Source organism: Micromonospora sp. DT43, assembly GCF_049841645.1.
In the GTDB taxonomy this organism is placed as follows: domain Bacteria; phylum Actinomycetota; class Actinomycetes; order Mycobacteriales; family Micromonosporaceae; genus Micromonospora.
In genome coordinates, this window is record NZ_JBNCKR010000001.1 from 649,822 (window position 1) to 707,492 (window position 57,671).

At 71.8% G+C, this 57,671-nt stretch carries 46 protein-coding genes, 1 tRNA gene and 1 pseudogene (1 of these 48 running past the window's edge); 28 read left to right on the forward strand and 20 right to left on the reverse strand.

Features of this window, described 5'->3' with window-relative positions:
- Positions 1-73 precede the first annotated feature (73 nt).
- Positions 74-946: an aldo/keto reductase gene (locus ACLQ26_RS03035; RefSeq protein ID WP_363688757.1), complete on the reverse strand. Its 873-nt coding sequence runs from the start codon at positions 944-946 to the stop codon at positions 74-76.
- A 188-nt stretch (positions 947-1,134) separates the two neighbouring features.
- On the opposite strand from ACLQ26_RS03035, the gene ACLQ26_RS03040 reads away from it, so the two are divergent.
- The 5 genes from ACLQ26_RS03040 to ACLQ26_RS03060 all read left to right on the forward strand — a co-directional run bounded on the left by ACLQ26_RS03040 (position 1,135) and on the right by ACLQ26_RS03060 (position 9,673).
- Positions 1,135-5,088, forward strand: a complete 3,954-nt coding sequence (locus ACLQ26_RS03040) for a CHAT domain-containing protein (protein ID WP_425742988.1) — start codon at positions 1,135-1,137, stop codon at positions 5,086-5,088.
- Between the two features lie 173 nt (positions 5,089-5,261).
- Complete coding sequence (locus ACLQ26_RS03045) at positions 5,262-5,627, forward strand: YciI family protein (protein WP_393297472.1); 366 nt, start codon at positions 5,262-5,264, stop codon at positions 5,625-5,627.
- A gap of 131 nt (positions 5,628-5,758) precedes the next feature.
- A complete protein-coding gene (locus tag ACLQ26_RS03050; protein ID WP_425742989.1) occupies positions 5,759-7,144 on the forward strand; it encodes an FAD-binding oxidoreductase in 1,386 nt (461 codons plus the stop codon).
- A 199-nt stretch (positions 7,145-7,343) separates the two neighbouring features.
- Entirely contained in the window at positions 7,344-8,792 is a 1,449-nt protein-coding gene (gene pyk, locus ACLQ26_RS03055; RefSeq protein WP_425742990.1) for a pyruvate kinase, read from the forward strand.
- The gene (locus ACLQ26_RS03060) at positions 8,789-9,673 is read left to right on the forward strand and encodes an acyl-CoA thioesterase (RefSeq protein WP_358111271.1); all 885 of its coding nucleotides are present in this window, start codon (positions 8,789-8,791) and stop codon (positions 9,671-9,673) included. The genes pyk and ACLQ26_RS03060 overlap by 4 nt, the downstream gene beginning before the upstream one ends.
- A gap of 13 nt (positions 9,674-9,686) precedes the next feature.
- Here the strand turns inward: ACLQ26_RS03060 and ACLQ26_RS03065 are convergent, their stop codons facing one another.
- Complete coding sequence (locus ACLQ26_RS03065) at positions 9,687-10,349, reverse strand: YceI family protein (RefSeq protein WP_425742991.1); 663 nt, start codon at positions 10,347-10,349, stop codon at positions 9,687-9,689.
- Positions 10,350-10,584: 235 nt separating this feature from the next.
- On the opposite strand from ACLQ26_RS03065, the gene ACLQ26_RS03070 reads away from it, so the two are divergent.
- Positions 10,585-11,049, forward strand: a complete 465-nt coding sequence (locus tag ACLQ26_RS03070) for an RrF2 family transcriptional regulator (protein ID WP_425742992.1) — start codon at positions 10,585-10,587, stop codon at positions 11,047-11,049.
- Positions 11,050-11,223: 174 nt separating this feature from the next.
- Complete coding sequence (locus tag ACLQ26_RS03075) at positions 11,224-12,255, forward strand: sulfite exporter TauE/SafE family protein (RefSeq protein ID WP_425742993.1); 1,032 nt, start codon at positions 11,224-11,226, stop codon at positions 12,253-12,255.
- Between the two features lie 331 nt (positions 12,256-12,586).
- Here ACLQ26_RS03075 and ACLQ26_RS03080 read toward each other — a convergent pair whose 3' ends face one another.
- Positions 12,587-14,026 carry a pyridoxal-dependent decarboxylase gene (locus ACLQ26_RS03080; protein WP_425742994.1) on the reverse strand — a complete coding sequence of 480 codons (1,440 nt, stop codon included), beginning with the start codon at positions 14,024-14,026 and terminating at the stop codon, positions 12,587-12,589.
- Between the two features lie 238 nt (positions 14,027-14,264).
- Between ACLQ26_RS03080 and ACLQ26_RS03085 the strand changes: the two genes are divergently transcribed.
- Positions 14,265-16,538 (forward strand): cellulose binding domain-containing protein, encoded by a 2,274-nt coding sequence (locus tag ACLQ26_RS03085; RefSeq protein WP_425742995.1) that lies wholly within the window; start codon positions 14,265-14,267, stop codon positions 16,536-16,538.
- A 199-nt stretch (positions 16,539-16,737) separates the two neighbouring features.
- Here the strand turns inward: ACLQ26_RS03085 and ACLQ26_RS03090 are convergent, their stop codons facing one another.
- Entirely contained in the window at positions 16,738-17,733 is a 996-nt protein-coding gene (locus ACLQ26_RS03090; protein WP_425742996.1) for an LLM class flavin-dependent oxidoreductase, read from the reverse strand.
- 108 nt (positions 17,734-17,841) lie between these two features.
- On the reverse strand, positions 17,842-18,321 hold the full coding sequence (locus tag ACLQ26_RS03095; RefSeq protein ID WP_425742997.1) for an Lrp/AsnC family transcriptional regulator: 480 nt from the start codon (positions 18,319-18,321) through the stop codon (positions 17,842-17,844).
- Between the two features lie 83 nt (positions 18,322-18,404).
- On the opposite strand from ACLQ26_RS03095, the gene ACLQ26_RS03100 reads away from it, so the two are divergent.
- Positions 18,405-19,583, forward strand: coding sequence for a trans-sulfuration enzyme family protein (locus tag ACLQ26_RS03100; protein ID WP_425742998.1), 1,179 nt, complete (start codon positions 18,405-18,407; stop codon positions 19,581-19,583).
- On the opposite strand, the gene ACLQ26_RS03105 is transcribed toward ACLQ26_RS03100, so the two are convergent.
- From ACLQ26_RS03105 to ACLQ26_RS03115, 3 genes are all read right to left on the reverse strand, one after another.
- Entirely contained in the window at positions 19,584-20,234 is a 651-nt protein-coding gene (locus ACLQ26_RS03105; protein ID WP_425742999.1) for an NAD-dependent epimerase/dehydratase family protein, read from the reverse strand. It lies immediately after the preceding gene.
- A gap of 126 nt (positions 20,235-20,360) precedes the next feature.
- A complete protein-coding gene (locus ACLQ26_RS03110) occupies positions 20,361-21,110 on the reverse strand; it encodes a transcriptional regulator (protein WP_425743000.1) in 750 nt (249 codons plus the stop codon).
- 32 nt (positions 21,111-21,142) lie between these two features.
- Positions 21,143-21,218, reverse strand: a tRNA-Leu gene (locus ACLQ26_RS03115).
- A 96-nt stretch (positions 21,219-21,314) separates the two neighbouring features.
- On the opposite strand from ACLQ26_RS03115, the gene ACLQ26_RS03120 reads away from it, so the two are divergent.
- The 8 genes from ACLQ26_RS03120 (at position 21,315) to polA (ending at position 31,374) form a co-directional block, all read left to right on the forward strand.
- The gene (locus tag ACLQ26_RS03120; RefSeq protein ID WP_425743137.1) at positions 21,315-21,938 is read left to right on the forward strand and encodes an ANTAR domain-containing response regulator; all 624 of its coding nucleotides are present in this window, start codon (positions 21,315-21,317) and stop codon (positions 21,936-21,938) included.
- A gap of 58 nt (positions 21,939-21,996) precedes the next feature.
- Entirely contained in the window at positions 21,997-23,184 is a 1,188-nt protein-coding gene (locus tag ACLQ26_RS03125; protein ID WP_425743001.1) for a hypothetical protein, read from the forward strand.
- Between the two features lie 366 nt (positions 23,185-23,550).
- Positions 23,551-24,702 carry a branched-chain amino acid ABC transporter substrate-binding protein gene (locus tag ACLQ26_RS03130; RefSeq protein WP_425743002.1) on the forward strand — a complete coding sequence of 384 codons (1,152 nt, stop codon included), beginning with the start codon at positions 23,551-23,553 and terminating at the stop codon, positions 24,700-24,702.
- Between the two features lie 66 nt (positions 24,703-24,768).
- A complete protein-coding gene (locus ACLQ26_RS03135) occupies positions 24,769-25,752 on the forward strand; it encodes a branched-chain amino acid ABC transporter permease (protein WP_425743003.1) in 984 nt (327 codons plus the stop codon).
- Complete coding sequence (locus ACLQ26_RS03140; protein ID WP_425743004.1) at positions 25,749-26,906, forward strand: branched-chain amino acid ABC transporter permease; 1,158 nt, start codon at positions 25,749-25,751, stop codon at positions 26,904-26,906. The genes ACLQ26_RS03135 and ACLQ26_RS03140 overlap by 4 nt, the downstream gene beginning before the upstream one ends.
- Positions 26,907-26,922: 16 nt before the next feature.
- Entirely contained in the window at positions 26,923-27,840 is a 918-nt protein-coding gene (locus tag ACLQ26_RS03145) for an ABC transporter ATP-binding protein (protein ID WP_425743138.1), read from the forward strand.
- On the forward strand, positions 27,827-28,540 hold the full coding sequence (locus ACLQ26_RS03150) for an ABC transporter ATP-binding protein (protein WP_425743005.1): 714 nt from the start codon (positions 27,827-27,829) through the stop codon (positions 28,538-28,540). Before ACLQ26_RS03145 ends, ACLQ26_RS03150 begins: the two co-directional genes overlap by 14 nt.
- A 134-nt stretch (positions 28,541-28,674) precedes the next feature.
- Positions 28,675-31,374, forward strand: a complete 2,700-nt coding sequence (gene polA, locus ACLQ26_RS03155; RefSeq protein WP_425743006.1) for a DNA polymerase I — start codon at positions 28,675-28,677, stop codon at positions 31,372-31,374.
- A gap of 276 nt (positions 31,375-31,650) precedes the next feature.
- Here the strand turns inward: polA and ACLQ26_RS03160 are convergent.
- The 4 genes and pseudogenes from ACLQ26_RS03160 to ACLQ26_RS03175 form a co-directional block, all read right to left on the reverse strand.
- Positions 31,651-31,995 (reverse strand): annotated as a pseudogene (locus tag ACLQ26_RS03160) (DUF3140 domain-containing protein); the annotation flags it as partial.
- Complete coding sequence (locus ACLQ26_RS03165; protein WP_425743007.1) at positions 31,982-32,200, reverse strand: DUF2945 domain-containing protein; 219 nt, start codon at positions 32,198-32,200, stop codon at positions 31,982-31,984. The gene ACLQ26_RS03165 and the pseudogene ACLQ26_RS03160, both read right to left, overlap by 14 nt.
- A 36-nt stretch (positions 32,201-32,236) precedes the next feature.
- Complete coding sequence (locus ACLQ26_RS03170) at positions 32,237-32,788, reverse strand: Uma2 family endonuclease (protein ID WP_425743008.1); 552 nt, start codon at positions 32,786-32,788, stop codon at positions 32,237-32,239.
- 108 nt (positions 32,789-32,896) lie between these two features.
- Positions 32,897-33,703: a class I SAM-dependent methyltransferase gene (locus tag ACLQ26_RS03175; protein ID WP_425743009.1), complete on the reverse strand. Its 807-nt coding sequence runs from the start codon at positions 33,701-33,703 to the stop codon at positions 32,897-32,899.
- Between the two features lie 449 nt (positions 33,704-34,152).
- On the opposite strand from ACLQ26_RS03175, the gene rpsA reads away from it, so the two are divergent.
- A complete protein-coding gene (gene rpsA / locus ACLQ26_RS03180) occupies positions 34,153-35,652 on the forward strand; it encodes a 30S ribosomal protein S1 (RefSeq protein WP_007462801.1) in 1,500 nt (499 codons plus the stop codon).
- A 138-nt stretch (positions 35,653-35,790) separates the two neighbouring features.
- On the forward strand, positions 35,791-36,975 hold the full coding sequence (gene coaE, locus ACLQ26_RS03185) for a dephospho-CoA kinase (RefSeq protein WP_425743010.1): 1,185 nt from the start codon (positions 35,791-35,793) through the stop codon (positions 36,973-36,975).
- Between the two features lie 30 nt (positions 36,976-37,005).
- Here the strand turns inward: coaE and ACLQ26_RS03190 are convergent, their stop codons facing one another.
- Complete coding sequence (locus tag ACLQ26_RS03190) at positions 37,006-38,523, reverse strand: hypothetical protein (RefSeq protein WP_425743011.1); 1,518 nt, start codon at positions 38,521-38,523, stop codon at positions 37,006-37,008.
- 342 nt (positions 38,524-38,865) lie between these two features.
- Between ACLQ26_RS03190 and uvrB the strand changes: the two genes are divergently transcribed.
- Entirely contained in the window at positions 38,866-40,974 is a 2,109-nt protein-coding gene (uvrB, locus tag ACLQ26_RS03195) for an excinuclease ABC subunit UvrB (RefSeq protein ID WP_425743012.1), read from the forward strand.
- A gap of 78 nt (positions 40,975-41,052) precedes the next feature.
- Here the strand turns inward: uvrB and ACLQ26_RS03200 are convergent, their stop codons facing one another.
- Entirely contained in the window at positions 41,053-42,087 is a 1,035-nt protein-coding gene (locus ACLQ26_RS03200) for a phosphotransferase (protein ID WP_425743013.1), read from the reverse strand.
- Between the two features lie 279 nt (positions 42,088-42,366).
- On the opposite strand from ACLQ26_RS03200, the gene ACLQ26_RS03205 reads away from it, so the two are divergent.
- The gene (locus ACLQ26_RS03205; protein ID WP_425743014.1) at positions 42,367-43,224 is read left to right on the forward strand and encodes a helix-turn-helix domain-containing protein; all 858 of its coding nucleotides are present in this window, start codon (positions 42,367-42,369) and stop codon (positions 43,222-43,224) included.
- Positions 43,225-43,332: 108 nt separating this feature from the next.
- Here ACLQ26_RS03205 and ACLQ26_RS03210 read toward each other — a convergent pair whose 3' ends face one another.
- Positions 43,333-43,626 (reverse strand): antibiotic biosynthesis monooxygenase family protein, encoded by a 294-nt coding sequence (locus ACLQ26_RS03210; RefSeq protein ID WP_358111217.1) that lies wholly within the window; start codon positions 43,624-43,626, stop codon positions 43,333-43,335.
- A gap of 96 nt (positions 43,627-43,722) precedes the next feature.
- On the opposite strand from ACLQ26_RS03210, the gene pnuC reads away from it, so the two are divergent.
- The 3 genes from pnuC to ACLQ26_RS03225 all read left to right on the forward strand — a co-directional run bounded on the left by pnuC (position 43,723) and on the right by ACLQ26_RS03225 (position 46,804).
- On the forward strand, positions 43,723-44,379 hold the full coding sequence (pnuC, locus tag ACLQ26_RS03215; RefSeq protein WP_425743015.1) for a nicotinamide riboside transporter PnuC: 657 nt from the start codon (positions 43,723-43,725) through the stop codon (positions 44,377-44,379).
- The gene (locus tag ACLQ26_RS03220; protein ID WP_425743016.1) at positions 44,376-45,500 is read left to right on the forward strand and encodes an AAA family ATPase; all 1,125 of its coding nucleotides are present in this window, start codon (positions 44,376-44,378) and stop codon (positions 45,498-45,500) included. The genes pnuC and ACLQ26_RS03220 overlap by 4 nt, the downstream gene beginning before the upstream one ends.
- A gap of 305 nt (positions 45,501-45,805) precedes the next feature.
- The gene (locus tag ACLQ26_RS03225; protein ID WP_425743017.1) at positions 45,806-46,804 is read left to right on the forward strand and encodes a TerC family protein; all 999 of its coding nucleotides are present in this window, start codon (positions 45,806-45,808) and stop codon (positions 46,802-46,804) included.
- A gap of 51 nt (positions 46,805-46,855) precedes the next feature.
- Here ACLQ26_RS03225 and ACLQ26_RS03230 read toward each other — a convergent pair whose 3' ends face one another.
- Together ACLQ26_RS03230 and ACLQ26_RS03235 are read right to left on the reverse strand one after the other, a co-directional pair.
- Positions 46,856-47,767, reverse strand: a complete 912-nt coding sequence (locus tag ACLQ26_RS03230) for an NlpC/P60 family protein (protein ID WP_425743018.1) — start codon at positions 47,765-47,767, stop codon at positions 46,856-46,858.
- Between the two features lie 60 nt (positions 47,768-47,827).
- A complete protein-coding gene (locus ACLQ26_RS03235; RefSeq protein ID WP_425743019.1) occupies positions 47,828-48,925 on the reverse strand; it encodes a mandelate racemase/muconate lactonizing enzyme family protein in 1,098 nt (365 codons plus the stop codon).
- Positions 48,926-48,969: 44 nt separating this feature from the next.
- Here ACLQ26_RS03235 and ACLQ26_RS03240 point away from each other — a divergent pair, with 44 nt between their 5' ends.
- Complete coding sequence (locus tag ACLQ26_RS03240) at positions 48,970-49,767, forward strand: tyrosine-protein phosphatase (protein WP_425743020.1); 798 nt, start codon at positions 48,970-48,972, stop codon at positions 49,765-49,767.
- Between the two features lie 14 nt (positions 49,768-49,781).
- Here ACLQ26_RS03240 and ACLQ26_RS03245 read toward each other — a convergent pair whose 3' ends face one another.
- Positions 49,782-50,633, reverse strand: coding sequence for a serine hydrolase (locus ACLQ26_RS03245; protein ID WP_425743021.1), 852 nt, complete (start codon positions 50,631-50,633; stop codon positions 49,782-49,784).
- A 113-nt stretch (positions 50,634-50,746) separates the two neighbouring features.
- Entirely contained in the window at positions 50,747-52,615 is a 1,869-nt protein-coding gene (gene typA / locus ACLQ26_RS03250; RefSeq protein WP_425743022.1) for a translational GTPase TypA, read from the reverse strand.
- Between the two features lie 133 nt (positions 52,616-52,748).
- Between typA and ACLQ26_RS03255 the strand changes: the two genes are divergently transcribed.
- The gene (locus tag ACLQ26_RS03255) at positions 52,749-54,140 is read left to right on the forward strand and encodes a DedA family protein (protein WP_425743024.1); all 1,392 of its coding nucleotides are present in this window, start codon (positions 52,749-52,751) and stop codon (positions 54,138-54,140) included.
- A 33-nt stretch (positions 54,141-54,173) separates the two neighbouring features.
- The gene (locus tag ACLQ26_RS03260; RefSeq protein ID WP_425743026.1) at positions 54,174-55,061 is read left to right on the forward strand and encodes a transglycosylase SLT domain-containing protein; all 888 of its coding nucleotides are present in this window, start codon (positions 54,174-54,176) and stop codon (positions 55,059-55,061) included.
- 46 nt (positions 55,062-55,107) lie between these two features.
- Here ACLQ26_RS03260 and ACLQ26_RS03265 read toward each other — a convergent pair whose 3' ends face one another.
- On the reverse strand, positions 55,108-57,234 hold the full coding sequence (locus ACLQ26_RS03265; protein ID WP_425743027.1) for an MMPL family transporter: 2,127 nt from the start codon (positions 57,232-57,234) through the stop codon (positions 55,108-55,110).
- A 124-nt stretch (positions 57,235-57,358) separates the two neighbouring features.
- On the opposite strand from ACLQ26_RS03265, the gene ACLQ26_RS03270 reads away from it, so the two are divergent.
- Positions 57,359-57,671 carry the 5' portion of a MarR family winged helix-turn-helix transcriptional regulator gene (locus ACLQ26_RS03270; RefSeq protein WP_425743139.1) on the forward strand. 203 nt of this gene lie beyond the right edge of the window, so 313 of the gene's 516 nt are visible here — the first part of the coding sequence; the start codon lies at positions 57,359-57,361; the stop codon falls past the right edge of the window.

Below are 57,671 nucleotides of genomic sequence, written 5' to 3' on the forward strand. Positions count from 1 at the left end.
TTTTGTTTCCCACCCCCCGTGGGTGTCCGCGGGGGGCGGCGCCCCCCCCCCCCCCCCCCCCCCACGGCCACGCTCAGCTCGCCTTGGCCAGCGACTCGAACTCGTCGTCGGTGAGCCGCACGTCGGCCGCGGCCACGTTCTCCTCCAGGTGCGCCACCGAGGACGTGCCGGGGATCGGCAGCATCACCGGCGAGCGGCGCAGCAGCCAGGCCAGCGCCAGCTGCGCGGGCGTCGCCCCGTGCCCGGTGGAGATCGCGTCCAGCGGGCCGCCCGGTCGGGCCAGCTCGCCGGTGGCGATCGGGAACCACGGGATGAACGCGAGGTCGTTGCGCTCGCAGTACTCCAGGACGTCCTCGGCGCTGCGGTTGGCGAGGTTGTACAGGTTCTGCACCGAGGCGATCGTGGTGATCGCGCGGGCCTGCTCGATCTGCTCGACGCTCACCTCGGACAGCCCGATGTGGCGGATCTTGCCCTCCTGCCGCAACAGGGCCAGCTCACCCAACTGGTCGGCCAGCGGCACCTGCGGGTCGATCCGGTGCAGCTGGTAGAGCGGGATGCTGTCCAGACCCAGGTGACGCAGGCTCAGCTCACACTGCTGACGCAGGTACTCCGGGCGGCCCACCGGACGCCAGTCGCCCGGGCCGGAGCGGGTCAGCCCCGCCTTGGTCGCGATGACCAGGTCGTCGGCGTACGGGTGCAGAGCCTCGCGGATCAGCATCTCGGACACGAACGGGCCGTACGAGTCGGCGGTGTCGATGAACGTCACGCCCAGCTCGACCGCCCGGCGCAGCACGCGCAGCGCCTCGGCCGGGTCCTTCGGATCACCCCAGACGCCCGGCCCGGTGATCTGCATCGCCCCGTAACCGAGCCGGTTGACGGTGACGTCGCCCCCGATCCGGTACGTGCCGGACGCCTTCGCGGGCTGCTTGCTGATGTCGGTCGCCATACGCGCATCCCCAATCGTCTTCGTCGCGGCGGGGGGAAGGACAACCCACCACCTCGTGATCATCCCCCGGAAAACGCCCGTCATGCCCCCACCGGGTCGACCGAGGACTTTGACACAGGCTCTGGCGTCCGTCCTGTCCGGTCTGCTACGCCTGATCCGAGTCGGCGCGGCCGGCCGGGGGAGGCGCGATGTGGCGACGGTTCAGACCCGACCCGGTCAGTCACCTGAAAGAGCGGCTGGACCGCTTCGAGGCCACCCGCGACCCCCGGGCGGTCCTCGACTCCGGCGCGATCCGCGACGCCGAGGCGGTCATCGACCTGGTGACCGCCACGCCCACGGACGGGCCGCTGCCCGAACGGGTCGCCGAGGGCGTGTTCCTCCTGGCCAGCCTGCACTGGTTCCGCTACCACCTGCTGCCCTCCGGGGAGGACGCCGACGACCTCGCCCAGGCGCTCGGGCTCACCGAGTTCCTGCTGCGCTTCGCCCCCGAGCGGGTCCCGCCGGCGATGCAGGCCCTGCTGCACGCCCATCGCTCGCCGGACGCCGGCGCCCCACCCGCAGGCGCGCCGGCCCGGCCCGGTCCACGCTCGGCCGGCCCGGGCGCGGACGCCGCCAGCGCCTACTACGTCGAGGCGGTCCTGCTGATGGCCGCCGCCGAGACCAGCCGCGACTACCGGGCGGCCGACCAGGCCGAATCGCTGCTGCGTCAGGCGCTTTCGGGTACGCCGCCGGGGGCACCGGAGCGGGTGCACTTCCTGTCCGCCCTCGGCAAGGTCCACCGCGACCAGTTTCAGCACCTCGGCCGGCGGCGGGCTCTCCCGGCGGCAGTCGCGGCACACCGGGAGAGCCTGGAGGCCACCGCGGTCGGGGACCCGGAACGTCCGGTGCGGTATTTCAACCTCGGCAACGTCCTGGGCGACACGTACGACGTCGACCGCGACCCGGCCGCGCTTGACGAGTCGATCACGTCGCTGCGCGACGCCGTCCGGGCCGCCGCCACGGGCACGCCGGTACGCACGATGGCGCGAATGAACCTCGGCCAGCGGCTGCGCGACAGGTGGCGGCTGCACGGGCGGCCGAGCGACCTCGACGAGGCGGTCGACGTCCTCGGCGCGGCCCGGGACAGCGACGACCCCCGCGTCGCCGCGCTGCGCGGCACCGCGCTCGCCGAGCGGTTCCTGCGCGACCGGACCCCGGCCGACCGGGATGCCGCCATCGAGGCGTACCGGTCGGCGCTGACCGGGTTCGGCGGGCTCGATCCGGAGCTGGCCGGCAGCGCCCAGGTCGGGCTCGCCGCTCTGCTTGCCGAACGGCACCAGGCCAATGGCGACCCGGTCGACCTCGACGCGGCGATCGACGCCTACCGGGCGACGCTCGGTGCCGGGCCAACCCCCAGCGGAACGGACCGCGACGAGCCGCGCCACGCCCTGGCCAGCCTGCTGGTGACCCGCTACGAGCGGCGGCGACGCCCCGACGACGTCACCGAGGCGGTACGGCTGCTGCGCGACGGCGTGGCCGCCGCCCCGAACCCCGAGAGGCGGGCGCGCCGGCTCGCCGACCTCGGCCACGCGCTCGCCGCCGGCCACGCCGACCTGGGCGGCGTGGGCGCGCTGCGCGCCGGTCGGGACGCGCTGACCGAGGCGGAACGGCTGTTGCCCCGTACCGACCCGCTGCGCCACCAGGTGCTCAACAGCCTCGGCAACACCCTGCGGGAACTCTCCGACCAGGCCGGGGAACCGGCGTTGCTGGAGCCGGCCGCGGTCGCGCTGCGGGCCGCCGTGGCCGCCGCCGCGCCGGACGCCACGCTCCTGCCCCGGTACCGCTCGAACCTCGGCCTGGTGCTGCAGGCGCTGTTCGCCTCGACCCAGCAGCTCGCGACCCTGACCGAGGCCGTCCAGGTGCTGGCGCAGGTGACCGACACCACCCCACCGGGTCACCCGGACCGGCTGCCGGCGCTTACCAACCACGGCGCCGCCCTGAACCGCCGGGTCGAGCTCTTCCTGGACGACGCGTTGCCCGTCGGCGGCCAGCCCGCCGAGCAGGTCGCGGCCGGCATCTCCCGGGACTCCGACGCCGCGGTGGCCGCGCTGCGCGAGGCCGCCGATCTGGCCGAACGGGAGGCCGGCCCGGTCGAGTACGCCCAGACGGTCGCCACCCTCGCCCTGGCCCACCTGCTGCGGCATCGACTGCGCGACGACCCGGCGGCACTGGACGAGGCGATCGACCTGTTGGAGCTGTTGAACGACAGGCCATCGGCCGGCATCGATCGGCACCGGATCCGCACGAACCTCGGCAGCGCGCTGCTGCTGCGGTTCCAGGCGGGACACGCCGAGGCCGACGCCGACGCCATGCTGGCCGCGTACCGGGGGGCCGTCGACGTGCTGGCCGACGAGCATCCCGCCCGCACCATGTGCCTGAACAACCTCGCCACCGCCCTCGAAGCGGTCGCCGACGCCTCGGCCGACGGGTCCGCGGCGTCGGCCGAGGCGACCGAGGCGCTGCGCCTCGCCGCCCAGGTGGAGGCCGCGCCGTCGTTGCTGCGCGCCAGGACTGCCGCGCGGTACGCGACACGCGCCGCCGCGGCCGGTGATCTGGCGGCGGCACTCGACGGGTACGCCGACACGATCGAGCTGATCGACCTGGTGGCCTGGCACGGCATGGACCACGACGACCAGGCCCGCCTGCTCGGGCTGTTCTCCGGGCTGGCCACCGACGCGGCGGCGGTCGCCATCGCCCTCGATCGGCCGGAGCGCGCTGTCGAGCTGCTGGAGTACGGCCGGGGCGTCCTGCTGACCCGGGCCCACGACGCGGGCGCCGACCTGGCCGCGCTGCGCGCACGGGCACCCCGGCTGGCCGCCCGGCTCGCCGAGGTGCAGGGCGCCCTCGACGACTTCGCCGTCCCCTCGGCCGGTGCGCTGTCACCTGTCGGCGTGGCCGGGCCCGCGCCGGAGCGGCGGTACGACCTCGCCGTACGCCGACGCGACCTGCTTACCGAGATCCGCGACCAGCCCGGGTTCGCCGACTTTCTCCGCCCGCCGCCGTTCGCCACGCTGGCCAAGGCCGCCGCGGGTGGTCCCGTGGTGCTTGTCAACGTGGCCGCCCGGCGCTGCGACGCGCTTGTCGTCGTCGACGGTCGGGTCGACCCGGTGCCCCTGCCCGACCTGACCCTTGCCGAGCTGGTCACCCGGACGGCGGCCTTCCTCACCGCGATCGCGGTGCTCACCGGCCCGGCGGCGGCGAACGCCTCCGAGTCGGAGACGCAGCGTCGCCATGAGGCGGCGCGGGCCACCGTCGGCGACACCCTGGACTGGCTGTGGCGGACGGTCGCGGCGCCGGTGCTCGACACGGCCCTGCCCCATCCGGCGCCCTCCGACCCGGACTGGCCACGTCTGTGGTGGTGCCCCACCGGGCTGCTCACCCTGCTGCCGTTGCACGCCGCCGCGCCGCTGGGCGGCGGCGAGGGGGTTCTGGACCGGGTGGTGCCGTCGTACACGGCCTCGTTGCGGGCGCTGACGCACGCTCGGCGCGGTGTGCCGGCCCGACCCGAACCGGTCGACTCGGCGCTTGTGGTCGGTATGCCGCAGACCCCGGGTCTGGCCGACCTGCCCGGCGTCGGGAGGGAGGAGAAGATCGTCCGCCGGCATGTGCCCCGGGTTCGTTCGCTGCTCGGCCCGGCGGCCACCCCGGCGGCGGTGCTGGCCGCGCTACCCGACCAGCCGGTCGTCCACCTGTGCTGCCACGGCACCCAGGAGCTGCACGCCCCGGCGTGGGGGCGGCTCGCGTTGGCCGGTGGCGCGCTGCACGTCAGGGACCTGTGGCGACCCGCCGGCAACCCGGCCGCGCTCGCCGTCCTCTCCGCCTGCGAGACGGTACGCGGCGGGGCGGCCCTGCCCGACGAGGCGCTCACCCTCGGCACCGCGTTCCAGCTCGCCGGTTTCCGGCAGGTCATCGGCGCGCTCTGGTCCATTTCGGACGCGTTGACCGTGCGGCTCTGCGCCGACGTGTACGACGGTCTGGCGGTTCCCGGCGGGATCGCACCCGACCGGGCGGCGGCGGCCCTGCACCGGGCGGTCCGCCGGCTCCGCGCCCGCATGCCCGACCTACCCGAGGTGTGGGCCGGCTACGCCCACCTCGGCCCCTGACGACCCGGCACAGCGGCGGGGCGAGGCGGACCCGATCATCCCCACCGCGGTGGGGCCAGTTGCGCGGAGCGACAGGTACCGCAGTCGTCGGCGTGCGACGCTGGGCGCGTGCCGGTGACGCCGGCTCGGGCGGCCGGCCCGGTGCGTGCCGGCGCGACGGCGGAGGGAGCACCATGGCGGGAACGCCGCAGGTCGACTTCGCGCTCGACACGTACGAGTGCATCGTGCTCTATCCCGGCGCGGCCGCACGGGCGCTGCCGCCGGAGACGGTGCAGCGGTTGCAGGCCGAGCACACCGAGCACATGCAGGCGTTGCAGCGCAGCGGGATCATCCTGGTCGCCGGCTCGGTGGACGGCCCGGCCCGTGAACCGGAGCCTCCGATCGGCTTCGGGCTGGCCCGCACGGGCAGCGTCGAGGACGTGCGCAGCGTGCTGGAGGCCGACCCGTCGGTGCAGGCCGGCCTCTACCGGGTGGACGTGCTGACCTTCCTCTGCCCGGCCGGCTCGTTGGAGTTTCCGCTGGTCAAGGCCGAGAGCTGACGGTCGGTTCAGCGACGGGTGTCGTGATGGTGACGGCGATCAGCCGTCCGCCGGTGCTACGGTCGCGCGCACCGAGGACCGCAGTCGGGGCGCACCCGGCGTCATCGGCCGGACCCGGTCGAGGAGACGCCATGAGCTCCGCCGCCACCCCCGATGTCGCGTCCGCCGCCGCGCGGCTGCGCGCCCTGCTCGGCGACCGCCTGCACGAGCCGGGCGAACCCGGTTTCGACACCGCCACCCGCCTGTGGAACGCCGCCGTCGACCGTGCCCCCGCCCTGGTCGCCCACTGCCTGGACGCCGACGAGGTGGCCGCGGCGATCCGCGTCGCCGCCCGGTGCCACCTGCCGGTGTCGGTTCGCTCCGGCGGCCACGACTGGGCCGGCCGGGCGCTGCGCGACGGTGGCCTGGTGCTCGACCTGACCGGCCTGCGCACGGTCCGGGTCGACGCGGACCGGGGCACGGTGACGGTGGCCGGCGGTGCCACCGCCGCCGACCTGCTCGCCGCCGCCGCCCCGGACGACCTGGTGGTGCCCACCGGTGTGGTCCGGGACGTGGGCATGGCCGGGCTGACCCTGGCCGGCGGGTACGGCCCGCTCTGCGGGCGGTTCGGCCTGGCCCTGGACAACCTGCTCGGCGCGGAGGTCGTCCTCCCCGACGGTCGTCGGGTCACCGCCGATCCGCGCCACGACGCCGAGTTGTACTGGGCGCTGCGCGGCGGCGGCGGGAACGTCGGCGTGGTCACCGAGCTGCGATACCGGGCGCACCGGCTGCCCGCCGTGCTCGCCGGCATGATCATGTTCGCGCTGGCCGAGGCGCCGGCCGTACTGCGCGGGTACGCGGCGCTGATCGCCGACGCCCCGGACGAGTTGACAGTGATGGCCGGTTTCCTGCCCGGCCCGGCAGGCGAACCGGTGGTCTTCGTCTGCCCCTTCTACAGCGGCCCGGACCTCGACGCCGGGCGGCCGTGGCTGGACCGGCTGCGGGCGCTGGGCACCCCGCTCGTCGACCAGGTCGACCCGCTGCCGTACGCGGACGCGTTGCGGATGTTCGACGGCGGAATGGTCGACGGAAACCACTATCTGCTGCGGACCCGCTGGCTGCCGTCCCCGCTCGCCGACGGCGCGGTGGACGCGCTTGTCGACGCCGCCCGGCAGGTCACCTCGCCGTTCTCCGCGCTGGCCCTGCACCACTTCCACGGCGCGGCCACCCGGGTCCGGCTCGGCGACACGGCGTTCGGGCTGCGCGCCGAGCACCTGCTGACCGAGATCATCGCGGCGTGGCCGCCGGGCGGGGACGTCTCGCCGCACCGCGCGTGGGCCGAGCGCACGTCGGCGGAGCTCGCCCCGCTGGCCCTGCCCGGGGGCTATCCGAACCTGCTCGCCCCGACCGAGACCGAACGGGTCCGGCTGGCGTACGGCGCGAACTGGGCGCGTCTGCGCCGGGCCAAGCGGCACTACGACCCTCGTGACCTGCTCACCGCCGTGCCCACTCTGCCCCCGTCGGGGCACCCGGAATGAGCCGGGGCCGGGAGCGCCCCGACACCGCCCGCCACGACAGGCGTACGATTCCCGGCGCGCGGTCGCCGTTGCCCGTCGCCACAACGTTCCCGGTGCGGTTCCGCCCGCCGGTCCGACGCGCACCGCGCGTTGTTGGACACCTGTTCCGCTGCCTGCAAGGGGTCGGCCCCGAGTCCGACCTGAAGGAGAGACTAGCCTGATGGGCGTGACACGCCGCGTGAAGATCGTCTGCACTCTTGGTCCCGCCACCTCGTCCCCGGAGCGCATCCGGGGCCTCGTCGAGGCCGGCATGAACGTGGCGAGGCTCAACTTCAGCCACGGCAGCCACGCCGACCACGAGGCGGTCTACCGACTGGTCCGGGAGGCGTCCGAGGCGGCCGGCAAGCCGGTAGCCGTCCTCGCCGACCTGCAGGGCCCCAAGATCCGGCTCGGCAAGTTCGCCGACGGCCCGCACGAGTGGCGCACCGGTGACTCCGTCGTGATCACCGGCGACGACGTCATCGGCACCAAGGAGCGGGTCTCCTGCACCTACACGAAGCTGCCGCACGAGGTGAAGCCCGGTGACCGGCTGCTGATCGACGACGGCCGCGTCGCCGTCGAGGTCACCGACGTCACCGGCAACGACATCCGCTGCCTGGTCACCGAGGGCGGCCCGGTCTCGAACAACAAGGGCGTGTCGCTGCCAAACGTGGCGGTCAGCGTGCCAGCCATGTCGGACAAGGACGCCGAGGACCTGCGCTTCTCCCTTGGGCTCGGCGTCGACTTGGTCGCCCTGTCCTTCGTGCGCTCCGCCGAGGACATCAAGCTCGTCCACAACATCATGGCCGAGGAGGGCGTGTACCGCCCGGTGCTGGCCAAGGTCGAGAAGCCGGAGGCCGTGGAGCACCTGGAGGCCATCGTGCTGGCCTTCGACGGTGTCATGGTCGCCCGCGGCGACCTCGGCGTGGAGATGCCGCTGGACGAGGTGCCGCTGGTGCAGAAGCGGGCCGTGCAGCTGTGCCGGGAGAACGCCAAGCCCGTCATCGTGGCCACCCAGATGCTCGACTCCATGATCGAGAACTCCCGTCCCACCCGGGCGGAGGCCTCCGACGTGGCCAACGCGGTGCTCGACGGCGCGGACGCGGTGATGCTCTCCGGCGAGACCAGCGTCGGCAAGTACCCGGTGCTGACCGTCAGCACCATGGCCAAGATCGTGACGACCACCGAGGCCGGCTCGATCGGCGTGCCCCGGCTGCAGCACGACCCGCGTACCCACGGCGGCGCGCTCACCGTGGCCGCCTCGTCGATCGCCCGGGCCATCAACGCCAAGGCGCTTGTCGCCTTCTCGCAGACCGGCGACACCGTCCGGCGGCTCTCTCGCCTGCACTGTGACCTGCCGCTGCTGGCGTTCACCCCGGTCCCCGAGGTGCGCGACCAGCTCGCCCTGACCTGGGGCGTGGAGACCTTCCTCATGCCGTTCGTGCAGCACACCGACGACATGTTCCGCCAGGTCGACCAGGCGCTGCTCGGTCTCGACCGGGCCAACCCCGGTGACTACGTGGTGATCGTGGCGGGCAGCCCGCCCGGCACCCCCGGCTCGACCAACACGCTGCGCGTACACCAGCTCGGCTCGCTGGTCGACGCGGCGTCGGCGCGGGCGCTGCAGTGAGCGACGGTCGGGTCGCGGTCGGCCAGGCAGCGGTCGACCAGCTGCTGGAAGTGCTGGACCTCGATCCGACCGGGGACATGACCTTCCGGGGGATGAGCCCCCCGGTCGGCCCACAACGGGTGTACGGCGGCCAGGTTGCCGGTCAGGCCCTGGTCGCCGCCGGCCGCACGGTGGACCCGGAGCGGTTCGTGCACTCGCTGCACGGCTACTTCGTCCGCCCCGGCGACCCGGTCGAGCCGATCGAGTACCAGGTGGAGAACATCCGCGACGGCCGGTCCTTCTCGGTGCGCCGGGCGGTCGCCCTCCAGCACGACAAGCCGATCTTCTTCATGTCGGCGTCCTTCCAGCGGACCGAGGAGGGGCTGGACCACCAGGCCCCCGCGCCGCTTGACGTGCCCGCTCCGCAGGACGTGCCGACGATGTCCGACCGGCTCTCCCGCTACCCCGAGCGGCTGGGCATCTGGGGGCAGATCCCTCGCCCGATCGACGTCCGCTACGTGGGGGAGCCCGGCTGGGTCCGCCCCGGCGACCGGCCGGCCGACCCGCACCAGCGGGTCTGGATGCGCATCGACGGCAAGCTGCCCGACGACCCGCTGCTGCACGCGTGCGCGCTCACGTACGCCTCGGACCTCACCCTGCTCGACTCGGTGCTCTCCGTGCACGGCGAGGTGTGGGGGCCGGGCGGTGTGGTCGGCGCGAGCCTGGACCACGCGCTGTGGTTCCACAGGCCGTTCCGCGCCGACGAGTGGTTCCTCTACGACTGCTGGAGCCCGTCGGCGTCCGGCGCGCGGGGTCTGGCCACCGGCCGGATGTTCACCACCGACGGCCGGCAGATCGCCAGCGCCGTCCAGGAGGGTCTGCTGCGCCGCGTCGGCGCCTGACCCGCCGGCCCCGTCACGCCTCGTGGATGGCCTCGCCGGCGATCTCGATCTGCACGGTCTTTCCCACCAGAACGCCGCCGCTCTCCAGCGCCACATTCCAGAGCAGGCCGTAGTCTTCCCGGTTGATCTCGGCCGTCGCGCTGAATCCGAAGATGTTCTGCCCGTACGGATCACGACGTGCGCCGCCGAAATTCACCTGAAGGTCCACCGCGCGGGTGATCCCCTTTACCGTCAACTCACCGGTGAGCACGAATCGACCGGGCTCGGACTGCGGCGGGGGATTGTGACTTCTGCCTCGTCCACCGAGTCGGTGGTTTCGCAGGCGGGCCCATTGGAAAATCGGGTCCTCGTTGGTCTGCCAGTTGATTCCCGTGCTTCGATATTCGAGCGTGGGATAACTCTCCACGTCGAGAAAGTCGGCGCTTTTCAGGTGGGTGTCCCGGTCGACGCTCCCGGTGGAGATGCTCGCCGCCTGGATGGTGGCGGTCACCCCGGAGCGCAGCGGATCCTCCGCCACGAAGATCTCCGCGGTCGCCTCGGCGAACTCGCCGCGGACGGGACTCACCATCATGTGGCGGGACAGGAAACCGATCCGCTTGTGCGCCTGATCGAGGCGGTAGGTGCCGGCGATCGGGATCGTCATGCCGTCCCAGGTGCGTGTGGCGACATCGGTCATCGTGGTGCCCTCCCCCCGGGTGGAACCGGGTTTTCATCAACGTCCTGCCCGAGCCCCCGTAACCGCTCCGGCAGTCATACTGCCCGCCCAGCATAAGGACGCTCCGAATCAGCTTTCCGGGCCCCACCGGGTCGTGGATCACGGCATCCGACGTTATTGGCTATTCGTCGATGCGTGACCGATCGGCCGAGGGTCGCCGACCCGGCCGGATGAGCTGCGGGCTAACCTTGCCGGCATGCGTCTCTCCGCCCGGGTCGATTACGCCCTCCGCGCGGCCGCCGAACTCGCCGCGACGGCCAGCGGCCCCGGGCAGGGGCGGCCGGTCACCGCCGACCAGATCGCGCGTGCGCAGGAGATCCCGCCGAAGTTCCTGGAGAGCATCCTGCTGCAACTGCGTCGGGGTGGCATCGTGCACGCCCAGCGCGGCCCGGAGGGCGGCTACTGGTTGGCTCGCCCGGCCGAGGAGATCTCCCTGGCAGAGGTGATCCGGGTGATCGACGGGCCGCTGGCGCACGTGCGGGGGCAGCGCCCCGAGCAGCTCGGCTACCACGGTCCGGCCCGTGCCCTGCAGGAGGTCTGGATCGCGCTGCGCGCCAGCGAGCGGGAGATCCTCGAACTGGTGAGCGTCGCCGACGTGGCCGCCGGCACGTTGCCGGCCCGGGTCACCGAGCTCGCCGCCGACCCGCGCGCCTGGATCTGACCCCGCTTCGGGACGGCCGACCCGCGCTGCGCTCCGCTCCCGGCGCTGACCTCGCCCCGCACCTGGTGCCGACCCGCCAGCGTCCCATCCACCGATCAGACCCTTGACCCAGGCCCCTCCGTGGCGCATTGTCGACCAAGTCGATAGGAGATACCGAAAAGTCAGGGGGCGCTCGTGCGCAAGCTGCTGGTTCTCGCTCTGGTCGGGCTCGCCGCGCAGCTGGTCGACGGCTCGCTCGGGATGGCATACGGGCTGACGTCGTCCACTCTGCTGCTGGTCGTCGGTGTCGCGCCTGCCGCCGCCTCGGCCTCGGTGCACCTGGCCGAGATCGGCACCACCTTCGCCGCCGGCGTGGCACATTGGCGGTTCGGCAACGTCGACTGGCGGGTGGTGTCCCGCATCGCGCTGCCCGGCGCGGTCGGCGCGTTCGCCGGCGCCACCCTGCTCAGCTCGATCTCGACCGAGTCGGCCGCGCCGTGGATGGCCGGCATCCTCTTCACGCTCGGCGCGTACCTGCTGGTCCGCTTCGCCCGACCGCTGCGTACCGACCGGATCGGCGGGCGGCTGCGCGGCCGCTTCCTCGGCCCGCTCGGCCTGGTCGCGGGCTTCGTCGACGCCACCGGCGGCGGAGGTTGGGGCCCGGTGGCCACCCCGGCGCTGCTGGTCTCCGGCCGCCTGGAGCCGCGCAAGGTGATCGGCTCGGTCGACACCGCCGAGTTCGTGGTGGCGGGCGCCGCCAGCGTCGGCTTCCTGATCGGGCTGGGCACCGAAGGGTTCCTGCTGCCCACCGTGCTCGCCCTGCTGATCGGTGGGCTCATCGCCGCTCCGCTGGCCGCCTGGCTGGTCCGCATCGTCCCGGCCCAACTGCTCGGCGCGGCGATCGGCGGCGTGATCGTGCTGTCCAACGCCCGCACCCTGATCCGCTCCGCCGAGCTGGACGGTCCGGTCCGCCCCGCGCTCTACGCCGTGCTGGCCGCCGGCTGGCTGGCCGCGCTGGTGTTCGCCGTGCGGGCCCTGCGTCGTACCCGCCGCGCCCGTGCCACAGTCGTGACCGCCACGGCGGCGACTACCGCCGCCGCGCCCGCTGCCGCCGGGCCGTTGACCAGCGCCGCCGAGTCGGACGCTGCCGATTCGAGCACCGCTGTTCCGGGCGCTGCCGACGACGCACGGGTCGGTCTCACCGCCGCCACACCGGCTGCCCGCTGACCCTGAGCACCTTCCCTGACAAGCGGTATACCTGTGAGTCATAAATATGACCCACAGGTATACCGCTCAACCGACTCCTCGGGCCCGTGGGCTAGCGCTCTGCTCTGACCGCCGGCCCCGTCACCCGCGACCGGCCGCCACCCGCGATCCTCCGCCGGACCGCGCCGACGCTGGCCGGCTGGCATACCGGTCGGGCCGGGCTCCGCTGGCGCTGCGGCGGACGATCGACGCCGGGTCGGCGATCCGGCGGCGTCGGTCGGCCGGGATGCCGCGCAAGCGGCGACCAGGGCTGAAGAGCGGCGACCAGGGCTGAAGAGCGGCAACCGCGAGGTCAGCGGGCGGACAGTTTGTCCGCGGCCTCGGCGAGCAGCGTCCAGGCCTCGTCGACGTGCGTCTCGCTGGTCTGCGGTGCGCCCACCGCCAGCCGCAGCACGTACCGGCCGTCCACCCGGGTGTGCGTCAGCAACACTCGCCCGGAGCCGTTCACCCGGGCCAGCAGCTCGGCGTTGGTGTCGTCGTCGGCGCGCAGCCGGAAGCAGACAAGCGAGAACGGGTGCGCCGCGGCCAGTTCGAACCGGTCGTCGGCACGGACCTGGTCAGCGAATCGGGCGGCCAGCGCCACCCCGGAGCGGATGTGTGCCCGCAGCCCCTCGGCGCCGTACCAGCGCAGCACGAACCACAGCTTCAGGGCCCGGAAGCGGCGGCCCAGCGGCACCTGCCAGTCCCGGTAGTCGATCACCGCCCCGGATTCGGAGGCGGCGTTGCGCAGGAACTCCGGGAGCACGGTCAGCGCCTCGATCAGCTCACCGCGGTCGGCCACCCAGAACGCGTCGCAGTCGAAGCCGGTGAGCAGCCACTTGTGCGGGTCGAAGCAGTAGGAGTCCGCGTACTCCAGGCCGGCGTGCGACCAGCGCAGCTCGGGGCAGACGGCGGCGGCGCCCGCGTACGCGGCGTCCACGTGCAGCCAGATCCCGTACTCGGCGCAGATCGCCCCGATCTCGGGCAGCGGGTCGACGGCGGTGGTGGAGGTGGTGCCGATGGTGGCGACCACGATGGCGGGCACGTCCCCGGCGGCCAGGTCCGCCTCGATGGCGGCGCGCAGCGCGTCCGGGCGCAGCGCCTGGGTGTCCGGGTCCACGTCGATCGACCGGATCCCGTCGGCGCCCAGCCCGGCGATCCGCACGGCCTTCTCGATCGAGGAGTGCCCGTGCACGGAGGCGTACGCGCGGTAGCGCCTGTCGATGCCTGTGGCGCGCCAGCGGCCCGCGCTGACGCGGTGCAGCGCGGCCAGGGTGGCCACCAGCGTCGCGGAGGAGGCCGAGTCCTGGATGACGCCACCACCGGCGCCGCTCGACCGGAAGCGCTGCGGCAGGTCGAGCAGCTCGGCCAGCCAGTCCATCATGACCGTCTCCAGCTCGGTGCAGGCCGGGCTGGTGGCCCAGAGCATGCCCTGCACGCCGAGACCGGAGCTGACCAGGTCGCCGAGCAGGCTCGGGCCGGAGGTGTTCGCGGGGAAGTAGCCGAAGAAGCCGGGGTGCTGCCAGTGGGTCAGTCCCGGTAGGACTATCGCGTCGAGGTCGGCGAGGACCGCCTCGACGGGCTCGCCGCCGGTGGTGGGCGGCGTGCTCGGCAGGGCCTCGGCCACCGTCCCGGGCGGGTCGGCGGGGGCGACCGGCCGCTGGTGCAGCGTCGTCCAGTAGTCGGCGATCCAGTCGACGACGGCGTGGCCGGCGCGGCGGAACTCGTCCGGGTCCATGTGCGGGGCGCTCATTCGTACGAGTTGATCAGGCATGCCGCCGCGAGGCAAGAGCCCCGCACCGTGACAGTCGTCGATATTGCGCAGCGGAAAGCGCTTGCCCTACGATGCGGCTGAGCCGGATCCGTGAGTTCCAGGGCGTTCACCCGACCAGATCGCCGTTCGTCGCCGTGGCGACGGACCCGTTCACCGTGCTTCCCGGGCAGGGCAGGTGGACCACAGCGGTCATCACCGGATCCTCCGGAGGCAGTTCATGCACCCGTCCAGACAACGGCTGACCCTGCTGGCCGCGTCGACGGCCGCCGCCGTCGTGGCAGGCACCGTCGGCGCGGTCGTCGCCTCGGCCGCCGCCGTCGGCTGTCGCGTCGACTACCAGGTCACCAACTCGTGGCAGGGCGGCTTCGGCGCCAACGTCACCATCACCAACCTCGGCGAGCAGGTCAACGGCTGGGCCCTCACCTGGTCGTACGCCGCGGGCCAGCAGGTCGCGCAGGCGTGGAACGCCACAGTCACCCAGTCCGGTGCCCAGGTGACCGCGCGCAACGTCGACTACAACGGCACCCTCGCCACCTTTGGCACCGCCTCGTTCGGGTTCAACGCCTCGTGGACGAGCAGCAACCCGGCGCCGGCCAGCTTCGCGCTCAACGGCGTCACCTGCACCGGGGCGCCGGCCACCGACGGCCCGACCACAGCGCCGCCGACCACAGCGCCGCCGACGACCACGCCGCCGCCGACGACGCCACCGCCGACCACGCCACCGCCGACGACGCCGCCGGCCGGGGCGAAGCAGATGGAGGACCTGGACCGAGGGTTGATCAGCGTCCGCTCCGGCAGCGGCAACCTGGTGTCCTGGCGGCTGCTCGGCACCGAGACCTCGGGCGTCTCGTTCAACCTCTACCGCGGCTCGACCAGGGTCAACGCCAACCCGATCACCGGTGCCACCTCCTATCTCGACAGCGGCGCGGCGGCCGGTTCGGCGTACACCGTGCGGGCCGTGGTGGGCGGCGCCGAGCAGGCGGCGTCCGCTCCCGCCCTGCAGTTCGCCAACGGCTACCTGGACGTGCCGTTGCAGGTGCCGGCCGGCGGGACCACCCCCAGCGGCGAGAGCTACACCTACAGCGCCAACGACGCCTCCGTCGGTGACCTCAACGGCGACGGCACCTACGAGATCGTGCTCAAGTGGGATCCGTCGAACGCCAAGGACAACTCGCAGTCCGGCTACACCGGCAACGTCTACGTCGACGCGTACACCCTGACCGGCACCCGGTTGTGGCGGATCGACCTGGGCCGCAACATCCGCGCCGGCGCCCACTACACCCAGTTCCAGGTGTACGACTACGACGGCGACGGCCGCGCCGAGGTGGCCATGAAGACCGCCGACGGCACCCGCTCCGGCACCGGCCAGCTCATCGGCTCGTCGTCGGCGGACTACCGCAACTCCGGCGGCTACGTGCTCTCCGGCCCGGAGTACCTGACCATGTTCAACGGCCAGACCGGCGCGATCCTCTCCACAGTCACCTACGACCCGCCGCGCGGCACCGTGTCGTCCTGGGGCGACTCGTACGGCAACCGGGTGGACCGGTTCCTCGCCGGCACCGCCTACCTGGACGGGCAGCGCCCGTCGCTGATCATGGCCCGGGGCTACTACACCCGCGCGGTGATCGCGGCCTGGGACTTCCGCAACGGCACGCTTACCAAGCGCTGGACGTTCGACTCGAACTCGTCAGGCAACGGCGCCGCCGCAGGCCAGGGCAACCACCAGCTCTCCGTGGCCGACGTCGACGCCGACGGCCGCCAGGAGATCGTCTACGGCGCCGCCACCATCGACGACAACGGTCGGTTGCTCTACTCGACGGGCAACGGGCACGGCGACGCCATGCACGTCGGGGACCTCGACCCCGGTCGGCCCGGCCTGGAGGTGTTCAAGGTCGACGAGGACGCGAGCAAGCCCAGCTCCTGGTTCGCGGACGCCCGTACCGGTCAGATCCTGTGGTCCACGCCGGCTTCCGGCGACAACGGCCGGGGCGTCTCGGCGGACATCTGGGCGGGCAGCCCCGGTGCGGAGTCGTGGTCGGCGTCGGTCTCCGGCCTGGCCAACACCCGCGGGCAGAACGTGGGGCGCAAGCCGTCGTCGACGAACTTCCTGGCCTGGTGGGACGGCGACCCGGTCCGCGAGCTGCTGGACGGCACGAAGATCGACAAGTACGGCACCGGCGGCGAGACCCGGCTGCTCACCGGCGACCAGGTGGCGTCCAACAACGGCACCAAGTCCACGCCGGCGCTCTCCGGGGACATCCTCGGCGACTGGCGGGAGGAGGTGATCTGGCGGACCACCGACAGTCGGGCCCTGCGCATCTACAGCACGCCCACCCCGACCAGCACCCGGATCCACACCCTCATGCACGACCCGCAGTACCGCGTGGCGATCGCGTGGCAGAACACCGCCTACAACCAGCCGCCACACCCGGGGTTCTTCATCGGCGACGGAATGAGCAGCCCACCGACTCCGAACATCTACCTACGCTGATCTAACTCTGGCGGTCCTGATCGGGTTCGCCTAAGGTGGCAGGCACCGGGCCGCAGCCGCGGAATCCGCACAGCTCCGGCCCGGTGCTCCACACCGCGGCATTCCCGACCCGTCCCGACCGGGGATGCCGTACCACCACCGGCACCAACATTAGGCACCGTCGGGGTCGTGGGGGTGACGCTGACGTGAAGATCGTGTTTCACGCGTCCCGACGCAGACCCCCCGCCACCTGCTCGGCGATCAATTCGTACGACCGCACCCGGTCGGCGACGTCGTAGACCAGGGTGGTGAGCATCAACTCGTCCGCGCCGGTGCGCTCCTGCAACTCGGTCAGCTGCCGGCGCACCGTCTCCGGCGAGCCCAGCGCCTGACCGTCGCGCCGCTGCAACACGAACTCCCGCTCGATCTCCGTGTACGGGTACGCCGCCGCCTCGTCGGGCGTCGACAGCGGCTCCGGTCGACCGGAGCGCAGCTTCAGAAACGACAGCGCGCTCGGCCCGGCCAGCCACTCGGCCCGCTCGTCGGTCTCGGCGCACACCGCGTTGACGGCCACCATCGCGTACGGCTTGTCCAGCCACTGCGACGGCCGGAAGTTCTGCCGGTACAGCGCCAACGCCGGCAGCGTGTTCGCCGAGCTGAAGTGGTGCGCGAAGGAGAACGGCAGACCCAGCAGGCCGGCCAGTTGGGCGCTGAAGCCGCTGGAACCGAGCAGCCACACCGCCGGCTGCTCACCCCGACCCGGGGTGGCGATGATCTGCCCCGACTTCTCCCCGCTGAAGTAGTTCATCAGGTCCGCCAGCTCGCGTGGGAAACCCTCCGCCGACAGGCCCTCCATGGTGCGCCGCAACGCCAGCGCGGTCACCTGGTCGGTGCCCGGCGCGCGTCCGATGCCCAGGTCGATCCGACCGGGGTGCAGCGCCTCCAGGGTGCCGAACTGCTCGGCCACCACCAGCGGCGCGTGGTTGGGCAGCATCACCCCGCCCGATCCGAGGCGGATCGTCGAGGTGTTCGCCGCCAGGTGCGCCAGCAGCACCGCAGGCGCGGAGCTGGCGATCGCCGGCATGTTGTGGTGCTCGGCCACCCAGAACCGGTGGTAGCCCAGCTCCTCGGTGCGCCGGGCCAGCTCGGTGGTGGCCTCCAGCGCCGCGCCGGCGGTGGTCCCCTTGGCGACCGGGGCAAGATCAAGAACAGACATCGGTACGGTGATCACACGCAATGCCAACTCTCCGACCTGCCCGTTCATTCCGACCGCCGCTCAGCCCACCCCGCGGGCTTGCGCTCAGCCCACCCCGCGGGCCTGCGCTCAGCCCACCCCGCGCGCCTGCTCGAAGATCAGGCTGGTCTGCGTGTGCTGCACCACCGGGTCGACCGCGAGGTGATCCAGCACGAAGTCCCGCAGCGCGTCCCCCGACGCCGCCCGCACGTGCAGCACGTAATCCTCCGCGCCGGCCACGTGGAACACCGACACCACCCCGGGCAGGCGCACCGATCGGGCCCGGAACGCGTCCACCGCCGCCCGCTCGTGCGCGGTCAACCGCACCGACACCAACGCCTGCAACGGCAGGCCCAGCGCGGCCGGGTCCACCTCGGCGTGGAAGCCGCGGATCGCCCCGCGCTCGCGCAACGCCCGCGTCCGCGTCAGACACGTCGACGGCGCCACCCCCACCCGCTCGGCGAGCGCGTTGTTCGGCAACCGGCCGTCCGCCGCCAGTTCGGCGAGGATCGCGCGGTCCACCTCGTCCAGGGCCGGATACGGCCGCACTTCGTTCGGCGCGGGGGGCATCCGACCATCCTTCACCGAATGTCTCAACGAAGCCAGCGCCCGGCCCAGAATTATCCACCAAGCCATTGCCCTGTCGGCACCGGATGTTCGACGCTACCGCCATGACGACGGTGGACACCCGGGCCGTACACGCCGGCCGCGACGACCTGCGCACGCTCGGCGTGCACGTACCACCGATCGACCTCTCCACCACCAACCCACTGCCCTCGGTCGACGACGGCGGCGACGCCTACGAGCAGCTCGCCACCGGCGGCACCCTCCCGGCCGACGGCAGCGCCGTCTACCAGCGGCTCTGGAACCCCACAGTCGCCCGCTTCGAAACCGCCCTCGCCGAACTGGAGGGCACCGCCCAGGCCGTCGCCTTCGCCAGCGGCATGGCCGCCCTCACCGCCACCCTCCTCGCCGCCACCCGCGACGGCCAGCGTCACATCGTCGCCGTCCGTCCCCTCTACGGCGGCACCGACCACGTCCTCGCCAGCGGCCTGCTCGGCACCACTGTCACCTGGGCCCACCCCGACCAGGTCGCCGACGCCATCCGCCCCGACACCGCGCTCGTCGTCATCGAGACGCCCGCCAACCCCACCCTCGACCTCGTCGACATCGCCGCCCTCGCCACCGCCGCCGGCGACGTACCAGTGCTCGTCGACAACACCGTCGCCACCCCCGTGCTCCAACAACCCGCCCGGCACGGCGCCACCCTCGTGCTGCACAGCGCCACCAAGAGCATCGGCGGGCACGGCGACGTCCTCGCCGGCGTCGTCGCCTGCGACGCCGACTGGGCCGTCCGACTACGTCAGGTCCGCGCCGTCACCGGCGCGATCCTGCACCCCCTCGGCGGCTACCTCCTGCACCGCGGCCTGCAGACCCTGCCGCTGCGGGTCCGCGCCCAGCAGGCCACCGCCGAGAAACTGGCCGGCTGGCTCGCCGGCCACCAGGCCGTACACCGGGTGCACCACCCCTCGGTGTACGACCCGGCGGCGCTTGTCGGCCGGCAGATGGCCGGCCCCGGCAGCCTGCTCGCCTTCGAGGTACGCGGCGGCGCGCCCGCAGCCGCCACCGTCGCCGCCGCCTGCCGGCTGATCACCCACGCCGTGTCCCTCGGCGGCGTGGACACCCTCATCCAGCACCCCGCCTCGCTCACCCACCGGCCCGTCGAGGGCGACGCGAAGCCCGACGGCGCGCTGCTGCGCCTCTCCGTCGGCCTGGAAGACCCCGACGACCTGCGCGCCGACCTGGCCCAGGCGCTCGACGCGATCGTCTGATCAGCGCAGTTCGCGGTTGCCCAGCACCCGGGTCGGCGCGCCCTCCCGGGCCACCCGCAGCATCGCCCGACCGATCCCGTCCGTCGTGGTGACCTGGTTGGGGAAGGCGCGCCGCAACACCGGGAACAGCGGACGGGTGACCGCGTATCCCACCCGGTACCACCGTGTCTTCGACACCACCCCGTACGTCGGCTGGATGAAACCGGGTCGCGCCGCGTACCCGTTGGGCAGCAGGTCGATGATCGCGTTCTCGGCACGCCCCTTGACCCGCGCCCACATCACGCGACCCCGCTCCGACGAGTCGGTCCCCACACCCGAGACGTAGATGAACGTGACAGGCGGGCTCACCTCGGCCAACAGCCGCGCCGCCGCCACCGGGTAGTCGAAGCTGATCCGGGTGTACGCCGCCTCGTCCAGACCCAGCGACGAGACCCCCAGGCAGTAGAAGCACGCGTCGACGCCTGTCAACTCCGCGCGGACCGCCTCCAGGTCACCCACGTCGGGCACCGTCAGCTCCCGTAGCTTCAGATCCTGCCGACCGGTCGGCCGCCGGCCGACGGTGACCACCTCCCGCACGTCCTCGGCGAGCAGGCACTCCCGCAGCACACCCTGGCCGACCATCCCGGTCGCACCGAAAATGACCACCCGCATCAGAACCCGCTCCTGTCGTCGATGCCGCCCCCGCCTGGCAGTCAGGCTCGCACGCGCGGCCTGGCCGCCGCTGTCCGCCAGCGCCGCGCTGACCGACATGGCGGCTGTCATCGGCGTGCGCAGCGGTCAGGACTTCGGGCCGACGTGCCGGTCGAGCGCGGCGACCGCGTCGCGTCGCGCCACCGACAGCGACCAGGAGAGGTTCATCCGCCACGGAATATCGAGCAGGTCCAGAGCCCACTGGCAGAGCCCCATGATGTCGGCCGACCTGTTCGAGAACATGTAGCGCGGGTAGACGTACTCCTTGCCACGCACCGTCACCCGGTTGGCGCATCGGCAGCCGTCGGAGTGGAACAGGCCGCGCAGGAAGTGGCCCGCGTGGCTCTCGACGATCGGTCGTTGCCAGTCGGTCAGGACGATCGGGCGCTCGTGCTTCTTGCCGGGCCCGTGCTGGGGGAGCAGGCACGTCCAGTGCTTTCCGCTGCTCTCGACCGAGATGCAGCCATGCTTGGGGATCCGCTGCACACGAGCGGCGAGCACCGCGAGCATGGCCGCCTCGCACGCGTCGACGAGATTCGGATAGACCGCCGTGCACGCGATCCGAAGCACCGGCACCTTCGGTGAGACGGCAAGGTGACCGTCGCCCAGGTAGAGACCGAGCAGGTAAGCGTAGGCGGCGGGGTCGGTCGGATCTTCGACATCGGGGAGGCAGCGGAAGCACCGTAGCTCCGAGCCGCGCTTCGCCGGCTCGGGGCGATCGACGCACCAGTGCCAGACCGTGGCGTACGGCAGGGAGAGCGTCCGCGCTACGGAGTGGATGTTGTGTCCGCGAGCGCGGAGAGCGTGGGCCTGTAAGCGCAGTTCAGGTGGGTGCACAGGAAAAGTTTGGAACAGCCGTACGACAAGTTTGGTGCCCCCGGTGGGATTCGAACCCACACTGTATGGATTTTGAAACCATTGTCTCTGCCATTGGACTACAGGGGCCGTCGGTTTCCCGGCCTGGATAGATTACCCACTACGCTGAGGGCGGTGACACCCGGCTGGGCGGGTGTCAGGTTCTAACTGGTGGGGGTAGGGCTGGTGGCCGAGATGCCGACGGATGCCGAGCGTAGGCGCGTACTGATCGCCGAGGACGAGGCGCTGATCCGGCTGGACCTCGCCGAGATGCTCGTCGAAGAGGGCTACGAGGTGGTGGGGGAGGCCGGCGACGGCGAGACCGCCGTGCGCCTCGCCGAGGAGTTGAAGCCCGACCTCGTCATCCTCGACATCAAGATGCCGATCATGGACGGGCTGGCCGCCGCCGAGCGGATCGCCGGCGCCCGGATCGCCCCCGTGATCATCCTGACCGCGTTCAGCCAGCGGGACCTGGTGGAGCGGGCGCGGGCGGCGGGCGCGATGGCGTACCTGGTGAAGCCCTTCCAGAAGAGTGACCTGGTCCCCGCGGTGGAGATCGCGCTGTCGCGCTACTCGGAGGTCGCGGCCCTGGAGGCCGAGGTCGCGAGCCTGACCGACCGCCTGGAGATCCGTAAGACGGTGGAGCGCGCCAAGGGCGCGCTGATGACGACGTACGGGATGACCGAACCGCAGGCGTTCAAGTGGATCCAGCGCACGGCGATGGACCACCGGATGACCATGAAGGAGGTCGCCGAGCGGATCCTCGCGGAGACCGCTGGCGGCGAGGTGGCGCAGCAGCCGAGCGTCTGAGCGCGTCTGCCCTGTTCGGGGGCACCGCGCAGGGCCGGTGGGTGGTTAGCATCGACGGGTGTCCGTCCGACGGGTGTTCGCGGTGTTCGGTCTCTTCGCGCTGCTGCTCGCCGGCTGTGACGCGCCGTCCGCGCCGAGCGCTGACCGGCCGTCCGCCGCCGCCGCGCCCGCGCTGCGGCCGGCGTGGCAGGCACTGACGGTGCCGGCGCCGCCGGGTGGGGCGGGTCGCCTGCTGGTGCGGGACGTGGCGGCTTGCGCCGGCCGGTGGTTCCTGGTCGGTGGTGTCGTGGACACGGCTGGCGACACGCGCCCGGCGGCCTGGACCAGCGTGGACGGTACGACGTGGACGGTGCTGCCGGTGCGGGCGGATTCGTTCTACGGCAAGCAGAACGTGCTGTCGTCGGTGGCGTGCCGCGACGGTCGGGCGGCGGTGATCGGCGCGAAGGTCGGCGGGGCGCACGGCAATCCGCGGGTGAGCACGTGGCGGCAGCTCGCCGACGGTGCGTTGGTCGAGGTGCAGGCGTCGTTCGAGACGTACGGCGGGCCGAAGGCGGTGAACGTGTCCCGCCTGGCGGCGGGTCCGTCGGGCTGGTTGATCGTGGGCAACCGTTCGGCGGGTGCGGCCTCCTGGGTGTCGTCGCCGGCGGCGGCGGAGTTCGCGCTTGTGGAGGGCGCGCCGGGGTTGGCGAGTGACGCCACGGGGGTGACCTGGGCGTTCGACGCGGCGGCGACGTCCTCGGGCTGGCTGGCGGTGGGTGGTCTGCTGCCGGCGGGTCGGATCGACCGGGACCCGGCGGTGTGGTCGTCGCCGGATGGGCGGTCGTGGCAGCGCACGGTGTTGCCGGGCGGTCCGGATTACGAGGAGTTGCAGCGGGTGGTGCTGGCCGGTGGGGTGCCGGTCGCGGTCGGGCTGCGGGGGGCGACGTTCGGCGCGTGGCGTCAGGAGGCGACGGGCTGGGTGGCGGCCGGGGCGTTCGGGCGGCGGTCGGGGGCGGGGGTGCCTCAGGTGGCGTCACTTGTGGCATCCGGGGATCGGATGTTCGCCGCGGTGACGGACGGTGCGCGTTACTCGGTGTGGGTGTCGGCGGATCGGGGCGGGTCGTGGCGGGAGGCCGCGATGCCACTCGATGTGGCGGCGAGTGCCGACCGGGATGTGGCGCTGGTGGCGGTGGGTGACCGGTGGTGGTTGGCGGTGGACGACGGGTCGCGGTCCGGGCTGTGGTGGGCGGGCGGGGTGGGTGCCTGAGGGGTGGTGTCCGGCGCTCCGGTGGCCTGGTGGCCCGACTGTCGGATTGTTTGCGCAGTTCAGGCCGTCTTTTCGATGGGATCCGCTGGTCCGGGTGGGTGTGGGGTTGCTCCGCCCGCGCGCGGACTTAAGGACCGATCGACGGATTCACCTGTTACGGGCATCGACAGGATTGCCCTCGTCTTCGTAACGGTTTCGCAGACCCCCCGTTCAGGCCTTCCGGGACGGTATGCGGTGTCGGTACGCTCCGCCATCACGAGCCGTTACGCAGGGGGCGTCCCTGCGGGGTGGGTGGATCTGCGGTCTGCGTGCTGTCGCCGTCACTACGGGTCAGACGCGTCCGCATCTGGAGGAGGTCAGGAAGCCGTGAGGCGAAGCTATGTACGGGCGCTGGGCACCGTTGCGCTCGCCGCGACCCTTGTGGTCGCGGCTGGTTGCCAGGATTCCGGTGGCGGCGACGGTGGGACCGCGTCCGGTGACTGCGGTGGCAAGATCGCGATCTTCGGCGCGTTCACCGGTGACAACGCGGGTCTGGTGATCCCGTCGCTGAACGGCGCGAAGCTCGCCGTGAAGCAGTTCAACGAGGCGAACCCGAACTGCAAGGTCGAGATGCAGCCGTTCGACACCCAGGGCGACCCGGCTGTGGCGACCCCGTTCGCGAACCAGATCGCGGGTGACAAGTCGTTCCTCGGTGTCATCGGTGGTCACTTCTCCGGTGAGTCGGACGCCACGATGCCGATCTACCAGGCCGCCGGCCTGGCGATGGTGAGCCCGTCGGCGACGCGGTCGGACCTGACCCAGAAGGGCAACACGTCCTTCTTCCGGGTGGTCGGCAACGACAGCACGCAGGCCGGCGCGGTGGCGAGCTACCTGAAGGCGCAGAACGCGCAGAAGGTCTTCATGGTCGATGACGCCAGCGCGTACGGCGCGGGCATCACCGATGAGCTGGGCAAGCAGCTCGGCCCGCTGGTGGTCAACAAGGACAAGATCCAGGAGCGGCAGGCGCAGTTCGACGCCACCATCTCCAAGATCAAGGCCGCGAAGGCGGACTTCGTTTTCTACGGCGGTTACACCCGTGAGGCCGCGCCGCTGGTGAAGCAGATGCGCGCCGCCGGTGTCCAGGCCAAGTTCGTCGGCCCGGACGGTCTGTACGACCCGGCGTTCCCGAAGGGTGCCTCCGGTGGCGCCGAGGGCGCGATCATCACCTGCCCGTGCCTCCCGCCCGACAAGGCCGGTGGCACCTTCTCCGCCGACTACCAGAAGGAGTACGGCATCGCGCCGGGTTCCTACGGTGCGGAGGGCTTCGACGGCGCCAAGGTCTACCTGGACGCCTTCAAGGACGGCAAGAAGAGCCGGGCGGACATCCTGGCGTACGTGAAGGCGTACGACAAGCAGGGTGTGTCGAAGTACATCAAGTTCGACTCCAAGGGCGACGTCGACCCGTCGAAGGTCGTCATCTGGGCCTACCAGATCAAGGGCGAGGCCATCGAGCCGCTGCAGGAGCTCAAGCTCAGCTGACGCCAAGGCGATGGAGTGCGGCCGGGGTGTCTCACCCCGGCCGCACTCGATTCAAGGAGACCCCCGGTGCATTTCGATGAACTGATCGGTCATCTCGGCCAGCACACGGTCGATGGCCTTTCCAAGGGCGCCATCTACGCCCTGATCGCCCTTGGCTACACACTTGTCTATGGCGTCCTCCGTCTGATCAACTTCGCGCACTCCGAGGTCTTCATGGTCGGCACCTTCGCGGTGCTGATCCTGTGGAACCAGCTCGGTGTGGAAAATAACCCCCCAATCGGCCAGGCGATCCTCTTCCTGGTGCTCGGCCTCATCGTCGCGGCGGTCGCCTCGGGCGGTACGGCTCTGGCGCTGGAGCGGGTGGCCTACCGGCCGCTGCGGCGCAAGAACGCGCCGCCGCTGATCTTCCTGATCACCGCGATCGGTCTGTCGCTGGTGTTCGTGGAGCTCTTCGGGCAGGTGCTGCCCAAGCTGCTCGGTGGCGTGCTGCCGGATGTGTTCGGCCGGCCCCGGCAGATCGTCGGTATGCCGACGCTCATCCAGCAGAAGACCCTGTTCACCATCGGCAACACGGGGATCACCAACATCCAGCTGATCGTGTTCGTGGCGGCCGTGGCGATGATGGCGCTGCTGGACTGGTTCATCAACCGCACCCGGTACGGCCGGGGCGTGCGGGCTGTCGCGCAGAACCCGGAGACGGCCGCGCTGATGGGCGTCAACCAGGAGCGCGTCATCATGCTGATCTTCGTGCTGGGCGGCATCATGGCCGGCGCCGCGGCTCTGTTGTGGAGCATGCGGTTCGGGTTCACCCAGAACAGCATCGGTTTCGTGCTCGGCCTGAAGGCGTTCACCGCCGCGGTCCTGGGCGGAATCGGTAACCTGCGCGGCGCGCTGCTCGGTGGCCTCTTCCTCGGCGTCGTCGAGGTCTACGGCGCCACGCTCTTCGCGTCCAACTGGGAGGACGTCATCGCCTTCGTGGTGCTGATCGTGGTGCTGATGTTCCGGCCGACCGGTCTGTTGGGCGAGTCGCTCGGGAGGGCCCGCGCATGATCAACAAGATTCGCTCCGCCGATCAGCGTCGGGTGACGCTGCTGACCGGCATCGGCGACCGCTGGCGGGCGCTCACGAAGTGGCAGCAGGCCCTCGGGCTGGCCGCCTTCGTGGCGATCCTCTACTACCTGCCGCTCCTCGGCATTCCGGGCCTGACCTGGCTGCGGACCGACTCGATCAAGGGCGGCAACAACTGGGCGGGCGTGCTCTTCGTCTGCGCCATCTACGTGCTGGTCGCGATCGGCCTGAACGTGGTGGTCGGTCTCGCCGGCCTGCTCGACCTGGGCTACATCGGCTTCTTCGCCATCGGCGCGTACAGCGTGGCGCTGTTCGGGTCGGTGAACTCCCCCGTGGTGAAGTGGATCCAGCAGGAGTTCAACCTCCCGCCGACGTGGGCGGTGACCTGGGCGATCTGCCTGTTCATCGCGATCGTGCTGACCATGGTCTCCGGGGTGCTGCTGGGCTGGCCGACGCTGCGTCTGCGCGGTGACTATCTGGCCATCGTGACGCTGGGCTTCGGTGAGATCATCCGGATCGTGGCCCGCAACGCCAACGGGCTGACCAACGGCCCGGTGGGCATCTCGGCCATCCCCGGTCCGGAGGGCCCGCCGTCGCCGGACAACAAGGTGTTCGGTCTGATCGACGCGAAGCCGTGGTACTGGTTGGCGATCACGTTCGTGCTGATCATGGTGTTCCTGGTGCGCCGGCTGGAGCACAGCCGGGTGGGCCGGGCGTGGCTGGCGGTGCGCGAGGACGAGGACGCCGCAGCGGTGATGGGTGTCTACCCGTTCAAGTTCAAGCTCTGGGCGTTCGCCATCGGCGCGGCGCTCGGCGGCCTGTCGGGCTTCCTCTTCGGCAGCCGGAACGCGTTCATCGACCCGACCCAGTTCAACGCGAACCTGTCCATCCTCTTCGTCGCGATGGTCGTGGTCGGTGGCTCCGGCAACATGATCGGTGTCTCGCTCGGCGCGGTGCTGCTGGCGTACCTGCCGGAGCGGTTCCGCGACTTCGCCGACTACCGGTGGCTGGTCTTCGGCCTGGCCATGGTGCTGGTGATGATCCTGCGTCCGCAGGGTCTCGTGCCCAGCCGGCGGCGTGCCCGCGAGTTGTCCGACCGCGCGGCCGAGGCAGAGGAGGTGCCCGCTCGTGTCTGACCAGTCCACCAGCGCCGTGACGCCGAAGATCCCGACTCAGCCGGGACCTCGGCAGGTGCTTCTCGAAGTCGACGACGTCACGCTCCGCTTCGGCGGCGTGGTCGCCCTCGACAAGATCAATTTCCAGATCTACGAGGGCGAGATTCTCGGCCTCATCGGGCCGAACGGCGCCGGCAAGACCACCAGCTTCAACGTGATGACCGGGGTCTACAAGCCGACCTCGGGCGCGGTCCGGTTCCGGGGCCAGAGGGTGACCGGCCGCAAGCCGCACCAGATCAGCCAGTTGGGCATCTCCCGGACGTTCCAGAACATCCGTCTCTTCCCGGAGATGACGGCGCTGGAGAACGTCATGGTCGGCACGGACTCCCGGCACAAGACAAGTGTGCCGGGGGCGCTGTTCCGGCTCTACCGCGTTCGGCCCAAGCCGGAGGAACTGCCGCAGGTCACCGCCGCGTCCGGGATCGCCCGGACGTGGCAGCAGGTGCGCCTGTCGGCCGCGAAGATCTTCGGCCTGTCCCGGCACATCCTGGAGGAGCGGGCGGCCGAGGCCAAGGCGCTCGAGTTGCTGCGCTTCGTCGGGATCGCCGACCGGGCCAACGACGAGGCGCGCAACCTGCCGTACGGCTACCAGCGCCGGTTGGAGATCGCCCGCGCCCTGGCGACCGAGCCGAAGCTCATCTGCCTGGACGAGCCGGCCGCCGGCTTCAACCCGGCGGAGAAGGAGGAGCTCCTCACCCTGATTCGCCAGATCCGTGACAAGGGCCTGACCGTGCTGCTCATCGAGCACGACATGCGCCTCGTCATGGGGGTCACCGACCGGATCGTGGTGCTGGAGTTCGGCCGCAAGATCGCCGAGGGTGCGCCCGCGGAGGTCAGCCGCGATCCGAAGGTGATCGCCGCGTACCTGGGGGAGCCCGCCGATGACGCTGCTTGAGCTTGAGAATGTCGCCGTCGCGTACGGCCGGATCGAGGCGCTGCACGGGATCAGCCTCCGGGTGGACGAGGGGGAGGTGGTGGCCCTGATCGGCGCGAACGGCGCCGGCAAGACCACCACGATGCGGGCCATCTCCGGGACCCGGTCGCTCGCCGGCGGAAAGATCACGTTCAACGGTGAGGACATCAGCAAGCTTCGGGCCGACCTGCGGGTGGTCCGAGGGCTGTGTCAGTCACCGGAGGGCCGGCAGATCTTCCCCGGCATGACGGTCATGGAGAACCTGGACATGGGGGCGTACACCCGGCGGGACTCCGCAGGCATCGCCTCCGATCTGGAGCGGGTGCTGACCCTCTTCCCGCGGCTGGCTGAGCGGCGCAAGCAGGCCGGCGGCACCCTGTCCGGCGGCGAGCAGCAGATGCTCGCGGTCGGCCGGGCGCTGATGAGCCGGCCGAAGCTGCTGTTGCTCGACGAGCCGTCGATGGGTCTGGCCCCGCTGGTGATCCGGCAGATCTTCGACATCATCACCGAGATCAACCAGCAGGGCACCACGATCCTGCTGGTCGAGCAGAACGCCCAGCAGGCGCTCTCCCGCGCGCACCGCGGTTACGTACTGGAGACCGGCCGGATCGTGAAGGAGGGGTCCGGCCAGGACCTGCTGCACGACCCGTCGGTCAAGGAGGCGTACCTCGGCGTGGCCTGAGCCACCGCATCCGGCGGCCGGTCGTCCCCTCGTGGGCGGCCGGCCGTCGGCGTTCGTGCCGGTGGTGTGTTTTCGCGCCCGTGGCGCGGTGCCGCCAGCCGGGGTTGTCGGTGCGACGGACTAGAGTCGCTGCCGTGACAGCTACGACGCCGCGCCTGCTTCTCGTCGACGGACATTCCCTGGCATACCGGGCGTTCTTCGCCCTGCCCGTGGAAAACTTCTCCACCACGACGGGTCAGCCGACCAACGCGGTGTACGGCTTCACCTCGATGCTGATCAACGTCCTGCGCGACGAGCAGCCCACCCACATCGTCGTCGCCTTCGACGTCTCCCGCAGGTCCTTCCGTACGGAGAAGTACGCGGAGTACAAGGCGGGTCGCAGCGAGACCCCTACCGACTTCAAGGGCCAGGTCAGCCTCGTCAAGGAGGTCCTGGCGGCGCTGCAGATCCCGGTGGTCGAGAAGGAGGGCTTCGAGGCCGACGACGTCATCGCCACGCTCGCCTGCCAGGCCCGCGACCAGGGCATGTCGGTGCTGATCAGCAGCGGCGACCGCGACGCGTTCCAGCTGGTCGACGACCAGATCACCGTCCTCTACCCGCGCAAGGGCGTCTCCGACCTGGCCCGGATGGACCCGGCGGCGATCGAGGCGAAGTACGGCGTCGGCCCACAGCAGTATCGGGACCTCGCCGCGCTTGTCGGCGAGACCAGCGACAACCTGCCCGGCATCCCGGGCGTCGGCCCGAAGACCGCCGCCAAGTGGATCACCACGTACGGCGGGGTGGAGGGCGTGATCGCCCGCGCCGACGAGATCAAGGGCAAGGCCGGTGACAGCCTGCGGGAGCGGCTCGCTGACGTGATCCGCAACTACGAGATCAACCGCCTCGTCTCCGACCTGGAGCTGCCGCTGCGCCCGGAGGACACCCGCTGGGGCGGCTGGGACCGGGAGGCGGTGCACCAGGTCTTCGACACCCTGGAGTTCCGCATCCTGCGCGACCGCCTCTACCAGTACCTGGAGGCCGTCGAGCCGGAGGCCGAGTCGGGCTTCGACCTCACCGGCGAGGTGCTCACCGAGCCGGGAGGGCTCGCCACCTGGCTGGGCACCCACGCCCCGACCGGCACCTCCGTCGGGCTCGCCGTCAAGCTCGACACCGGCCCCAACCGCCGGCACACCGCCTCGATCACCGGGCTGGCGCTGGCCAGCGCCGGTGGCGCGGCCGCCTGGGTCGACCCGACCGGGCTCGACGCCACCGACGAGGGTGCCCTCGCCGGCTGGCTGGCCGACCCGCAGCGGCCCAAGGTGCTGCACGACAGCAAGCCGGCGGTGCTGGCCTGCGCCGCACACGGCTGGGAGCTGGCCGGCATCGTCCGCGACACGCAGATCGCCGCCTACCTGGCCCGCCCCGACCAGCGGTCCTACGACCTGACCGACCTGGCCCTGCGCTACCTGCACCGCGAGCTGCGGGTGGACGCGCCGGAGACCGGCCAGCTAACCCTCGACGGACTGGGCGACGAGGGCGTGGCCGAGCAGAACCTCATGCTCCAGGCCCGCGCCACCCTCGACCTCGCCGACGCGATCGACGCCGAGCTGTCCCGCGACGGCGAGCAGTCCGCGCGGCTGATGGCCGGGGTGGAGCTGCCGCTGATGCGGGTGCTCGCCGGCATGGAGCGCACAGGCATCGCCGCCGACAACGACTACCTCCAGGAGTTGGAGGCGCACTTCGCCGGCGAGGTCAAGACCGCCGCGCAGGGCGCGTACGAGGCGGTGGGTCGGGAGTTCAACCTCGGCTCGCCCAAGCAGCTCCAGGAGATCCTCTTCACCGAGCTGGGCCTGCCGAAGACCAAAAAGATCAAGACCGGCTACACCACCGACGCCGACGCCCTGCAGTGGCTCTACGCGCAGAATCCGCACCCGGTGCTTGCCCACCTGCTGCGCCACCGCGACGTCGCCAAGCTCAAGTCGACAGTGGATGGCCTGCTCAAGTCCGTCTCCGACGACGGCCGGATCCACACCACCTTCAACCAGACGGTGGCGGCCACCGGGCGTCTCTCCTCGACCGAGCCCAACCTGCAGAACATCCCGATCCGCACCGAGGAGGGCCGGCGCATCCGGCGGGCCTTCGTGGTGGGCGAGGGGTACGAGTGCCTGCTCACCGCCGACTACAGCCAGATCGAAATGCGGATCATGGCGCACCTGTCGTCGGACGACGCGCTGATCGAGGCGTTCAACTCCGGGGCCGACTTCCACGCCGCCACCGCCTCGTCGGTCTTCGGCGTGCCTGTCGACGAGGTCACCCCGGACCAGCGACGCAAGATCAAGGCCATGAACTACGGCCTGGCGTACGGGCTCAGCGCGTTCGGCCTGTCCCAGCAGCTCACCATCGGCACCGAAGAGGCGCGGGGCCTGATGGAGAACTACTTCGCCGGCTTCGGCGGAGTGCGCGACTACCTGCACCAGGTCGTCGCCAAGGCCCGTCAGGACGGCTACACCTCGACCATCCTGGGTCGCCGCCGCTACCTGCCCGACCTGGTGAGCGACAACCGGCAGCGCCGCGACATCGCCGAGCGGATGGCTCTCAACGCCCCCATCCAGGGGTCGGCTGCCGACATCATCAAGGTGGCGATGCTGCACGTCGACACCGCCCTCGGCGACGCCGGCCTGCGCTCCCGCATGCTGTTGCAGGTGCACGACGAACTGGTCTTCGAGGTCGCCCCGGGTGAGCGGGAGGCGTTGGAGGCGTTGGTGCGGCGCGAGATGGGCGGGGCGTACCCGCTGTCCGTGCCGCTGGAGGTGTCGGTCGGTCTGGGCCGCGACTGGAATTCTGCTGACCACTGATTTCGTGGGTTCCGGGCGGCCCGCGGCGGTTGCGGTGTGGGGGTTCCGGGGCAGCCCGACCCACTCCGGGCGGTCAGGCTTGATCCCTGCGTGGGTCGGGCTGCCCCGGAACCCCTGACCTGGTCGTCGTGATCGCGGTCCTCGCCCGCCGGCCCCGCCCGCCGGCGCGGGCACCCCTTTCACGATCTGCGCGACTTCGGGGGACGTGCTGCGTCGTGGCGTTCTGAGGCAGCAACTTCACCGATGTTGTGCGGATCCTGCGCGAATCGCCTGCTACTTCAGGGGGTCGTGGCCCCAGTTCATGAGCGACCAGCGCCACTTGGTGTCGCGGACGTCGCCGGACGGGCGCTGGGCCATGTGCCGGCGGACGTAGCCGACCACCTTGCGCATGTGCTTGTAGTCGCCCTCGGACAGGTCGGCGCGCTTGCGGCGCAACAGGTTGATGATCTTCCGGCCGGACTCGTGCCCGACCGACTCGCCGCCGCCGGAGCGACCGCCCTTGTGCCAGCCAACCTGCTTCGACTCGTCGGTCTCCAGCCACGTGGACAACTCACCGGGCTTCATGTTCACGGCCTCGGTGAACTCCCGGTAGGTGTCCCGGCCATCGTTACTTTTGCTCATGACGCAGCGCCTCGGGGCGGTGGGCCACGTCGCGGCCCGTACCGTCACTGCGGACCCGGTACTGCGGATCGTCGGGGGCCGCGTTCACCGCCCGCCCGCGGATCCGCGTCCGGTCGGTGATCTCCTCCTGCACCACGCCGTACGCGCGGCTGCCGTGGGCCGACCAGGAGACATGGTCGCCCTTGTGGAACCTCTGCTCGGCCATGCCCCTCGGCTACCCCACACCGTCGGGGCGAAACGGCTACGGGGTGATCTCGGAGACGGGCAGCTTGATGTCGAACGGCTCGGCCAGCTCGATGACGTCGCCGCCCTCGATGACCAGCTCGTACTGCCGCTCACCGCCCGGCCCGACCCGGTCGCCGATCCGGTACGCGTACACGTGCACCGGGTCCTGCTCGATCCGCCAGTAGAACGGAATGCCGGCGGCGGCGTACTCGCCGGGCTTCGCGAACCTGTCGATCCGTCGCGTCCCGGGTGAGACGATCTCCACGGCGAGCACGACGTCCTCTGCTCGCAGGATGGAATTGACGGACGCGACGCCGGCGCGGTGCAACAGCACGTCGGGCTGTCGGCTCGTGTTGTGGCTGAGCCTGACACCGATGGCTTGGGCGGCCCCGAGGTGCTGCGGTGCGTGGCTGTGCAGCCAGAGCCACAGCAGGCTGGAGATGTTCTGGTGGCCCAGGGTGGAGGAGGGTGTCACCTGGATAACTCCGTCGACGAGTTCGACGCGGGGGGCGTCGTCCGGCAGCGCGAGCAGGTCCTCCAGCGTGTAGTCGGCACGCTGCTGCCGCATCGGATCCGGACACCAGGGGCCAGGTGATGTCGGGATGGGCTCGGCGCTCATGGGGACGAGCCTACCGGCGATCGATGGGACGCAGGTCGGACCGCGGGTGCGACTCGTTCATCCGGCCGGCTTCTCGGTGACGAAGATGGCGGTGCCGGGGAACAGTCGTCCGCGCAGCGGGCTCCACTGCCCCCAGATTCCCTCGTGCCCCTCCGGCCACTCCGGCTCCACCAGGTCGAGCAGCCGGAACCCGGCGCCTACCAGTTCGCGGATGCGGTCACCGAGGGTCCGGTGCTGCTCGACGTAGGTGGCGACGCCTGTGTCGTCCTGCTCGACGTAAGGGGAGCGGTCGAAGTACGAGTGCACGGCCCTCAGGCCGCCCTCGCCGGGATCGTCGAGGAAGATCCAGCGCATCGGGTGGGTCACCGAGAACACCCACCGGCCGCCCGGGCGCAGCACCCGGTGCACCTCGGCGAGCAGGGCCGCCGAGTCGTCCACGAACGGGATCGCGCCGAACGCCGTGCAGGCCACGTCGAACGAACGGTCGGCGAACGGCAGGGCGAGCGCGTCGGCCTGCACCAGCGGTACGCGTACCCCGGTGCGGTCGGCGGCCTGCGCGGCGTGCCGCAACATGCCGGCGGACAGGTCGAAGGCGACCGGCCGTGCGCCCTGGGTGGCGAGCCAGCGGGCGGCGGCCGCGGCGCCGCAACCGACCTCCAGCACCCGCCGCCCCGACACGTCCCCGAGCAGGTGGGCGTCGGCCTCACGAAGCCCCTCGGGGCACCAGACGAAGTCCACGTCGCCGAGGAACCGCCCGTGCTCGGCCTGGTAGTCGTCGGCGTCGGTGTCCCACCAGCCGCGGTTGGCCCGCCGGGCCTCGGCGTCACCCACCCGGCGCCGGGTCACCCGGCTGTCGTCATCCACGCGCTCACGCTAGGCCCCGGTCGTCCGGATGAAGACGGCGGCGCGGCTCGATCGACTCGGTTTCCATGAAGTCGCGGCCTCCGGGCCGTCGGGACACGCCGGTTTCCAGGAGATCGAGGCGATCAAGCGCGCTGGGCAGAGGTGGTTGCTGGGACCGCTGTGACGTACGAGACAGGAGGGGTCGTTTCCGGGCGATTGTTCGGCTTTCGCAGGTCATCACACGGCGACGAGTCGGGAGGGCTTGCACGCTGTGGTAATGCGCACGGTAGGCTAGACGATGCGCTCGCGGATCGTGTGTCTCGGCAGGGAGCAGGTGCGCGGTCGACGGAGCACATCATGATCCCCGTAGGTGATCGTTCGGTGTGCCCGGCGACGGATCCGCTGGCGCGAACAGGTCACCGCGACACCAGCCTGCTGTGACAACCCATCCGACCGGAGCAACCGCCCACATGACGAGCAGCATCGAGGCCCCCTCGAGCGCCACCCGGGTCACCCACGACGATCTCGGTTCCGAGGAGGCATTCCTCGCCGCGATCGACGAGACCATCAAGTACTTCAACGACGGCGACATTGTCGAAGGCACCGTCGTCAAGGTCGATCGGGACGAGGTCCTGCTCGACATCGGCTACAAGACCGAGGGTGTCATCCCCTCTCGGGAGTTGTCGATCAAGCACGACGTGGACCCCGCCGAGGTTGTGACGGTTGGTGACCACATCGAGGCCCTGGTCCTCCAGAAGGAGGACAAGGAGGGTCGTCTGATCCTCTCCAAGAAGCGGGCGCAGTACGAGCGGGCCTGGGGCACGATCGAGAAGATCAAGGACGAGGACGGTGTCGTCCGCGGCTCGGTCATCGAGGTGGTCAAGGGTGGCCTCATCCTCGACATCGGGCTGCGCGGCTTCCTGCCCGCGTCCCTGGTCGAGATGCGGCGCGTGCGTGACCTGCAGCCGTACGTCGGGCGTGAGCTCGAGGCCAAGATCATCGAGCTGGACAAGAACCGCAACAACGTGGTCCTGTCCCGCCGGGCCTGGCTGGAGCAGACGCAGTCCGAGGTGCGCACCGAGTTCCTCAACAAGCTGCAGAAGGGCCAGGTCCGCAAGGGCGTCGTGTCCTCGATCGTCAACTTCGGCGCCTTCGTGGACCTCGGCGGCGTCGACGGTCTGGTGCACGTCTCCGAGCTGTCCTGGAAGCACATCGACCACCCGTCCGAGGTCGTCGAGGTCGGCCAGGAGGTCGAGGTCGAGGTCCTGGACGTCGACCTGGACCGCGAGCGCGTCTCGCTGTCGCTGAAGGCGACGCAGGAGGACCCGTGGCGGCAGTTCGCCCGCACCCACGCGATCCAGCAGATCGTGCCGGGTAAGGTCACCAAGCTGGTGCCGTTCGGTGCGTTCGTCCGGGTGGACGACGGCATCGAGGGCCTGGTCCACATCTCCGAGCTGGCCGAGCGCCACGTGGAGATCCCGGAGCAGGTCGTCCAGGTCGGCTCCGAGGTCATGGTCAAGGTCATCGACATCGACCTGGAGCGCCGCCGGATCTCGCTGTCGCTCAAGCAGGCCAACGAGGGCTTCGTCGAGGGCGAGGAGCACTTCGACCCGACCCTCTACGGCATGGCCGCGACGTACGACGCCGAGGGCAACTACATCTACCCGGAGGGCTTCGACCCGGAGACGGGCGAGTGGCTCGAGGGGTACGACAAGCAGCGCGAGACCTGGGAGAACCAGTACGCCGAGGCCCGTCAGCGTTGGGAGGCCCACACCAAGCAGGTGCAGACCTCTCGCGCCGCCGACGCCGAGGCCGCTGCCAACCCGACTCCGGCCGTTCCGGCCGCGAGTGGCGGCACCACCTCCTCGTCCAGCCCGGCCCCGAGCCGGCAGGCCGAGGAGCCGGCCGGCACCCTGGCCACCGACGAGGCGCTCGCCGCTCTGCGGGAGAAGCTCGCCGGCGGCAAGTGACCCGCTGAACGACGACGGGCCCCGTCCCCGCGATCTCACGATCGCCGGGGGCGGGGCCCTCGCCATACCCGCGCCCCGCCCCGCCGTGGGCCAGGGGCGGGTTTGGCGGGGGGGCGCGTGATCCGGTTGACTGGTCGGGTGCTGAGGGTGGGTTTGACCGGCGGGATCGGGTCGGGCAAGAGCGCGGTGGCCGCGCGGCTGGTGGAGTTGGGTGCGGTGCTCGTGGACGCGGACCAGGTCGCCCGGGAGGTCGTCGCGCCGGGTACGGAGGGCCTCGCGGAGATCGTTGCCGCCTTCTCCGAGAAGGTGCTGGACGCCGACGGTGCGCTGGACCGCGCCGCCTTGGGTGCTGTGGTGTTCTCCGACGAGGCCGCCCGCCGTCGGCTGGAGGCGATCACCCATCCCCGGGTGCGGGCGCGTACGGCCGAGCTGGTCGCCGCGGCGGCCCCGGACGCGATCGTGGTCAACGACGTACCGCTGCTGGTGGAGGTGGGGCTCGCCCCGACGTACCACCTGGTGATCGTGGTGCAGACGGCCGTGGCGACCCGGCTGGAGCGGCTGACACGCGACCGGGGGATGGACCGCGCGGAGGCCGAGCGGCGGATCGCCGCGCAGGCCGACGACGCCCGTCGGCGCGCCGCCGCGGATGTGGTGCTGACAAATGACGGAAGTCTGGCGGCGTTGCACGCCGCGGTGGACACGCTGTGGCGGCAGCGGCTGCAGCCCTACGAGCACAACCTGCGGCAGCGGCGGGTCGTGCCACCGTCCGGCAGCGGCGACGGGGTGGAGGCCGATCCGGGCCGGTCCGAGCAGTATGCGCGGCTGGCCGCCCGGATCCGTCACGCGCTGGCCCCGGCGGACCTGCGGATCGACCACATCGGTGCGACAGCGGTGCCCGGTCTCGCCGCTGCCGACGTCATCGACGTGCAGATCGCCGTGCCCCGCCTCGCCGACGCCGACGGGCCGCTGGCCGACCGGCTGGCGAACGCGGGTTTTCCCCGGGTGCCGGGGCACTGGTGGGACGATCCGCGCCCGGCCGGTCGGGGTCGGTGGGAGAAGCGGCTGCACGGCAGCGCCGACCCGGGTCGCCCGGTACGCCTGCACGTGCGGGAGGCCGGGTCGCCGGGTTGGCGGTACGCGCTGCTGATGCGGGACCACCTGCGCGCCGATCCGGATCAGCGGGCCGCGTACCTGCTGTTCAAGCGGGATCTGGTCGACGCGGCGCCGCCCGTCGGCGACTCCGGCACGGCCCGCGACCCCTGGTTCGACGAGGAGTACCTGCGCGCCGAGCAGTGGGCCGCGCGGACCGGCTGGCGGCCCTGAGAGCCCTATCCGCCGGGCGGGAGGGCGTGGTCAGCGCCGGGGTGCGCCGCTCGGTGGGGTGGCGCGCGGCGGCGGGCCGAGACGGGGCACCACAGTGGGACTGAGGTCCACCTGCGCCCACGCGCCGGGGCCGGTGCGCAGCTCCACCCGGCGCAGCGAGCCGTCCCGGTCGATCCAGTAGCGCAGGCGCGCGTCGGCCGTGCGGAGCTCCACGACGTCCACGGTCCGTCCGGCGGCGAGGTCCTCACGTACCCGCACGGCCGCGCCGCTCTGCCGCACCGGCCCGGCGGCGGCCACCGCGGCGTCGACCAGTAGGTCGAGATCGTCGCGGGCGGACCGGGTGGACCGCCACGACCCGCCCGGGACCGGAAACGGCGGCCGGCCGGGAGTGTCGGCGGCGCCGCCGCCACCGGTCTCGGCCGGCAGATCCGTTCGGGACAGACCGCCGGCGTCGCGGTGCAGCAGGGTCCGGCGATCCGGTACGCCCAGGTCGGCGACAGCCACGTACGCGGTGCCGGCGGCCCAGCTCAACCAGCCGGCACCCCGCAGGTTGGTGTCCGTGCCCACCGGCGCGGTAAGCGTCAGCGTGGCACCGCGCTGGCCGCGCAGCCGGGCGGGCAGCCGGTCCAGCCGGCGCTGCTCGGCGTCCGTGAGCGCGCGCGGCAGGCCGGGGCGGCCACCGAGCGCGTCGACCGGGCGCAGCGTGGGGCGGTCGACCCGGTTGAGGAGCACCGTGACCGGGCCGACGCCGGGCAACCGGGTCACCAGCTTGTGCAGTCGGCCATCCCGGTCGAGCCAGTAACGGGTCGGCCCGTCCCGACCGTTCGCCGCCGTGCTGACCGGTCCCGGGCTGCCGGGGGCGGGTGGGGTCGCGGTGGGCAGCGGCGCCTGGAGGACGTCCACCGGCCCGGCCGCGACCACGTCCGAGGCGACCCAGCGGGCGCCGCCGTCAAGCGCGGGGTCGGGGCGGTCGGCGGCGAGGCCGAGGAGCAGTTCGAGGACCGGCGCCAGCCCCGTGCCGGGCGTCAGGTGGCGCAGCCGCCAGCGGTCCGCCGGTGGCACCAGCGGTGGCGCGGCCGGGGTGGGCACGGCCGCCGGGTCCGGTCGGGTGACCAGCACCGGACCGGCGCTCTGCAGCAGGCCCCGCTCGGTGCCCGCCCCCGGCCCGCCCACATCCAGGTAGAGCAGGGGCCGCGACCAGTCCACCCAACCCACCAGGTCGGTACGGGAGGCGCCGGTGCCGGCCGTGACGTGGACGCCGGCGCGTAGGTCCCGAAGGTTGGTGACCCGCATGGCGGCCAGCCGCTCGGCCTCCGGCACGGTCAGCGGCCGGGCCGGCGCGGGCGGGTCGGGAGCCCAGCTCAGCAGCCCGATGACAAGCGCCGTGGCGGACGTCACAGCGGTCAGGGCGAGCAGCAGCAGCACCGTCCGCCGACGGCGGTTCGCCCGGGAGGGGCCAGGGCTGTCGGTGTCGGTGGCGTCCGGCTCGATCGTGTGCCCGCCAGGGTCGGGGGAGGGGCCGCGCGCCGGTGCCGGAGAGGAGTCCACGGATGTGAAACGGGCGGGACGGCACGGGGTGACGAGCCGAGGCATGACGAGCTGAGGGGGGCCGAGCTGAGGGCGGAGCGGCAGGGGCGCTCGCGGCGGCCGGTCTGCGCCTCGAGCGCGACCACACGGGTGCGCACGCCGGACGAGCCGGGTGCTGCGACCGCTGTGCCGGGGGCGGCCGGCCTGATGATGGCCTGGCCTCCGGCCCGGTCGGCCGCCGCGAGCGGCCTACATGGAGAGGGTAGTCCCGGTGACATGGGCCACACAATGGGAATATTGAAGCCGATCACACACCCTGCGCGACGGCCGAACCTGTCGGACCTGCGGCGTACCGTTGAGGTCATGGCGCTCGACATTCCCCGGCTCGACGGCCGCTTCCAGGTCGTCAGTGAATTCCAGCCGGCCGGCGACCAGCCGGCCGCCATCGACGACCTTGAGCGCCGGGTGCGGCGCGGCGACCGCAACACGGTGCTCCTCGGCGCGACCGGCACGGGCAAGAGCGCCACCACCGCGTGGCTGATCGAGCGGCTGCAGCGCCCCACGCTGGTGCTCGCCCCGAACAAGACGCTCTGCGCGCAGCTGGCCAAGGAGTTCAGCGAGCTGCTGCCGCACAACGCTGTCGAATACTTCGTCTCGTACTACGACTACTACCAGCCCGAGGCGTACATCCCGCAGACCGACACCTACATCGAGAAGGACTCCTCGATCAACGAGGAGGTCGAGCGGCTGCGGCACTCGGCGACGATGTCGCTGCTCACCCGCCGCGACGTGATCGTGGTGGCGACCGTCTCGGCGATCTACGGTCTGGGCACCCCGGAGGAATACCTCAACCGGGCGGTCCGGGTCGAGGTCGGGCAGGATCTCGACCGCGACCAGCTGCTGCGCCGGCTCGTCGACATCCAGTACACCCGCAACGACATGGCCTTCCAGCGGGGCACCTTCCGCGTCCGCGGCGACACGTTGGAGATCATTCCGGCGTACGAGGAGTTGGCGGTCCGCATCGAGCTGTTCGGCGACGAGGTGGAGAAGCTCTACTACCTCAACCCGTTGACAGGCGACGTGGTCCGTGAGGTCGACCAGTTGGTGATCTTCCCGGCGACCCACTACGCAGCAGGTCCGGAGCGGATGGAGCGGGCGATCCGCGACATCGAGGTGGAGCTGGCCGAGCGACTGGCCGAGCTGGAGCGGCAGGGCAAGCTGCTGGAGGCGCAGCGGCTGCGGATGCGCACCACGTACGACATCGAGATGATGCGGCAGGTGGGTTTCTGCTCCGGCATCGAGAACTACTCGATGCACATGGACGGGCGGCTGCCCGGCAGCCCGCCGCACGCGCTGCTCGACTACTTCCCGGACGACTTCCTCACGGTGGTCGACGAGTCGCACGTGACGATCCCGCAGATCGGCGGCATGTACGAGGGTGACGCCTCCCGTAAGCGGATGCTCATCGACCACGGGTTCCGGCTGCCCAGTGCCGCCGACAACCGGCCGCTGCGTTTCGACGAGTTCCTGGAGCGGGTCGGCCAGATGGTCTACCTGTCGGCGACCCCGGGCACGTGGGAGCTGGAGCAGGCCCAGGGGGAGTTCGTCGAGCAGGTCATCCGCCCCACCGGGCTGGTCGACCCGCAGGTCGTGATCAAGCCGACCAAGGGTCAGATCGACGACCTCATGCACGAGATCAAGCTGCGGACCGACCGCGACGAGCGGGTGCTTGTCACCACGCTCACCAAGAAGATGGCCGAGGACCTGTCGGACTACCTCCTGGAGAACGGCGTCCGGGTGCGCTACCTGCACTCCGAGGTCGACACGCTGCGCCGGGTGGAGCTGCTGCGCGAGCTGCGCAAGGGCGAGTACGACGTGCTGGTCGGCATCAACCTGCTCCGCGAGGGTCTGGACCTGCCCGAGGTGTCCCTCGTCGCGATCCTGGACGCCGACAAGGAGGGCTTCCTGCGCAGTGGCCGGTCGCTGATCCAGACCATCGGGCGGGCCGCCCGTAACGTCTCGGGCCAGGTGCACATGTACGCCGACAAGATCACTCCGTCGATGGCGGCGGCGATCGACGAGACCGACAGGCGTCGCGCCAAGCAGATCGCGCACAACGAGGCACACGGGATCAGTCCGGAGCCGCTGCGCAAAAAGATCCACGACATTCTGGACGACATCTACCGCGAGGCGGAGGACACCGAAAACTCCCGGGTCGGCGGCGCGGCGCGTCAGCTCTCCCGGGGCAAGGCGCCGGTCAAGGAGACCCGCAGCCGCAGTCGGTCCGCCGCCGCCACCACGTCCCGGGAGGGGATGGCCCGCTCCGACCTCGCCCAGCTCATCCAGGAGCTCAACGACCAGATGCTGGCCGCCGCCCGTGAGCTGCAGTTCGAGCTGGCGGCGCGGATCCGCGACGAGGTCGCCGACCTGAAGAAGGAGTTGCGCGGCATGGACGCCGCAGGCGTGAAGTGACGGCGGGCCGGGCTGCCCGAACGGCAGGCCGATTGCCTCGTCGTCCCACTCGACGCGCATGGCGGTCTGGTGCTGGGGTCAGCGGGTTTTCTGGAACCAGGCGGCGACCAACTCCAACGGGCGGCGGCGACCGGTGAACATGGTGACCGTGTTACGGAGGTCGTAGGTCTGGCGGCTGTCCGTGGGCGTGGTTACGAGGCGGTTGAGCATCATGGGGGCTAACCAGAAGTACTTCGCGGCGCCGGTGAGTTGGATGGCGCGGCGGACGGTGGCGGCGTCCACCGCGCCGGCGAGGCCGCGAAGGTAGCCGGTGGTGACCAGTTCGACGACCTCGTCGATCAGGCCCAGGTCGACCAGGCCGTCGAAGAACGTGTCGAGGATGAGGTTGGCGGCGTCCTCGCCGAGGGGACCTGGGCCGACGAAGCTCCAGTCCAGCAGCACCGGCCCCGAGTCGTCGACGATCAGGTTCGTCGGCCAGACGTCGTGGTGGCAGAAGGTGCGGGGGAGCTCATCCGTGGCACGCAGCACGTCGTACCGGCGTAGCCAAAGCTCTCGTAGGCTGGTCCGGAGGTCGTGCGGCCAGGCGGAGGCCGCGGTGGGATGGTCCCAGGGAATCGGTTCGGTGACGGGGCGGGTCGTGGTGTAGTCGCGCAGCCAGTCGCGGGACAACCATGGCTCGGTGCGGCGCCGGCCTAGCCAGGACGCGTGCCCAGCGCCGAGCCGCTCGGCGAAGTCGCCAAGCATCGCGGGCGTTGCCGCGGTGCCGGGTACGCCGTCGACGTGCTCCAGCCACAGCGCGACCGAGCCGTCGGGCCGGTCCGTCCACTTCAGCAGGGCCGGAGCGCGGATGCCCGCCGCCGAATAGGCAGTCTTCGCCAGCCCATCGCGGTAGGCCAGGGCTTCTCGCTGCCAGTAGTTCCAGTGGCCCTGGTCGGTGCTCGCCGCCCAGTGCGCGGGCACCCCGTTCCGGCCGGGCGGGGCCGCGATCTTCAGGATCGTATTCCGGCCATCGCGGTTCACCCGCCAGATACCGCCGGTCGCCCCGTTGAGTGAGTTATGAGTCAGCAGCTCGGCCTCTGCCTGCCGCCCTATGAGATCACCAGGCGGGTTCATCAGCCCATCCTATGTACCGCTCTCATGCTGGACGCCGGCCAACCCGCCGGGCTGCCATCGCAGCGCCCTGGCCAGCCACGACCCGGAGCGACGGCCACCGTATGCCACCTGGCCCGGATTCATGCCACCGCCCGTGCCGCCCAGCCCGGATTGTGCGAACTTCGCGCGGACGGGACAGGCCTCGCCCGGCCCGTCGGCGGACCAGCCGATTGCGGTGCGCAAGCAGACTATTGCACTGGGTGATCGTCCTGCGTACGCTCCCTCGATGGGGAGGCGGGGATGCCGTTGCCAACAAGTCCTGTCATTCGACGCGCGCGGCTCGGCGCCGAGCTGCGTCAGTTACGTCGGCGCGAGGCGCTGACCCTGGAGCAGGTCTGCGACCGGCTGGGCTGGGCCTCGACCTCGAAACTGTCCCGCATCGAGCTGGGGCAGAGCCGTCCGGATCTCGCCGACGTGCTGGACCTGCTCGACATCTACCAGGTGCCGGCGGCCGCCCGTGACGCGCTGATCGTGATCGCGCGGGATGCCGCCACCAGCCGCGGCTGGTGGAAGACGCTCGGCGAGATGAGCGAACGGCAGCGCATCTACGCCGAGTTGGAGGCGGGCGCGGCCGACATCGTCGAGTACCAGCCGGCGGTCGTGCCGGGGCTGCTCCAGACGCCGGCGTACGCCCGGTCGCGGGTCGCCGCCAGCACCCTGCTCGCGCCGGAGGTCGACGTGGAGACGGAGGTGCGCGCCCGGGCGCTGCGCCAGGAGGTGCTGCGTCGAGCCGAGCCACCGCGCTACACGGCGGTGCTCGCCGAGGCCGCGTGCGACAGGGGCGACCTGCCGGTCGACGTCTGGCATGAGCAGCTGCGACACCTGGTGACGGTGACCGGGCTGGCCCACGTGACGGTGCGACTCGTGCCCCGCGGGGTGGCCGGCAGCGGGCTGCACCCGCTCACCCCGTACTCCTGGTATGCCTTTCCCGACCCTGCGGACCCGCGGACGGTGATGCTGGAGGCGCTGACCACCGACGTCCGGCTGGCGACGGTGCTCGACGTCGACAGGTACGAGCGGATGACCGAGGCGCTGCTGGCGGCCGCCCTGTCACCCGAGGAGACGGTCACCGCGCTGGCCCGCCGGGTCGGCGAGTGACGACGGGTGCCGCTCGCGCGGCCCCCGGACCCGGCGCCCCCGAGTCCGTCGGGGCCGGCGGCCGGCGCGTGCGCAAGGCACGATAGCCGCGGGGTACGACAGCTCCACTCAGGCCGGTACGTCGAGGAAGTGCTCGACAAGCGGCGGCCCGGCGAAGTGCGGGCCGATCAGCGCCCGCCACTGGGCGAACCGTTCGGTGTCCCGGAAGTTCTTCTCGTGCGCCTCGACCGAGTCCCACTCGACAAGCAGCACGAAGCGCGTGGGGGACTCGATGCCCCGGGTCATCCGCACCGACCGGCAGCCGGGCGTCCCGGCGAGCACCGGGTGACCCTGGGCGTACGCGGCGGCGAACGCGTCCTCGTGTCCGGGCAGTACGTCGATGAGCGCGACCTCAAGCACCATGCCGGAAAGCCTCCCACGACGGGGAACCGCCCCGGTGTCGCGGGGTCTGTTCCCGTGTCGGCGCAGACCCTAGGGTGGGTGCCCGGGAGGAGCACTGTGATCATCGACTGGCTCACCGGCACCGCGTTCCGGGTGGCCGGCACCGGCACCACCTGGGCGGAACTGCTGGGGTTCGCCACCGGCGTGGTAAACGTGTGGCTGGTAGCCCGGCAGCGGATCGCCAACTGGCCGATCGGCATCGCCAACGTGCTGCTGCTCATGCTGTTGTTCTGGGCCGCCGGCCTGTACGCCGACGCCGGGTTGCAGGTCGTCTACGTCGCGCTCGGCTGCTTCGGCTGGTGGCACTGGCTCTTCGGCGGCGAGCGGCGGACCCGACTCGAGGTGAGTCGGACCGGCCGGGGGGAGTGGCTGCTGCTGGCCGTCGTCGGGGTGCTGCTCACCGGCGCGCTCTGGGCCCTGCTGGACCGGGCCACCGACTCGACAGTGCCGTTGCCGGACGCGCTGACCACGGCGCTGTCCCTGCTGGCCACGTACGGTCAGACGCGTAAGCGGGTGGAGAGCTGGTGGCTCTGGATCACCGCCGACCTGATCTACATCCCGCTGTACGCGTACAAGGGGCTGCACCTGACCGCCGTGCTGTACCTGGTGTTCCTCGCCCTGTGCGTGATCGGGCTGCGTGCCTGGCAGGCCGACCTGCGCCGCCTCGACCGACCGACCCCGGTGCCGCCCGGCCCGGCGCCGGCCACCGCGTGAGCGCCGGGACACCCGAGCGCACGCCGACGCCGCGCCGGCCGGGGCGGGCGCCGGTTCCCGAGTTCGGGCACGGGATGGTGGTGGGCAAGTTCTACCCGCCACACGCCGGCCACCACGCGTTGATCGCGGCCGCCGCGGCCCGCTGCGCCACCGTCACCGTGGTGGTGGCGCCGTCGCGGCGGGAGTCCATTCCCCTCCACCTGCGGCTGGACTGGCTGCGGGAGGTGCACGCGGACACGCCGTGGGTCCGGTTCGTCGGTCGGTACGACGACCACCCGGTGGACTACGCCGATCCGGCGGTCTGGGACGCGCACTGCGCGGTGTTCCGCGAGGCGGTCGGACCGGGTTCGGTGGACGCGGTGTTCTCCTCCGAGGCGTACGGCGTGGAGCTGGCCCGCCGCTTCGACGCCGTACCCGTGGCGGTGGATCCGGATCGGCGGACCGTGCCGGTGTCCGGCACAGCCGTCCGCGCGGACCCGGCGGGGTCCTGGCGGTTTCTGAGCCCGCCGGTGCGGGCCTGGTTCGTGCGGCGGGTGGTGGTGGTCGGCGCCGAGTCGACAGGCACCACCACGATGGCGGCGGCGCTCGCCGCCCACTACGGCACGTCCTGGGTGCCGGAGTACGGCCGGGAGTTGACGGCCCGCAAACTCGCCCGGCTGCGGGAGCGGTCGCCGGAGGCGAGTGTCTTCGACGTCCGGTGGGACTCCGACGACTTCCGCGCGGTGGTTCGCGAGCAGCAGGCGGCCGAGGATGCGGCGGCCCGTTCGTCGGGGCCGCTGCTGATCTGCGACACCGACGCGCGGGCCACCGCGGTCTGGGAGGAGCGCTACCTCGGCAGCGCGTCGCCGCAGGTGCGGGCGGCGGCCCGCCGGCCGGCGCTGTACCTGCTGACCGACGACCGGGGTGTGCCCTTCGACGACGACGGGCTGCGCGACGGCGAGCACCTGCGGAGTTGGATGACCGAGCGGTTCCGGGCCGAGCTGGCGGGCTGCGGCGTGCCGGTGGTGGAGCTGACCGGGTCGCACGCCGTCCGGCTGGCGCGGGCCGTGGAGGTCTGTGACGCCCTGCTCGCCGCCGGTTGGTCCCTCTCCGACCCCATCGTCACCTCCGACACGCACTAGCCTCCTAGGAAGCGATAGGCGATGTGCCGTCCCTGACCCGCCACCGCACGCCCGGGGTGTGATCACGGCGAGTGGTGGGCAACAATGGTCACCAAGGAGGGGAGTATTCCCCCGTGACGAAGTCGTCAGCACGGACGTTCGCCGGCACCTCGGCGCTCGACCCGGCTTCGTCGGTCGCCGTCCCGTTCGCGGGTCGGGGGCGGAAGAGACCTCCGACAGTCACCAGAGTGAGCGACAGCGGCACGCCAGCCCTCACGGGGGCGTACGGTGTGCCCGACGCCGCGTGTCTGCCGGAGGAATGAACGTTGGACGTGTCCGGATTGGTGTGGGCGGGGACCCTCGTCGCACTGACTGCGGTGCTGCTCGTCGACCTGTTGATCATTGGTCGGCGCCCGCACGAGCCGAGCGTGCGGGAGTCGAGCCTGTGGGTCGCCTTCTACGTGGGCCTCGCGCTGCTCTTCGGCGCCGGTGTGTGGCTGACCGCCGGGGCGAGCCCCGCCGGGCAGTTCTACACCGGCTGGCTCACCGAGTACAGCCTCTCGGTGGACAACCTGTTCGTCTTCGTCATCATCATGGCCCGCTTCGGGGTGCCCCGGCAGTACCAGCAGAAGGTGCTGCTCATAGGCATCGTGCTGGCGCTGGTGATGCGTGGCGGGTTCATCGCCGCCGGCGCGGCGTTGATCTCGCAGTTCTCCTGGGTGTTCTACATCTTCGGCGCGTTCCTCATCTACACGGCTGTCAACCTGGCCCGTCAGGGTGAGCCGGACGAGGACGAGTTCTCCGAGAACCTGCTGATCCGCTGGAGCCGCCGGGCGCTGCCGATCTCCAAGGGCTACGACGACGCGAAGCTGACGACCCACGAGAACGGGCGGCGGCTGTTCACCCCGATGCTCATCGTGATGATCGCGATCGGCACCACCGACCTGATCTTCGCTCTGGACTCGATCCCGGCGATCTTCGGCATCACGCAGGAGCCGTACCTGGTCTTCACCGCGAACGTCTTCGCGCTGATGGGTCTGCGGCAGCTCTACTTCCTGCTCGGTGGCCTGCTCGACCGGCTCATCTACCTCAGCTACGGGCTGGCCGTCGTGCTGGGCTTCATCGGCGTCAAGCTGGTGCTGGAGGCGCTTGCCGACAACAACCTGCCGTTCATCAACGGCGGGGAGCACGTCGGGTGGGCGCCGCACATCCCGATCTGGCTGTCCCTGCTGGTCATCATCGGCACGTTGGGCATCGCCACCATCGCCAGCCTGGTGAAGTCCGCCCGGGACCGGCGTCGCGAGCTGGCCGGGGTTCGACGCTGAACCGTCGCCGGTCGGGCCCGCAGGCGGGCCCGACCGGTGTGCGGCCCGCAGCTAGACCCGGTGCGCGCCGACGAGGGTGGCGAGCCGGTCGTCCGGCAGCGCTTCCTCCAGCACCCGCCGCCGCCGGTAGCAGGCGTGCAGCATCCGCCGGTCCGTCGGACCGTCGGCGACGGCGGTGACGATGCCGATGTGGTGGATCTTCCGGCCGGGGCGGGCGAAGAAGTAGAGGTCGCCAGGGCGCTCCGCGCCCAGGGGCAGCGGGGTCGTGGCGACGGCCTGGTCGTCGGCGTCGCGGGGCAGCAGCACACCGAACCGACGCCAGGCCAGGTGGACGAGGCCGGAGCAGTCGATGCCGTACGCCGAGAGCCCGCCCCAGATGTAGACCGTGTCCAACAGTCGCTGGGCCACCGCGAGCGCGTCGACGGCGCTGGGTGGCGCGGCGGGCACCGGGACGAGGTGCCCGTCGGGCAGCCAGAGCGGCGTTGCCTGAGCGGGGACGTGGACCGGCCGCCAGCCGTCGCGGGCCGCGCCGGCCGGGACGAGGCGGGTGCCGACGACGACACCGGGCAGCGCCACCGGCCCGTCCGGGGCGGTGCGCAGCGCGGTGACTGTGGCGTCCACCACCAGCGGGTCACCGCTGGGACCCACGGGGGTCAACTGGTCGGTGGGCAGCCAACCCGGGTAGCCGCGGGGATCGAGCTTGGCGGCCGGCTGCTCGACGGCCACGACCCGCGCCCAGCCGTCCGGGCGCAGCTCGTCGACAAGCACCCGCTCGCCGAGCAGGAGCTGGCTCAGCACGCAGTCGCCCACCTGCTGGTCGGTGTCCATTCCGCTCACCCAGGTCGGGATGTCGACGCCGGCGCTGAGCGCGGGACCGTCGACCGGCCGGACCGCCTCGGGCGAGGACCAGAGCGTCGCCACCGCGACTCGGACGATGGCCTCGCGGCCCGGTCGGAGCTCCACGTCAACCCCCAGCTCGTGTCGGCTGTCCCGGGGGCACCCTATGAAAGAAACCAACGATCATCAACTACGGCCCTGCATCTTTACTTCAGTAAGGCCGGAGATGCCCAGGCCAGGCGCGTCCGGCAACACCACTGTCGGCCCCTCGTAGCGGATCCCGCCCTGCACCGGCGACCAGGCCAGCCACCAGGCGGCGTCCAGGTCGGCGACGGCCGTGGTGCCGTACGCGGCGACCAGACTCGCCGCCGCGCCGATGCCTACCTGACTCTCCATCATCGACCCGACCACCGTGCCGAGCCCGTGCGCGGCGGCCAGCTCCAGCAGGGTGCGCGCCGAGTGCAGCCCGCCGCACTTGGCCAGCTTCACGTTCACCAGGTCGGCGGCCCGGCGACGGATCACCTCGACCAGGTCGCGGACCCCGAAGACCGCCTCGTCGGCCAGGATCGGCACGGACACCCGGTCGCTTACCCACGCCAGCCCGTCCAGGTCCCAGCGGGCGACAGGCTGCTCGACCAACTCCACGTCCAGCCCGGCGTCCTCGATGCCACGGATCACCCGAACCGCCTCGCGCGGCGTCCAGCCCTGGTTGGCGTCGAGCCGGATCCGGATCCCGGCGCCGACCGCCGCACGGACCGCGCGTACCCGATCCAGGTCGCCGGCCGCGTCCGTGCCCACCTTCAGCTTCAGCACGCCGAAGCCGTCGGCCTGCCGCTGGCGGGCGGCCGTCGCCAGATCCACCGCGTCGCCCGCGGCGAGGGTGACGTCCGTCGGCACCCGCAGGGTGGTGCCGCCGAGCAACCGCACCAGGGGTACGCCCAGCCGCCGCGCGGCCAGGTCGTGCAGGGCCACGTCCACCGCCGCCTTCGCCGCCTCGTTGCCGACCACCGCGCGCTGCACCTCGGCGCACCGGGCCACCAGGTCGTCCGGGTCACGCCCGGTGAGCAGCGGGCCGAGCAGTTCCCGTACGCACGCCTGCGCGCCGGCGACCGACGCGCCGGTGACCTGCCACACCTGCGGCGCCTCGCCGAAGCCGGAGCGACCATCGGCGTCGATCAGCTCCACGATCAGGGTGTCCACGGTGGTGGTGCGGCGCAGCGCGGTGACGAAGGGGGTGTGTAAGGGGGCAGAAACCCGGTGGGTGCGTACCGCCGAGATCGTCATGTGGGGCACCCTATACGCAGGCACACGGCGGGAGGGGACACCGGATGGTCGTACGGGACTGGGAGCTGGTGGGCGCACCGAACGCCCGTGACCTGGGCGGGCTGCTCGGCGTCGACGGCCGCAGGGTGCGCCCCGGACGGCTGATACGCACCCCGGCGCTGGGTCGGCTCACCGACGAGGATCTGCGTGCGCTGGCCAAGCTGGGGCCGGCCTGCGTGCTCGACCTGCGCGCCTCTGCCGAGATCGACGTCGCCCCGGCCGACCGGCTGACCGGCGAGCCGCGGATCGTGCACCTGCCGGTACACGACCCGGAGCACCCGGTCTTCACGTACGTCTCGGCGGTGCTGCTCGGCCACGACCTCGACGCGTACGCGGAACTGGCCCGCGAGGGCACGGCGGGGGCGATGGCCGAGATCTACAGGTGGTTCGTCACCGGCGAGGCGGCCCGCGTCAACTTCGGCGCGGCGGTGCGGCTGGCCGCCCGGCCGGAGAACCTGCCGCTGCTCTACCACTGCTCCGCCGGCAAGGACCGCACCGGCTGGCTCACCGTCGTCCTGCTCAGCGCGCTCGGCGTGGACGAGGCGGCGATCCGCGCCGAGTACCTGCGCAACAACGCGCTCACCGACAGCCTGCGCGCGGTGATCATCGAGGCGATGCGACGCCGGCAGCCCGGTCTGGACGCCGACGCCGTGTTGCCGGTGCTGGAGGTCCGCGCCGCGTACCTCGACGCCGGCTACCAGGAGGTACGCCGGGTGCACGGCTCGTTCGACGCGTACCTGCGCGACGGGTTGGGGCTGACCGACGAGGTCGTCGAGGCGCTGCGGGCGCACCTGCTGGAGTGAGCGGCGCGGCGGGATCAGAGGCGGTGGCGGGCGGCCCACACCTGGGCCGAGATGTGCGCGAGCAGCCGGCAGGCGTCGTCCTCGACATCGTCGTCGCCGCCGGCCAGGTCGGTGGTGGTGCACACGGCGAGCACGTACGGCGGGGCGTCCTCGGGCAGCACCACGCCGGCGCTGTGGCGTACACCGCGTACCCAGCCGTTCTTGAGCGCGATGCGGGTGCCCTCGGGCAGGCCGGCGGCCAGGTCCTCGCGGTGCTCCTGGGCGAGCAGCACGTCCAGCATGGCGGCGCAGCCGGCCGGTGAGGCGAGGCGGCCGGGAATCGTGGCGCCGCTGGCCAACGCGCCCAGCAGGGCGGCCAGGTCGGCGGCGGTGACGGTGTTGGTGATGCCTGCCTCGCGGGCGGCGAAGTCCTCGATGCCCCGGCCGGTGACGCTGTCGCGGGCACCGGCCAGCGACCACACCTCGGCCACCGCGGGCAGTCCGACGTGGCCGAGGACCAGGTTGGTGGCCAGGTTGCTGGACCGCACGATCATCCGTTCGGCGAGCCAGCGCAGGGGCGCGACGCCGCCGAGCCGGTTCCACACGGCGTCGTCGTTGTCGTAGTGCGGGGCGCAGGAGAACCGGGGCGCGCCGGGCTGGGCCGAGTCGAACTCGTTGACCACCGGGACGTCGGCGTCCAGCTCCAGCGTGCCGGCCTCGGCGGCGCGGTGCAGCGCGGCCAGCACCCCCACCTTCATGGTGCTGGCGGCGTAGTGGCCGGCGTCGGCGTGGCGGGTCCAGGTCGGGGACGCGTCGACGCGACACACGTACGCCGAGACGGTGCCCGGCACCCGGTCCAGATGGGCGTCGAGATCGTCCCAGGTCATGCCGGTGACCGTAGCCGATCACCTGGCGGTCGGGCCCGCGTACCCCCGCCGGAAAAGCGACGGGCGCGCCGGCCGCAAGCGGCCGACGCGCCCGGTGTCGGGTGCTGGTGTCCTCAGCCGGCGTGCTTGCGGCGGGCGGTGGCCCGGCCGCGCTGCTGCTGGTCGAGCACCACCTTGCGGATGCGCACCGTGGCCGGGGTGACCTCGACGCACTCGTCCTCGCGGCAGAACTCGAGCGCCTGCTCCAGGGTGAGCTTGCGCGGCGGGACCAGCTTCTCGGTCTCGTCGGAGGTCGACTGCCGCATGTTGGTGAGCTTCTTCTCCTTGGTGATGTTGACGTCCATGTCGTCGGAGCGGGAGTTCTCCCCGACGATCATGCCCTCGTACACCTCGGTGGTGGGCTCGACGAAGAGCTGCCCGCGCTCCTGCAGGTTGGTCATCGCGAAGGCGGTGACCGCGCCGGCCCGGTCGGCGACGAGCGAGCCGTTGTTACGGGTGCGCAGCTCGCCGAACCACGGCTCGTACGACTCAAAGACGTGGTGCAGGATGCCGGTGCCCCGGGTGTCGGTGAGGAACTCGGTGCGGAAGCCGATCAGGCCGCGCGCCGGCACCAGCCACTCCATCCGGATCCAGCCGGTGCCGTGGTTGACCAGCTGCTCCATCCGGCCCTTGCGGGTGGCGAGGAGCTGGGTGATCGCGCCCAGGTACTCCTCCGGGGCGTCGATGGTCAGCCGCTCGACCGGCTCGCAGGTCTTGCCGTCGATCTCCTTGGTGACGACCTGCGGCTTGCCGACGGTCAGCTCGTAGCTCTCGCGGCGCATCTGCTCGACCAGGATGGCAAGCGCCAGCTCGCCGCGGCCCTGCACCTCCCAGGCGTCCGGCCGCTCGGTGGGCAGGACCCGCAGGGACACGTTGCCGATCAGCTCCTTGTCGAGCCGGTCCTTGACCATCCGCGCGGTGACCTTGGAGCCCTTGAGCCGGCCCACCAGCGGTGACGTGTTGGTGCCGATCGTCATCGAGATGGCCGGCTCGTCGACGGTGATCAGCGGCAGCGCGACCGGGTTCTCCACGTCGGCGAGGGTCTCACCGATCATGATCTCGGGGATGCCGGCGACAGCGATGATGTCGCCCGGACCGGCCGATTCGGCAGGCTTGCGCTCCAGGCCCTCGGTCATCAGCATCTCGGAGATGCGGACCCGCTGGGTGCTGCCGTCGGTGCGGCACCAGGCCACCGTCTGGCCCTTGCTGATCGTGCCCTGGCGGACCCGGCACAGCGCCAGACGGCCGAGGAACGGCGAGGCGTCCAGGTTGGTGACGTGCGCCTGCAGCGGCGCGCCGTCCTCGTACGCGGGGGCCGGGATGGTGTCGAGCAGGGTGCGGAACAGCGGCTCCAGCGAGGTGCTGTCGTCCGGCACCGACCCGTCGGCGGGCTGGGTCAGCGAGGCGATGCCGTCGCGGGCGCAGGCGTACACGATCGGGAAGTCGATCTGCTCCTCGTCGGCGTCCAGGTCGAGGAAGAGCTCGTAGGTGTCGTCCACGACCTCCTTGATCCGGGCGTCCGGACGGTCCACCTTGTTGATCACCAGGATGATCGGCATCCGGGCCCGCAGCGCCTTGCGCAGCACGAAGCGGGTCTGCGGCAGCGGGCCCTCGCTGGCGTCGACGAGCAGGACGACACCGTCGACCATGGTGAGGCCGCGCTCGACCTCACCGCCGAAGTCGGCGTGACCGGGGGTGTCGATGATGTTGATGGTGACCGGGTCGGAGCCGTCCGCCGGCAGGTAGTGCACGCCGGTGTTCTTGGCCAGGATCGTGATGCCCTTCTCCCGCTCCAGGTCACCCGAGTCCATCACCCGCTCGGTGTTCTCGCCGCGGGCACCGTAGGCGCCGGCCTGCCGCAACATGGCGTCGACCAGGGTGGTCTTGCCGTGGTCGACGTGAGCGATGATGGCGACGTTGCGGAGGTCGGTGCGAAGCTGCATACCCTCTATCCTTCCGCCTGCGCTCGCGCAGGCTGCGTCGGGGTCACCCCCAGGTGCCCCTGATCTATGGTGAAACTGCTGTCCTGGTCGTTGCCCCGGCTGGCATGCTGGCTCCCGTGTCCCGGGGGCCTGAGTGCACGACCTGCTGACCTGGGTGCAGGGTCTGCCCACTCTGTGGATCTACCTGGTCGCCGCGCTGATCGTGGCGGGCGAGACCGCGGTGATCTTCGGCCTGCTGGTGCCGGGTGAGGCTACCCTGCTGCTCGTCGGCTTCCTCACCTACAACGGTACCTTGCGGCTCGGACCGACGTTGCTCGCGATGATCGTCTCGGCGTTCGCCGGGGACGCGCTGGCGTTTCGCGCCGGCCGGCGCTACGGCCCGAAGCTGCGTGCCGGGCTGGGCCACCGGGTCGGGCCGGAGCGGTGGCGCCGGGCCGACGCGATGCTCGCCCGCCTCGGCGGCAGGGGCGTGTTCGCGGCGCGCTGGGTGGCCTTCGCCCGCACCCTGGTGCCCCGGCTGGCGGGCGGGGCCGGCATGTCGTACCGGCGGTTCGCGCCGTGGAACCTGGCCGGCATCGTGACCTGGGTCGGCGGTTCGGTGCTGCTCGGTCACCTCGCCGGTGAGTCGTACGACACGGTCTCCCGGCTGCTCGGCCGGGCCACCGGCGCGGCGCTGGCGTTGCTCGCCGGGCTGCTGGGGGTCGTGCTCGCCGGGCGGTGGCTGGGCCGCAACCCCGATCCTGTGCGCGCCCTGCTGTCCCGGGCCGCCGCGCTGCCGCCGGTGCGCTGGCTCAGCGCCCGCTACGGGGTGCTGTTCTTCCTGGTGGCCATGCGGATCGGGCCAGCCTGGACGCTGCTGCTCAATCTGGCCGCCGGGCTGCTGCTGCTCTTCGCCGCCGGGTTGGCCATCGCCGGCCTGCTCGCCGTGGTGGTACGCAACAGCGGGCTGGCCGCGCTGGACGGGGCGATCGCGGCCTGGTTCGCGGCCCGCCGCACCCCGGACGCCGCCGACGCCACCCTGGTCGTGGTGTCGCTGGTGCGCGGGTGGTTGCTGATCGTGCTGGTGGCGCTGGTGGCGGCGGTGCTCGCGTGGCGCAACCGGCCGTGGCGGGCGGACCTGCTCAGCGTGGTGGGCACGGTGGGCGCGTTCGTGCCGCTGGTCGTGCTGGCGGTGGTGGCCGAGTTGATCGGGGACGAGGCCGTCCTGTTCCCCACCCAGAACGCCATCGTCGCGGCGAGCTTCTGCACCCTGGCCTGGCTGGTGTCCCGCAGAACACACTGGCCGGTGGCGGTGGCCGCCTGGACGGTCGCCGCCGCAGGCGTGCTGGGGGTTGGCGCCGCGCGGCTCTACCTCGGCCTGGACACCGCGAGCGGTACGGCCGCGGCGGTGCTGCTGGGGGTGCTGTGGACTGTGGTGTTCATGGTCGCCTGGGCCACCAGGGACCGCGCGGTGGGCGACCGGGAGCAGCAGGCCGACCCTGTCCCGCCGCCGCAGGGGCCCCGCCGGCCGGTCGAACCTTGCTAGTCTGCGGCGACTGTCAGACGGGGGAGGAACACCATGCGTGTACGGACCGGTCGGGTGGGCGCACTCGTGCTCGCCGGGCTCCTGCTCGCCGGTGGGGTGGTCGGCTGCGCCGGTAAGGGGGAACGTCCGCAGGACCAGGCCGCCTCCGTCTCGGTCACCGGGACGCCGGTGGAGGACGCCGCCGTCGACGAGTCCACCGACGAGCCGAGCGCGTCGGCGAGCGCGGTGGCGGCCCTCGGCGCCGCCCCGAGCCGCAAGCCGTCGGCGTCGCCCTCGCCGTCGAAGAAGCCGACCCGTTCCACGGGCGCGGCGCCGAAGCCCCGTGCGGTCGCCAAGCCGCCCACCGAGACGAAGGTCCCGCCGCCGCCGCCGAAGCCCGCCCCCTCGTCCTGCAAGCCCAGCTACAAGGGCACCCAGGCGAGCCGCGCCGACGTGAAGGCGGCACTGAGCGCCGCCGCCGGCCGCACCTACTGGCCCAGCTCGGCGCCGGAGCTCAAGATCCCGCTGGACCTGGTCAAGGCCACCGCCTGGCAGGAGAGCGGCTGGCAGTCCAACATCTACGCCTGCGACGGCGGCGTCGGGTTGATGCAGGTGATGCCGGACACCGCGACCTGGATGAACCAGCGGTTCGAGCAGAGCTACGCCATCGCCGACTACCAGGACAACGCGTACCTGGGGGCCAACTACCTGGCCTGGCTGACCAAGTACATCGGCGACATGTACTTCGAGGCCGACTACCGGCTCGACGCGGACCTGTGCACCGCCGAACTGGACTCCTGCCTGCTCAACGCCGTCATCTCCGCGTACAACTACGGGCACGGCGCGGTGGCGCGGGAGGGCAAGCCGCTCGCCATCCCCAATCCGTCGTACGTGCGCAACGTGCGAGCGCTGATGACCGAGTGCGTCTGTCTCGGGTACTGAGCACACGAAAAAGGGGCGGGGTCGAGCCCGCCCCTTTTCGTGCGCGTCAGTCCCGCGCGGCCACCGGCTCGCGCGTCGCCGGGACATCGCCGCCCGGGTGGGCGTCGACGCGGCCCGGCCACCAGAAGCGGTCCGCGAGCACGAACGCCAGCGCGGGCACCAGCACCGTGCGGACCAGCAGGGTGTCCAGCAGGACGCCGATGCACACGATGACGCCGATCTGCGTGAGCGTGATCAGCGGTAGCACGCCGAGCACGGCGAACACCGCGGCGAGCAGCACACCGGCGCTCGTGATCACACCTCCGGTGACCCGCAACGCGGACAGCATTCCGGCGCGGGTGCCCGCGCTGCGGGCGTCCTCCCGGGCGCGGGTGACCAGGAAGATGTTGTAGTCCACGCCGAGCGCCACCAGGAACACGAAGGCGAGCAGCAGCACGCCGCTGTCGAGCGCCGGGAAACCCAGCACGTGGTCGAAGAGCAGCCACGCCGCGCCGAGGCTGGCGAAGAACGACGCGATCACGGTGAGCACCAGCAGCACCGGCGCCAGCAGACCCCGCAGCAGCAGCACGAGCACCGCGCCCACCAGCAGCAGGATGATCGGCAGGATCAGCCGCAGGTCACGGTCGTTGGCCCGCTCGGAGTCGTAGGTGGCGGCCACGGTGCCGCCGACGATCGCCCCCGAAGGTGCCTCGGCTCCGGCGGCGGCCGGGGGAGCGGAGTCGGGAACTGCGGCGACCGCGTCGCGCAGCGCCTCGATCGTGCGGTCCGAGGCGGTCGTTCCGGGCTCGGCGTCCAGCACCACGTCGACCTGGGCGACGGTCTGACCGGCGTCGCCGGGCCGCGCCGAGGCGACGCCGGGTACGGCGGCGGCGACGTCGGTGACCGCCCGCACCGCCGCCGGGCTGGTGAGCACGGCCACCGGCTGGGTGCTGCCGGCGGGGAACGCGCGGGCGAGGGTCTGCGCCGCGGTGACCGCTTCCGGCTCGGCCCGGAACTGCTCGGTCTCGGACAGTCCGGTGCGGATCCCCAGCCCACCCAGCGACAGACCGGCGAGCAGCACTGTGGCCAGCACCGCGACCACCACCGGGCGGCGCTGCACGGCGGCACCCAGGCGGCCCCAGAGCCGACCCTCCCGGACCGGGCCGTCGACGCGGGGCACGAACGGCCAGAACAGCCCGCGACCGAAGAGCACCAGGACGGCGGGGAGTACGAACAGCGCCGAGGCCATGGCGAAGACCACCCCGGTGGCGCAGGCGACGGCCAACGCCCGGTTCGTCTCCTGCTCGCTGAGCAGCAGGGTGAGCACGCCGAGCACCACGGTGCCGCCACTGGCCAGGATGGGCTCGGCGGTACGCCGCAGCGCGGACCGCATCGCCGCGTACCGGTTCTCCTCGCGCCGCAGCTCCTCCCGGTAGCGGGCGATGAGCAGCAGGGCGTAGTCGGTGGCGGCGCCGAAGACCAGCACGCTGGCGATGCCGGTGACCTGGCCCTGCTGGAGGTTGATACCGACCGCCGGCACGATCGTGTCGACCGCGCGCAGGGTGAGCTGCTCGGTCGCCGCGACCACGACCAGCGGCACGATCCACAGGAAGGGACTGCGGTACGTGATCAACAGCAGTAACGCGACCACTGCGGCGGTGACCGCGAGCAGTGTGACGTCGGCGCCCTCGAAGACCGAGGACAGGTCCGCGGTGAAGGCGGGTGCGCCGGTGACCTCGGCGGTCAGCCCGTCCGGCAGCGTCGCCAGCGCGTCGCGCAACCGGGTGACGGTGTCGGTGACCGCCTCCTGACCGCCGGCGGTGTCCAGCGGGACGGCGACGAGCGCGACAGTGCCGTCCGGGGAGACCTGCGCGGGGCTGACCTGCCCGCCCACGGCGAAGCGGCCCAGGTCGCCGGTGCGGGCGGCGAGGGTCATCCGGTCGGCCTCGCTCAGTGCCCCGCCGTCGCCGCGACTGACGACCACGATGGCCGGCTGGACATCGTGGGACGGCAGTTGGTCCTGCAGGCGCTGCACCTGGGTCGACTCCCACCGGGCCGACAGGCCGGTCGCGGACACCGGCGCCGGGTTGTCCGGCCGGGGGATCCCGAAGACGGCCGCGCCGACGACGAGCGCGGCGGCCACGGTGAGCCAGGCGGCCAGCCGGCCACGCGCGACAGTGGTGAAGACGGACATCGCTGACCCCTAGGTCTGTCGAACGTCGAGTATCTTGATGGTCGAGATTATCGACGGTTGTTCTATGCTGCAACCCGGGGACCGACGACGGGGAAAGAAGCGGCGCGAGGTGGCGACTCACGGCATGTACCGGCGGCGTGACACGCGCCGCGACCAGCTGGTCGCGGAGATCACCAACAACCTCCGGCGGTACGCGGTGGACGCCCAGCAGGTCGGCCACGCCTTCGCCAACCTGCACGGCCTCAACCCGACCGACCTGAACGCGTTGATCGCGGTGATGGACGCCGAGCTGTTCGGCGATCCGATCACCCCCGGCCGCCTCGGTGCGCAGCTCAACCTGTCGTCCGGCTCGGTCACCGCGCTGATCGACAGGCTGGAACGGGCCGGGCACATCCGTCGGGACCGGGACACCGTCGACAGGCGCAAGGTGCTGCTGC

Coding starts and splice junctions, on each gene's coding strand:
- ACLQ26_RS03035 (WP_363688757.1), bottom strand. CDS start 946: ATGGCGACCGACATCAGCAAGCAGCCCGCGAAGGCGTCCGGCACGTAC.
- ACLQ26_RS03040 (WP_425742988.1), top strand. CDS start 1,135: ATGTGGCGACGGTTCAGACCCGACCCGGTCAGTCACCTGAAAGAGCGG.
- ACLQ26_RS03045 (WP_393297472.1), top strand. CDS start 5,262: ATGGCGGGAACGCCGCAGGTCGACTTCGCGCTCGACACGTACGAGTGC.
- ACLQ26_RS03050 (WP_425742989.1), top strand. CDS start 5,759: ATGAGCTCCGCCGCCACCCCCGATGTCGCGTCCGCCGCCGCGCGGCTG.
- pyk (WP_425742990.1), top strand. CDS start 7,344: ATGGGCGTGACACGCCGCGTGAAGATCGTCTGCACTCTTGGTCCCGCC.
- ACLQ26_RS03065 (WP_425742991.1), bottom strand. CDS start 10,349: ATGACCGATGTCGCCACACGCACCTGGGACGGCATGACGATCCCGATC.
- ACLQ26_RS03070 (WP_425742992.1), top strand. CDS start 10,585: ATGCGTCTCTCCGCCCGGGTCGATTACGCCCTCCGCGCGGCCGCCGAA.
- ACLQ26_RS03080 (WP_425742994.1), bottom strand. CDS start 14,026: ATGAGCGCCCCGCACATGGACCCGGACGAGTTCCGCCGCGCCGGCCAC.
- ACLQ26_RS03085 (WP_425742995.1), top strand. CDS start 14,265: ATGCACCCGTCCAGACAACGGCTGACCCTGCTGGCCGCGTCGACGGCC.
- ACLQ26_RS03090 (WP_425742996.1), bottom strand. CDS start 17,733: ATGTCTGTTCTTGATCTTGCCCCGGTCGCCAAGGGGACCACCGCCGGC.
- ACLQ26_RS03095 (WP_425742997.1), bottom strand. CDS start 18,321: ATGCCCCCCGCGCCGAACGAAGTGCGGCCGTATCCGGCCCTGGACGAG.
- ACLQ26_RS03100 (WP_425742998.1), top strand. CDS start 18,405: ATGTTCGACGCTACCGCCATGACGACGGTGGACACCCGGGCCGTACAC.
- ACLQ26_RS03105 (WP_425742999.1), bottom strand. CDS start 20,234: ATGCGGGTGGTCATTTTCGGTGCGACCGGGATGGTCGGCCAGGGTGTG.
- ACLQ26_RS03140 (WP_425743004.1), top strand. CDS start 25,749: ATGATCAACAAGATTCGCTCCGCCGATCAGCGTCGGGTGACGCTGCTG.
- ACLQ26_RS03150 (WP_425743005.1), top strand. CDS start 27,827: ATGACGCTGCTTGAGCTTGAGAATGTCGCCGTCGCGTACGGCCGGATC.
- ACLQ26_RS03165 (WP_425743007.1), bottom strand. CDS start 32,200: ATGGCCGAGCAGAGGTTCCACAAGGGCGACCATGTCTCCTGGTCGGCC.
- ACLQ26_RS03170 (WP_425743008.1), bottom strand. CDS start 32,788: ATGCGGCAGCAGCGTGCCGACTACACGCTGGAGGACCTGCTCGCGCTG.
- rpsA (WP_007462801.1), top strand. CDS start 34,153: ATGACGAGCAGCATCGAGGCCCCCTCGAGCGCCACCCGGGTCACCCAC.
- uvrB (WP_425743012.1), top strand. CDS start 38,866: ATGGCGCTCGACATTCCCCGGCTCGACGGCCGCTTCCAGGTCGTCAGT.
- ACLQ26_RS03200 (WP_425743013.1), bottom strand. CDS start 42,087: ATGAACCCGCCTGGTGATCTCATAGGGCGGCAGGCAGAGGCCGAGCTG.
- ACLQ26_RS03205 (WP_425743014.1), top strand. CDS start 42,367: ATGCCGTTGCCAACAAGTCCTGTCATTCGACGCGCGCGGCTCGGCGCC.
- ACLQ26_RS03210 (WP_358111217.1), bottom strand. CDS start 43,626: ATGGTGCTTGAGGTCGCGCTCATCGACGTACTGCCCGGACACGAGGAC.
- ACLQ26_RS03235 (WP_425743019.1), bottom strand. CDS start 48,925: ATGACGATCTCGGCGGTACGCACCCACCGGGTTTCTGCCCCCTTACAC.
- ACLQ26_RS03240 (WP_425743020.1), top strand. CDS start 48,970: ATGGTCGTACGGGACTGGGAGCTGGTGGGCGCACCGAACGCCCGTGAC.
- ACLQ26_RS03245 (WP_425743021.1), bottom strand. CDS start 50,633: ATGACCTGGGACGATCTCGACGCCCATCTGGACCGGGTGCCGGGCACC.
- typA (WP_425743022.1), bottom strand. CDS start 52,615: ATGCAGCTTCGCACCGACCTCCGCAACGTCGCCATCATCGCTCACGTC.
- ACLQ26_RS03260 (WP_425743026.1), top strand. CDS start 54,174: ATGCGTGTACGGACCGGTCGGGTGGGCGCACTCGTGCTCGCCGGGCTC.
- ACLQ26_RS03265 (WP_425743027.1), bottom strand. CDS start 57,234: ATGTCCGTCTTCACCACTGTCGCGCGTGGCCGGCTGGCCGCCTGGCTC.